Here is a 45,177-nt window from a genome sequence, read left to right on the forward strand (position 1 = left end):
GGGCGACGAGCCGGCATTCACGCAGCCGATCATGTACCGCACCATCCGCTCGCATCCGACGACGGTGGAGATCTATTCGAGGAAGCTCATCGAGGAAGGGCTCGTCACGAAGGACGACATCGACCAGATGAAGGCCGACTGGCGGGCAAAGCTCGAAGCCGAGTTCGAGGCCGGCCAATCCTACAAGCCCAACAAGGCCGACTGGCTGGACGGCGTCTGGTCGGGGCTGCGCAAGGCCGACAATGAGGACGAGCAGCGCCGCGGCAAAACGGCGGTGCCGGTCAAGACGCTGAAGGAGATCGGCAAGAAGCTGACCGAAGTGCCGGCGGATTTCGAAGTCCACCGCACCATCCGCCGCTTCCTCGACAACCGCAAGCAGATGATCGAGACGGGCGAGGGGATCGACTGGGCCATGGCGGAGGCGCTCGCCTTCGGCTCCATCCTGCTTGAGGGCAATCCCGTGCGTCTGTCCGGCCAGGATTCGGAGCGCGGCACCTTCTCGCAGCGCCATTCGGTGCTTTTCGACCAAGCAACCGAGAACCGCTACATCCCCCTCAACCATCTGGGGCCCCAGCAGGCCAACTACGAAGTCATCAACTCGATGCTGTCGGAAGAGGCCGTGCTCGGCTTCGAATACGGCTATTCACTCGCCGAGCCGCGGGCGCTGACTCTTTGGGAAGCCCAGTTCGGCGATTTCGCCAATGGCGCGCAGGTGGTGTTCGACCAGTTCATCTCCAGCGGCGAGCGCAAATGGCTGCGCATGTCGGGCCTCGTCTGCCTGCTGCCGCATGGCTATGAGGGCCAGGGGCCGGAGCATTCCTCAGCGCGCCTCGAGCGCTTCCTGCAGATGTGCGCCGAGGACAACATGCAGGTGGCGAACTGCACCACGCCGGCCAACTATTTCCATATCCTGCGCCGGCAGTTGAAGCGCGACTTCCGCAAGCCGCTTATCCTGATGACGCCGAAATCGCTCCTGCGCCACAAGCGGGCGGTCTCGACCTTGTCCGAGATGTCGGGCGAAAGCTCCTTCCACCGGCTCCTATGGGACGACGCCCAGTATCTGCCCAACGAGCCGATCAAGCTCGTCAAGGATTCGAAGATCCGCCGCGTCGTGATGTGCTCGGGCAAGGTCTATTACGACCTTTACGAGGAGCGCGAGAAGCGCGGCATCAACGACGTCTATCTCTTGCGCGTCGAGCAGCTCTATCCCTTCCCGGCGAAGGCGCTGATCACCGAGCTGTCACGCTTCCGCAATGCGGAAATGGTGTGGTGCCAGGAGGAGCCCAAGAACATGGGCGCCTGGTCCTTCATCGACCCGTATCTGGAGTGGGTGCTGCAGCATATCGAAGCCAAGAACAAGCGCGTGCGTTATGCGGGACGGCCGGCCTCGGCCTCGCCGGCCACCGGCCTCATGTCCAAGCATCTGGAGCAGCTTGCGCAGCTGCTCGAAGACGCCCTGGGCGGCCAGGCCTGATCGCAACGGATCCGACAGAACCAACGGAAGAGAACAATGGCTACCGAAATCCGCGTTCCCACACTGGGCGAATCCGTTACCGAGGCCACCATCGGCCGCTGGTTCAAGAAGGTCGGCGACCCGATCAGCGCCGACGAGCCGATCGTCGAGCTTGAAACCGACAAGGTGACGGTCGAAGTGCCCGCGCCGGCTTCCGGCACGCTGCAGGAAATTGCCGCCCAGGAAGGCGAGACGGTGGGCCTCAACGCGCTGCTCGGCTCGATCGGCGATGGCGCCGGTGCGGCCGCTCCTGCGAAGCCGGCAGGCGGTGAAAAGAAGGAGGCCGTGGCTCAGGCAGCGGGCAGTTCGGGCGGCTCCACCACCGCGGAGGCGATCGAGAAGACCGCGAATGTGGGCGGGGAGCCTCCCATCGAAGAGCGGAAGAGGCCGCCGGCCCCCTCGGCCGCCAAGCTCCTGGCTGAAAACAAGCTCTCCGTCGATGAGGTTGCTGGTTCCGGTAAGGACGCGCAGGTGCTGAAGGGCGACGTGCTGGCCGCCATCGAGCGCGGCAATCGTGCCGCGTCCAGCCAGCCAGCCGAGACGCCGAAGGTCGCCCGGGCGCCATCGGGGGCGGAAGATGAGGCGCGCGAGGAACGCGTGAAGATGACGCGTCTGCGCCAGACCATCGCCCGCCGGCTGAAGGACGCGCAGAACACGGCCGCCATGCTGACCACCTTCAACGAGGTGGACATGACGGCGGTGATGGACCTGCGCAAGAAGTACAAGGACCTGTTCGAGAAGAAGCACGATGTGAAGCTCGGCTTCATGGGCTTCTTCACCAAGGCGGTCTGCCATGCGCTGAAGGAGATCCCGACCGTCAATGCGGAGATCGACGGCACGGACATCATCTACAAGAACTACTGCCATATCGGCGTTGCCGTCGGCACGGATCGCGGCCTGGTCGTGCCCGTGGTGCGGGACGCGGACCGGATGACCATCGCTGAGGTCGAGAAGGAGATCGGCCGGCTGGGCATGGCCGCCCGCGACGGCAAGCTGTCGATGGCGGAGATGCAGGGCGGCACCTTCACCATCTCCAATGGCGGCGTTTATGGCTCGCTGATGTCGACGCCCATCCTCAACGCGCCGCAATCGGGCATCCTTGGCATGCACAAGATCCAGGAGCGACCGATGGTTGTCGGCGGGCAGATCGTCGTCCGGCCGATGATGTATCTGGCGCTCTCCTACGACCACAGGATCGTCGACGGCAAGGAAGCCGTGACGTTCCTTGTCCGTGTCAAGGAGGTGCTGGAGGATCCCGAGCGCCTGGTGCTCGATCTCTAGACTTCGCCCTTTTCCCCTTTAGAGCAAAGTGAGGGACTTCCATGTCCGACACCTATGACGTCGTCGTGATCGGAACCGGCCCCGGCGGTTATGTCTGCGCCATCAAGGCGGCCCAGCTCGGCCTCAAGACGGCAGTGGTGGAGAAGCGGCCGAACCATGGCGGGACCTGCGTCAATGTCGGCTGCATTCCGTCCAAGGCGCTGCTGCACGCGACCGAGATGTTCGCCGAGGCGGGCCACTCCTTCGCCGATCTTGGCATCGATGTCGGCCGGCCGACATTCGATCTGGCAAAGATGCTCGCCCACAAGGACCGCACGGTCGAGCAGAACGTCAAGGGCCTTGATTTCCTCTTCAAGAAGAACAAGATCGACGTCTTCCGCGGCACGGGCAGGATCGCCGGCGCGGGTAAGGTGGCCGTCACCGGCGACGACGGCAAGGAAGAGACGGTCGAGACGAAGAACATCGTCATCGCCACCGGCTCGGATGTGGCAGGCATCCCCGGCGTCAAAGTCGAGTTCGACGAGAAGGTGATTGTCTCGTCCACCGGCGCGCTGGACCTTGAGAAGGTGCCGGAGCGGCTGGTCGTCGTGGGCGGCGGCGTGATCGGGCTGGAGCTCGGCTCGGTCTGGTCGCGGCTGGGCGCGAAGGTGACGGTGATTGAATATCTCGACACGATACTCGGCGGCATGGACGGCGAGATCGCCAAGCAGTTCCAGCGCATGCTTTCGAAGCAGGGATTCGAGTTCAAGCTCGGAGCCAAGGTCACCGGTGTCTCGAAGGCCACAGCCGGCGCTACCGTCACCTTCGAGCCCGCCAAGGGCGGCGCGGCGGAGACGGTGGAGGCGGATGTCGTCCTGGTCGCCACCGGCCGAAAGCCCTACACGGAGGGCTTGGGTCTTAAGGAAGCGGGCGTGGAGGTGGACGAGCGTGGCCGCGTCAAGACCGACCATCACCTTCGCACGAATGTTCCGGGCATCTACGCGATTGGTGACGTCGTTGCCGGACCGATGCTCGCGCACAAGGCCGAGGATGAAGGCGTGGCGGTGGCGGAAATCATTGCCGGCCAGGCCGGTCACGTGAACTACGATGTGATCCCCGCAGTCGTCTATACCAGCCCGGAAGTCGCCTCGGTCGGCAAGACCGAGGAAGAGCTTAAGAAGGCCGGTATCGAATACAATGCCGGTAAATTCCCCTTCAGCGCCAATGGGCGTGCTCGTTCCATGCTGCACACCGACGGTTTCGTGAAGATCCTGGCCGACAAGAAGACGGACCGCGTCCTGGGCGTACACATCCTCGGCTTCGGCGCGGGAGAAATGATCCACGAGGCGGCGGTGCTGATGGAGTTCGGCGGCTCGTCAGAGGATCTGGCGCGCACCTGCCACGCCCATCCGACCATGTCGGAGGCGGTTCGGGAAGCCGCCCTCGCCACCTTCGCCAAGCCGATCCATAGCTGATAGAGGCGGCTGCGGCCGCACGTCTGCCCGCCGGTCGGCAGACGCAATCAGCTGGTGATCTGTTCCTTCTTGCGATGCTCGCAGCCGCCGGGTCCAGCATCGTCGGAAGGCGGGCTGCTCTGGCTCTGGCCGCTCTGGGCAAGGGCGATACCCGCGGGGACAGTGGCGGCGGCTAGGACGGAGGCGAGGCCGAGAGCGGCGATAAGAAGTGTTCTGCGCATGGTGACACTCCGCTGTTGCAGGCATCAAACTAGCGCGCCCCCCGCCCCGCGGCGAGAGTATTTTTTCGCCTGAAGAATGGCGGGCACATCGGCGCCGCCAGCCGGATCAGAAGTCGAAGATCTCGCCCAGGAGCGATTTCTTCTTGCGGCCGCGATACTGGTCCTCGTAGCGGCCCTGTCCGCGGTACTCGCGATCCTTGTCGTAGCCGCGGTCATAGCCGCTCGGCGGGGGTGGGGCTTCCGGAGCTGTTCGGTCGATGATCTTGTCCAGTTCGCCGCGGTCGAGCCAAACCCCACGGCACTTCGGGCAGTAGTCGATCTCCACCCCGCTGCGGTCGGCCATCACCAGGTCGGTGCGGCAGACGGGGCAAAGCAGTCCAACATGTTCGGCCATTTCTCATCCCTCTGGTGGTTTTCGCAGCCCGTATTTAGGAACCGGAGCTGGACGCTTCCACCCCGCAAGAGGGAAATCAGGGCGGCTACGCCCTGATCTCCTGTCTCTGGAAGGAGACATAGGCGGCGGTGAACAGCACCAGGAGCGCCGCGATCATGCAGGCAAGCTGCGGCCAGATCAGCATCAGGCTCTGCGACGCCGGCAAAGGTGCGCCGATCACCGCCTGGCTGAGCTGATTGGCGAAGACGAGGCCGAGCGACCGCGTCTCCGGATTGAGGATCGCCAGCGTCATCTCGCCGAATAGCGTGTTGGGCGAAATGCGCGCGATCGCCCGCTCCACCTCCACCCGGTCGACCGCCGTCATGGGATCGAACGGGTCGACCGGCGCGATCGCCCCTGCGATGAGCGGCGACAGCATCGGCCAGAAAATGGTGAAGAGCAGCCAGACTGTGAGCGTGGCCAGCGCCGACGTCGCCGGCGACCGGAAGATGGTGGAGAACACCATCGCCACCGCGAGCCACACGCCGGCATAGACGAAGGAGGCGAGCAGGAAGGCGAGCCCGCGCAGGATCTCCTCCGCGCTCGGCGGCAGGCCGACCAGCAGGATGCCGAGCCCGATCACCAGCAGCCAGAGCACGAGCAGGCAGATGGCGATGACGATGAGGCATCCCAGGAATTTGCCGGTCAGCAGAGCATCGCGATAGATCGGCTGCGACAGGATGCGCGACATCGTGCGGCGATTGTATTCGCCGTTGATCGCGTCGAAGCCGAGCGCGATCGCCACCAGCGGCAGAAGGAAGCCGAGAAAAGCGACGAAGGAGGGCAGCGGCTCCTGCGCCGTGGTGAAGAGGCGCAGGAAGAGGAACTGGTCCTCGCTCACCGTCGCCGTGATCTGCCCGATCGCGGCATAGACCGCGCCCACCGCGGTGAGCAGCACAAGGAGCATCACCAGGTGGATGCGCGCGCTCGTCATATGGTCGGCCGCCTCCTTCAAGGCGACCGTCGCAAGCCCGGTAAAGGGCGAACCTTCACGCTGCGGCATGGACCTTCTCCTCCTCGAAGAACCGGACATAGACTTCGTCCAGGGTCGTCTGGCGGATCGACATGGTGCGGAGCGAACCGCCGGCCGCGACCACGCGGCGGGCGATCTCAGGCCGCGCATCGGCATCTGCATCGACGCGCCACAGGCCCGACCGCTGTTCGACCACGCCCGTGACATGCGGCGCGCCGGCAAGCGCCGTCCGCAAATCGACACCGTCCGCCTCAACCTCGACCACATGGGTGCCGCCGAGGACGTCGCTCGTCAGATCCGCCACCTTGCCCATGAGGCCGATGCGGCCGCGGTTAAAGAGGGCCACGCGGCCGCAGATCTCCTGCACCATGGTGAGCAGGTGCGAGGAGAGCACGATGGTGATGCCCTCGCGCGAAAGCTCGCCGATGAGGTCCAGCAGCTCCTGCGTCGATTGCGGATCGAGGCCGGAAGTGGGCTCGTCGAGAATGGCGATCTCGGCGCGCTTGATCAGCACCTCGGCCAGGCCCAGGCGCTGGCGCATGCCGCGCGAGAAGGTGCCGACGCGGCGCTCCGCCGCATGGCTGAGCCGGACGCGCTCGAGCGCGTAGCCGATACGCGCCGAGGCCTCCGCGCCCGGCAGTCCCGACAGGCGCGCGGTGTAAAGAAGGTTCTCGCGCGCCGTCAGATTGTCGTAGAAGCCGATCTGATCCGGCAGGTAGCCCACCCGGCGCTTCACCTCGAGCGGGTTGCGCAGGGGGTCGAGGCCGAGCACGCGGACCGTGCCGGAGGTCGGCTCCGTCAGGCCGAGGAGGAGCAGGATCGTCGTCGTCTTGCCGGAGCCGTTCGGCCCCAGAAGCCCGAAGACCTCCCCCTTCTCGACCGTCAGGTCAAGCCCGTCCACGGCCGCGTGGCGGCCGTAACGCTTGACGAGGTTCCTCGTCTCTATGACCGTGTTCATCGCCTGCCATACCGTGTTACCGCAAAACCAAGGACCATGACTGCAGCGGCGATGACGCCAAGCCCGGTGACGCCCCAGATGGTCGATGTGCGCACGGTGACGCGGAAGCTTTCGTTATCGGAGGCGCCGTCGCCATTGGCGCGCACCGTGACCACATAGTCGCCGGCGATCGCCTGGTCCGAGGGCGTCATGTTGACCGCCACTTCGGCCGACTCCCCGGCGGGGATTTCGGCGATCTCCTCGGGATTGAACTCGACATTCCAGCCGGAGGGCGGGCTTGCGGAGAATTTCACCGCGCGGGCCGGCGCCGTGCCGCGGTTCTCCACGGTGAAGTTGAAGGTGCGCTGCTCGCCGGCGGTCGCATCGCCGGAAAGCCGACCGCCGGGACCGGCAAGGGCGAGTTCCGCCTGGCCGGTAATGTCGAGCACAAGCTGCGTTTCGGCCGCGGCATTGCCGCCCGCCGCCCGCACCATTACCGGATACTGGCCGGCCTGCGCATTCTCGGGCGCTTTCACCGTGACGGACAGGTTCTTCTTCTCGCCGGCGGCGAGCGGAATGCTTGTAAGCTCCTGGGAGCCGTAGCGCTCCTTGAAGGTCACCTGGAAGCCTGGCGCGGCCTCCGCGAGCAGGTTTACCACCGTGTCCTCCTGCCCGTCATTGGCGATCTCCACCTGATAGTCGAAGGTGGAGCGCACCGTGCCGCGCAGCGCCGGCAGCTCCGGCTTCAGCGTCAGCTCGGCCGGTTGTGTCTCGGCGAGAGTGAGCGCAATGGGCAGTTCCAGCGTCTGATTGCCCGACTTGCCGGTGATGGTGAACTGATAGGTGTCGCCAACGGCGCCCTCGGCAGGCGTGAGCTTCAGCGACAGATCGATCGTCTGGTCGGAAGCGGCGATCGCCGCGCCGACGCGTTTGCCATCGCCCTCGATCTCCCACTGCCAGCCCTCCGGCAGGCCGGAGATGGCGAATTCCACCCGCTGCGGCGGCAGCCCCTTGTTGGCGAGCGAAAGGCCGATATCCACTTCCTCGCCCGGCTGGGCGAAGAAGGCCGGATAGGGCGTCGTCAGCCACAGCCCCTGAAGCTCCTGCTCGACGGCAGCGCCGGGCGGCTGTGGCGCCGGGGCGGTCTGGGCAAGGGCCGAGGAGGTGCCCAGCAGCAAGCCGCCCACGACAAAGGTTGCACTCAAGGATTTGATGAGAGTTTTGCGCGCAAAAAAGGCGTGCGCAGGAATCATGTTTCCCTCCCTGCTTCGCGATCAATGCGGAGTTGACCCGGCCTGAAAGGCCGTGGATTCGATATAGGAAAACAGAAGAATTGCTGCAAGTATGGCAGGAGTGGGGCTAGTGATGTGCGGCCAGCGCCGGGGATGCGGCATGGCCGACTTGGTGGTAAGCTGGTAGCGCAAACGGAGGAAGATGGAGTGGCGCGGGAGTGCTGGAAGACGCCATCCGCAGTTCGGCAGGCCCGCCCGAACGGCGGCGGGGAGACATGAACGCACCATTCGGCAGCGGGCTCGCCGAGGCCGACCCCACCCGGCTTCTCGCCGCCCTAGACGTCACGCGCGAGGCCTTCACCTGGTATGATTGCGACGACCGCCTGATCCTCTGCAACAAGGCCACGCTGGACATGTATGCGGCGCTGGCCGACGTGATCCGCCCGGGCGTGTCCTTCCGCACGCTGCTCGAAACCGGGTTGGCGCGCGGGCTGTGGGCCCTTGACGGAGCAGACGGGTCCGAATGGTGTGACAGGCTGGTCGCCCAGCGGCATGAAAATGATGAGCTCGAGAGCATCTTTCCGCTGGCGGACGGCCGCTTCCTTCTGCATCGCGAAAAACGCACCGCCGATGGCAGCGTCGTCTGCCTCTGCTCCGACATAACGGCCATCAAGCGGCGCGAGATCGAACTCGCCGCCGCGCTGGAAAAATCCAGGCTTGCTCAGGCCGTGCTTGACCGCCTGCCCAACCCTGTTTTCGTCAAGGACGCCAATCTCGACTTCGTGCTGGTGAACAGGGCCTTCGCTTCCCTGTTCGGCACGGACCAGGATGCGATGATCGGCAAGAAGGGGGGCGACTATACGCCCGAGGGCGACACCCGGTTGTTCGAGGAGAGCGAGCGGCAGGTGCTCGAGACCGGCGAGGAATATCAGGTCGAGGAGGATTCGGAATTCGCCGGCATCGGCAACAGCCGCATCGTGCGGAAGAACCGGGTCGAAACTGACAGCGGCAAGAAATACGTCGCCTGCACCATCTTCGACATATCCGACCTGAAGCGCCGGGAAATGGACGCTGAAGAAGCGCGCCGCCGCCTTGCGGTCGTCCTGGAGACGCTGCCTGCCGGCGTCATCATCTATGACAAGGACGATCGCTTCGTGCTCGGCAACCGCCAGATCCACGAGGCCCTGCCTGCCCTTACGCCCGCCATGGAGCCCGGCAAGCCGATAAGCGAAGCGCTGCAGATGGCGCACGCGGCCGGCTATTTCCGCGACAGCGGGGATCCCGAGCTCGACCGGCTGTACGACGCCGATCCGGAAGCCTGGCTCGAGCGGTTTTCCAGGCGCTATCACGTGGCCCAGAGCGTCTATGAGCGCCGCAACCCGGATGGCCGCTGGTTCAAGGTTTTCGATACGCGCCGCGAGGACGGCACGTTTGTCGGCGTGCGGGTCGACATCACCGAGCTCAAGCAGCGCGAGCATGAACTCAAGGAGAGCATGCGCGAGAACGAGGTGTTCCGGAACCTTATCGACAATGTTCCGGTGGCGATCTACGCCAAGCGGCCCGACCTGAAGCTCATGTATGTGAACAAGGGCTGGAGCGACCTGGTCGGCATGCCCGCCGAAAAGGCAATCGGCAAAACCGATGCGGAGCTGTTCGGCGCCGAAGGCGACGCCTTCCTCCAGGGCGACCTTGCGGTGCTGCGCACGGGCGAGCGGCAGGTCATCGAGGAGACGCGCACCGCGCCCGGCGGCGAGCTGCGCCATCAGATCGCGCATAAGGACGCGCTCATCGCTTCCGACGGTTCGCTGTACCTCATCGGCTCCACCATGGATGTGACGGAGCTGAAGCGGCGCGAACAGGAGCTGCGCGTCGCCCAGGAAAAGGCGGTGCTGGCCGACCGTGCGAAGTCGGAATTCCTGGCCAATATGAGCCACGAGATCCGCACGCCCATGAACGGCATCTTAGGCATGGCGGAACTTCTGTCCAAGACCGAACTCGCGCCGAAGCAGAAGACCTTCGCCGACATTATCGTCAAGTCCGGCAATGCCCTGCTCACCATCATCAACGACATCCTCGATTTCTCCAAGATCGATGCCGGCCAGCTTGTCCTCGATCCGCAGCCCTTCAACCTGGCGGAAGCGGTGGAGGACGTCGCGACCCTCGTCTCCTCTCGCGCCAAGGAAAAGGACCTCGAACTGATCGTCCGCATCGATCCGGCGCTGCCGGCAATGCTCGTCGGCGATGTCGGCCGGATCCGGCAGATCGTGACGAATCTCGTCGGCAATGCGGTGAAATTCACCGATTCAGGCTATGTGCTCGTGGATATCTCCGGCGAGTCCCTCGGCGGCCAGACGCAGCTGCGCGTTCGCGTCACCGATACTGGAATCGGCATCCCCGAGGAGAAGCTCGCGCTCATCTTCGACAAGTTCAGTCAGGTGGATTCCTCCTCGACACGGCGGCACGAGGGCACCGGGCTCGGCCTTGCGATCACCTCGCGGCTGGTGGCTCTGATGGGCGGGGAGATCGGCGTGGAAAGCGAGGAGGGAACGGGATCCACCTTCTGGTCCACGCTGACCTTGCCAAATGCGGAAGCGGTCGCGCCGGCAAAGTCTCCGCCCTGCGATGTGACCGGCGCGCGCGTGCTCATCGTCGACGACAATGCCATCAACCGCTCGATCCTGACGGAGCAGATGGCCCATTGGGGGTTCGACGCCTGCGCGGCCGCGAACGGAAGGGAAGGATTCATGGTGCTGGAAGCCGCGGCGAAGCTCGGCGTCCGCGTCGATTGCGCCGTGATCGATTACCAGATGCCCGGCATGTCCGGCGTCGACCTCGTGCGTGCCATCCGCGCCGAAGCGGCGTTCGGCGACACCCCGGTCATCCTGCTGAGTTCCGTGGACCAGTCGCTCACCGCTGTGGGCTCGCACGATCTGGCGATCGACATGCAGCTCATAAAGCCCGCGCGCTCGGCAAGCCTGCTTGAAGCTCTGGTGCATACGATCCAGAGATCACGGGCGAGGCGCAGCGAAGCGGGTCCCCTCAGCTCCCCATACGCGCCGCCGGAAAGCGCCGCCAGGACGTCGCCGCCGCTCCCCCTCGTGGAACGCACGGCTTCGGCCTTGCCGGCACGCAAGCCTTTCTCCCAGCTGCATGTGCTCGTCGCCGAGGACAACGAGGTCAACCAGCTCGTCTTCAGTCAGATCCTCGGCGAGAGCGGGGTCCGCTTCACCATCGTGAAGAACGGCAGGGAAGCGGTGGAAGCCTATGAGAGCCTGGCGCCCGACCTCGTGCTCATGGACATTTCGATGCCGGAGATGAATGGGCTGGAGGCGACGTGCGCGATCCGGCGGATCGAGGAGCGCGGCGGACGGCGCGTGCCGATCATCGCGGTCACTGCCCATGCCCTCAAGGGGGATCGCGAGCGCTGTCTGGAAGCAGGCATGGACGACTACCTCGCCAAGCCGGTCAGTCCGCGGGCGCTGTTCGAAAAGATCGAGCGCTGGTCTGCCAGCGCCGTGGAGCAGGGGAAGGCGCGGGCCTGAGGGCTCTGACCTGGGGCGCTATGCGCGGCGGCGGGCTCAAGCTCCGAGAAGAACGCCGGTCGCTTTCGAGGCGTGGTGCCCGTCGGGAGGTATTACGCGGCCGTTTCGCATGCCGGCGTTCTTTACCGGCCCGACACGAAAGTGTCATCGAACTGTTACACAGGAAGTCTATGGGCTCTCTCGGCGCCACCAGAGAGACGGCGTCGGACAAATCCGGACAGGAGCAGGCAATGAAGAAATTCCTCCTTACGGCGTCGGCCGCAGCGCTCGTGACCGCGGCTTCCGCCGGCTACGCCGCCGCGCGCGATCAGATCCAGATCGTCGGCTCGTCGACCGTATTCCCCTTCACCACCGCCGTCGCCGAAAGGCTCGGCCAGACCGGCCAGTTCAAGACGCCGGTCGTCGAATCCACCGGCACCGGCGGCGGCATCAAGCTGTTCTGCTCCGGCGTCGGCGAGAACACGCCGGACTTCACCAACGCCTCGCGCGCCATCAAGGACAGCGAGCTTGAGACCTGCAAGGCCAATGGCGTGACTCCGGTCGAGATCAAGGTCGGCTTTGACGGCATCGTGCTGGCCAACTCCAAGGCGGGCGCGGCGGTCGACCTCACCAAGGAGGTCATTTTCAAGGCGCTCGCCAAGAATGTGGTCGTAGACGGCCAGACCGTTGCCAATCCCTACGTCAACTGGTCCGACATCGACGCCTCGCTGCCCAACACGAAGATAGAGGTGCTCGGACCGCCGCCCACCTCCGGTACCCGCGACGCTTTCGTCGAGCTCGTCATGCTCGAGGCCTGCCAGGAAGAGATCAAGACCGCCAATGAGGACGCCTGCAGCGAGATCCGCGAGGACGGCGCCTATGTGGAAGCCGGCGAGAACGACAATCTGATCGTCCAGAAGCTCGAAGCCAACCCGAACGCCTTCGGCATTTTCGGCTTCTCCTTCCTCGACCAGAATGCCGACAAGCTGCAAGGCCACAAGGTGGACGGCGTCGAGCCCACCTTCGAGAACATCGCCTCGGGTGAGTATGGCGTCTCCCGCTCGCTCTTCGTCTATGCGAAGAAGGAGCATGTGGGCGTCATCCCCGGCATGGAGGAGTTCATCGCCGAATACACCTCCGAGAACGCTTGGGGTCCCGACGGCTATCTGGCCGACAAGGGGCTGATCCCGCTGCCGGACGACGAGCGCGCCCAGCAGGCGGAAGATGCCAAGGCCCTTAAGGAAATGGGTTCCTAATATTCTTGCGGTCCGGCCCGGGTCCTTGTACCCGGGCCGGACCACTCGGCTGCCGGGCCGTCCGGCGCCGTCCCGTTCGCAAGCGTCATAGGGGCCTTCGGTACATGGTCGGCTATCTCCTCCTCGTTCTCGCCGGTCTCTTTGTCGCCGCATATTTCGTGGGCCGGATGCGCGCCGCCTCCGCCGTGAACGGCCAACTTGCGCGGCTCCATTCCCTCCCCAGCCAGCATGGCTTTTATCTCGCGCTGATGACCACGCTGCCGGCGCTGATCGCCGTCCTTCTGTGGGGCATTCTCACGCCCGGCATCGAATCCTCCATCATCCAGGATCGCTTCGCCGCCGAGCTTGCCGGTCAGGGCGTGCCACAGGTCGAGGCCTTCGTGCGCGATGCGCGGGCCATCGCTTTTGGCGGCCTCGTCGGCTTCACAGACGCGACCAAGGAGGCCGCCGCGGAGGTCTACCGCTCGATACACCGGATCAGCGTCTGGACCATCATCGGGGTGGTGGCCGTGCTTGCCGCCGCCGGCTTCCTCCGGGGCTATGGCCGGATCGCGCCGGACTTTCGCGCCCGCCAGGTGGTGGAGCGCGTCGTCCGTTCCTTGTTGGTCGTCTGCTCCGCCGCTGCGGTGCTCACCACGTTCGGCATCGTCTTCTCGCTGATCTTCGAATCGCTGCGCTTCTTCCAGCAGGTGCCGGTGCATAAGTTCCTGTTCGGCTTGCACTGGAGCCCGCAGAGCGCCTTCACCGGGGCGGGAGCGGAAGCCGGCGCCGTCAATCCCGACATCTTCGGCATGGTGCCGCTGTTTGCCGGGACGCTCCTCATCACGCTCATCGCCATGCTGGTGGCCGCGCCGCTCGGGCTCCTGTCGGCGATCTTTCTCTCCGATTATGCCTCGCCGAAGGTGCGCGCGATCGGCAAGCCGGTGCTGGAAATCCTCGCCGGCATCCCCACGGTCGTCTACGGCTTCTTCGCCGCGCTCACCGTCGCGCCTTTCTTCCGCGGCATTGGAGACAGCCTGGGCCTCGGCGTCGCCTCCGAATCGGCACTCGCCGCCGGCGTCGTCATGGGCATCATGATCATTCCATTCGTCTCCTCGCTTTCCGACGACGTCATCAACGCCGTTCCCCAGTCGCTGCGCGACGGCTCGGCGGGCCTCGGCGCCACCAAGTCGGAAACGATCCGCAGAGTGGTTCTGCCTGCCGCTCTGCCGGGCATCGTCTCGGCCATGCTGCTGGCCGTCAGCCGCGCCATCGGCGAGACCATGATCGTCGTGATGGCGGCCGGCCTTGCGGCGAACCTCACCGCCAATCCGCTCGAGGCGGTAACCACGGTGACGGTGCAGATCGTCACGCTGCTGGTCGGCGATCAGGAATTCGACAGCGCCAAGACGCTTGCCGCCTTCGCCCTCGGCCTGGTCCTCTTCTGCATCACGCTCAGCCTCAACATCATCGCCCTTCGCGTCGTCCAGAAATATCGTGAGCAATATGACTGACATCGCCAGCACCACCGGCACACCGGCGCCGTCGAGAAGCCTGCACACGAACGAAGCCGCCAAGGCTAGGCTTCGGGCCCGCTACGCCGCCGAGCGCCGCTTCAAATGGATGGGCGCAGGCGCGCTTGCCGTATCCGGCATCTTCCTGGTGCTGCTGCTTTCGACGATCGTGATGGAGGCCTTGCCCGCCTTGCGCGCGAACTACCTTGTCCTGCCGCTCGATCTCTCGCCGGCCAAGGTCGATCCCGCTGATCCTGCCGCCGCCAACTATGACGACATCGTGCAGGAGGCGCTGCTTGCGAAATTTCCGGGCGTGGAGAGCAGGCAGGACCGGCGCCTCGTGCGCGGACTCATCTCGACCGGCTCGGGCGTCTACCTGCGCCGGCAGGTCGAAAGCGGGGATGTGCCTCTAGGCGGCACCGTCGAACTCGGCGTGCCGCTCGACGATTTCGCCGACCTCTACATGAAGGGTCTGCTTGCCGACACCGGCTCCGTCGCGCCGCTCGAAGCATCCGTCACCCCCTCGGGTACGGAAGGCGACATCGAGCTTGCCTTCGACGACGACCGCCTCGTCCGGCTCGCCCGGGGGCATGGGGCCACGGAGGCGGAGGGAGGCGTGCTGCGCCTCACCGGCGGCGCCGACTCCTTCCTTATCGGCCTCAATGGCGGCACCGTGAAGCTCACGGAGATTGCTCCAGCGCCGAATGGCGGAGCGGCCGGTAGGGGTGTCGTGCTCCAGCCGCTGCAAAGCGCACAGACGGCGGCCGCGGACGCTGCCTCCCTGCGCATCATCGATACCCCGGAAGCGTCACGAAAGATCTCCGACCGGGAGATCGTCTGGCTCGACGCGCTGAAGCAGCAGGGCGCGATTGAGAGCCGGTTCAACACCATCTTCTTCTTCACCGGCGCCAGCCGCGAGCCCGAACTCGCCGGCATCTGGAGCGCCGTGGTGGGCTCCTTCCTCACCATGGTCGTGACGCTCGCCCTGTCCTTCCCGATCGGGGTGGCGGCGGCCATCTATCTGGAGGAATTCGCGCCCAAGAACCGCTGGACGAACCTGATCGAGGTCAACATCAACAACCTGGCCGCGGTGCCGTCGATCGTGTTCGGCCTGCTTGGCCTGGCCGTGTTCCTCAACTGGTTCGGCCTGCCGCGCTCGGCGCCGCTCGTCGGCGGAATGGTGCTGTCGCTCATGACGCTGCCCATCATCATCATCGCCTCGCGCGCGGCGCTGCGGGCGGTTCCGCCCTCGATCCGCGACGCAGCGCTCGGCGTCGGCGCCTCCAAGGTGCAGACCGTGTTCCACCACGTGCTGCCGCTTGCCATGCCCGGCATCATGACCGGTACGATCCTCGGCATGGCACATGCGCTGGGCGAGACCGCGCCTCTGCTGATGATCGGCATGGTGGCGTTCATCGTGGACATCCCGGGCGGCTTCACGGATCCGGCGACCATCCTGCCGGTGCAGATCTTCATGTGGGCGGATTTCCCCGAGCCGGGCTTCCAGCAGAAGACGTCGGCCGCGATCCTCATTCTGCTCGCATTCCTTATAATCATGAACGCCGCGGCAGTGATCTTGCGCAAGCGCTTCGAACGCCGTTGGTAAGGGGTACAAGGACCATGAACATGTTGACGCAGGCAGCCATGGAAGAAGCGATCAAATCGGACAACAAGGGGCCGACCGTGAAGATGTGCGGCAGGAAGGTCTCGGTCTTCTATGGCGAGAAGCAGGCCCTCTACGATGTCGATCTCGACATCCGCGAGCGCCAGGTGACGGCGCTCATCGGGCCGTCGGGCTGCGGAAAGTCGACCTTCCTGCGCTGCCTCAACCGCATGAACGACACGATCGACATCGCCCGCGTGACGGGCGAGATCACGCTCGACGGCGAGGACATCTACGATCCCAGGATCGATGTGGTGGAATTGCGCGCCCGGGTCGGCATGGTCTTCCAGAAGCCCAACCCGTTCCCGAAATCCATCTACGAGAACGTCGCCTACGGCCCGCGCATCCATGGGCTTGCCGCCTCGAAGGGCGAGCTCGACGCCGTCGTCGAAAAGAGCCTGCAGCGGGCCGGCCTGTGGAACGAGGTCAAGGACCGTTTGAACGAGCCCGGGACCGGCCTTTCCGGCGGACAGCAGCAGCGGCTGTGCATCGCCCGCGCCATCGCCGTTTCGCCCGAGGTGATCCTGATGGACGAGCCCTGCTCGGCACTCGACCCCATCGCCACCGCCAAGGTGGAGGAGCTGATCGACGAATTGCGCGAGAACTACACGATCGTCATCGTCACCCATTCCATGCAACAGGCGGCGCGCGTCTCCCAGCGCACCGCCATGTTCCACCTCGGCTATCTGGTCGAGGAAGGGCCGACGGAGAAGATGTTCACCAATCCGGAAGAAAAGCGCACCCAGGACTACATCACCGGCCGGTTCGGCTGATCCGGCGCGGGCTCTCATAAGGAACGGACCCATGGGCCAGCATACCGTCACGTCCTTCGACCAGGAGCTGGAGAATCTCGACCGGCTCATCCGCGACATGGGGGAGATCGCCTCGGAGATGACCCAGACGGCGACGCGGGCGCTGCTCTACTCAAACACGGCGCTGGCGCAGCGCGTCATCTCGGACGATGTCGTCATGGACGCCAAGCAGCGCGAGCTCGACGAGCGCGCCATCACGCTGATCGCCAAGCGCCAGCCGATGGCGCAGGACCTGCGCGCCGTGGTGGGCGCCATCCGTATGGCGGCGGACCTCGAGCGCATCGGCGACCTTGCCAAGAACATCGCCAAGCGGGTGGGCGCCGTCGGCGGCAACGCGCCGCGCGGCCTCACCCAGCCCATCGAGACCATGGCCAATATGGTGCTCGAGCAGGTCAGGCTGGTGGTGGACCGCTATGTGACGCGGCAGGACGAGGCCCTGACGAAGCTGCGCGACGAGGACGAGAAGATCGACATCCAGTATACCTCGGTGTTCCGCGAACTCCTCACCTATATGATGGAGGACCCGCGCAACATCACCGCCTGCACGCATCTCCTCTTCTGCGCCAAGAACCTGGAGCGGATCGGCGACCACGTGACCAATATCGCGGAAAACGCCTACTACGTCCTGACCGGCCTGCAGCTGCCCGTGCAGCGGCCGAAGCAGGACGAGATGACGGTCAGCAGCTAGCTGGAGGCCGTGGATGATCGCACCGAAAATCATGGTGGTCGAGGACGACGAGCCCCTATGCGTTCTCCTGCGCTACAATCTCGAAGCGGAAGGATACCAGGTCGAGGTGATCACGCGCGGCGACGAGGCGGAGGTAAGGCTGCAGGAGAACGTGCCTGACCTCCTCGTCCTCGACTGGATGGTGCCGGCCATTTCCGGCATCGAGCTGTGCCGCCGGCTGAGGATGCGGCCGGAAACGGAACGCCTGCCCATCATCATGCTGACGGCGCGCGGCGAGGAGAGCGACCGCGTGCGCGGCCTGTCGACGGGCGCGGATGATTACCTCGTGAAGCCCTTCTCGACGCCAGAATTTATCGCCCGCGTGCGGGCGCTGCTCCGGCGCGCCAAGCCCGAGGTCCTGTCTACGGTGCTGAAGGTGGGCGATATCGTCCTCGACCGCGAGTCGCACCGCGTCTACCGGCGCAAGAACGAGATCCGCCTCGGTCCCACCGAGTTCCGCCTGCTCGAATTCATGATGCAGCACCCCGGCCGCGTCTTCTCGCGCAGCCAGCTCCTCGACAATGTCTGGGGCGAGACGATCTATATCGACGAGCGCACCGTGGACGTCCATGTGGGCAGGCTGCGCAAGGCGGTGAACCAGGGCCGCATGCCCGACATCATCCGCACCATCCGCGGCGCGGGCTACGCCATACGGGAGAGCTGAGCGCCGGCGCCTTCGGGCATTTGGGGCTGCCCAGCCGCAAATGCCCGCTCCGTCAGCCGGAGTAGGCGCGCTCCAGCGCGGCGATGTCGAACTTCTTCATCTGCAGAAAGGCCTTGGTGACCCGCTGCGACTTCGCCTGGTCGGGATCATTCAGCATCTTCGGCAGCACAGTCGGAATGATCTGCCAGGAGACGCCGAACCGGTCCTTCAGCCAGCCGCAGGGGCCCTCCTCGCCGCCCTCCACGAGGCGGGACCAGTAATAGTCCACCTCTTCCTGCGTCTCGCAAGGCACCTGGAGCGAGATCGCCTCGTTGAACTTGAAATGGGGCCCGCCGTTCAACGCGGTGAAGGGCTGGCCGTTGAGTGTGAAAGCCACGGTCATGACCGCGCCCTCCGGCTTGCCGTGGATCTCTTGGCCCTCCTTGCCGTAGCGGCTGATCGCGCCAATCTCGGAATTCTTGAAGATCGACACGTAGAACCGCGCCGCCTCTTCGCCTTCGCTGTCGAACCACAAGCACGGGGTGATCGTTTCCATTGGGCTGCTCCTGCCTGTCTTGTCATGTCCGGAGGGCGGTTCCTACCTTGCGCCTCCAGTCAAAGGACGGAGGGGGACCCGCCCATCCGACAGCCCACAGGGCAAAAAACGCGCTGCGGTTCAGGCCACGTGCGCGCGCCGCTCGGCCCTGCCGTTCGCCGAGGTCGATAGGCCCGGCGCAAAAGTCTCGCGGTCAAGACTCGTCAGCGCCGTCATGGCCGCGCCGTGCAGGATGAGCGGCACTTCCTTCGGGAGTGTCTGGAAGGAGATCGCCTCTGCGTGCTGCCCACCGGCGGTTTCGGCGAGCGCCCGGCGGATCTCCGGCTCCAGGATGTCGAAGGCGGCCGCGCCCTGGCCGACAACGGCGACGGGGGCCGGGTCGATGAGCGCGAAGAGATTGCCCAGCCCATAGCCGAGCGCACGCCCGGCCTCGCGGAACGCCAGGCGCGCCGGCCCGTCTTCGCGGCGCGCCAGTTCGGCCAGCGCCTCCATCTCGGCGGCTTCGATATCGGCCACCGGCGGCTCCTCGGCGCTCTTGCCGAGCGCCTTCCGCCAGATGGCGTAGTTGCCGGCATAGGCTTCGATGCAGCCCCTCCGCCCGCAGCGGCAGAGCGCGCCGCCCGGCTCGTGCACCATATGGCCGAACTCCCCGGCCGAGGACCGGGTGCCGGTGAACATCTTTCCGTTGAGCACGAGCCCCATGCCGATGCCGTGTGAGAGAAGAACGGCAATGAAATTGTCCCCATAGCGGTCGGGGTTCAGCCAGCGCAGCGCCACCGCCATCATGTTGCAGTCGTTCTGCACGGTGACGGGCAGGCGGAAGGCCGCTTCCAGCGTCGGGCCGATCGGCAGGTTGCTGTGCGGCGTGATGGGCGACCAGAGGAGAAGGCGCTCGGCGGAATCGGCGATGCCCTGCATGGCGCAAGCAATGTGCATGACCCGGCCATGGCCACGCGCGATATCGGCGACGGCGGAGACCACCGCGTCGAGAAGCTCTTGCCGGCTCAGGGCGAGGGTCGTCAGCCGGTGCTTGCGCTGCTCGATGACCTCACCGCGATAGTCGACAAGAACGATGGAAAGGCAGTTGAAGGAGAGGTAGAGGCAGACGACCGCCGCCGCTTCGGGATTGAGCCCGATGGCCACCTGCGGCCGGCCGCGCTTGGCGGGCATGGGTTCCCCCTGGCCCGTTTCCCGCATCGTGCCTTCCTCGATCAGGTCGGCGGCGATGGCCGAAATGGTGGAATGGCTGAGCCCGGTCCGACGCACGATTTCGGTGCGAGAAGGCTGGCCGGCCTGCCGCACGGCCGCAATGACCAGGGCGCGATTGCGCTTGCGCATCTCGTCGTGGCGGATTCCCGCGGTCACTTCCCCTCCCTAGAACTCCCACCCCCTCCTATAGACCTATATTGACACTGACGGAAACCTGCGTCATTCTTTTTTTCGAAGCTCGAAAAAATGGGCTTTGCGGCACCGCCGGAGGCGGAAGGAGCTTCCGGAGAATGCCGGCAATGGTCCGGTGCGGCTCGGCCAGTCCGGCCGCTGCACGGGTCGAGGCAGAACCATCGTCGCGCCGTCCGGCGCCGGGAGGAAATCATGAAAAATACCGCAACCGCCATCCTGGCGGGCCTTACGCTTTCATTGTCGCTCTCCACCGCCGCCCTTGCCGAAGGCAAGGTCATCGGCGTCTCCTGGTCCAACTTCCAGGAAGAGCGTTGGAAGACCGACGAGGCGGCGATCAAGGCGCAGATCGAGGCCGACGGCAACACCTATATCTCGGCCGACGCCCAGTCTTCTGCCGCCAAGCAGCTCACCGATGTGGAATCGCTGATCGCCCAAGGCGCCAACGCGCTCATCATCCTGGCGCAGGACGCTTCCGCCATCGGACCGGCCGTAGAGAAGGCAGTGGCAGAAGGCATTCCCGTGGTCGGTTACGACCGCCTGATCGAGAACCCGGACGTCTTCTATCTGACCTTCGACAACAAGGAAGTCGGCCGCCTGCAGGCACGGGCCGTCCACGAGGCGCAGCCCGAGGGCAATTACGTCTTCATCAAGGGCAATGCGGCCGACCCGAATGCAGACTTCCTCTTCGAAGGGCAGATGGAGGTGCTGAAGGAGGCTATCGACTCCGGCAAGGTGAAGAATGTCGGCGAGGCCTACACGGACGGCTGGCTCCCCGCCAATGCGCAGCGCAACATGGAGCAGTTCCTGACCGCCAACAACAATGAGATCGATGCGGTCGTTGCGTCCAATGACGGCACGGCCGGCGGCGCCATCGCGGCGCTGGAGGCGCAGGGCCTTGCCGGCTCGGTGCCGGTATCGGGCCAGGACGGGGACCACGCAGCGCTGAACCGCATCGCACAGGGCACGCAGACCGTCTCGGTATGGAAGGACGCGCGCGAGCTCGGCAAGGCGGCCGCCGACATCGCCAACCAGCTCGCCGAAGGCACCGCCATGGATGCCGTCGAGGGGGCGACGAAATGGGCCGAAGGCCCCAACAAGGTGGAGATGAACTCGGTCTTCCTGAAGCCTGTGCCGATCACGAAGGACAATCTCAACGTGGTGATCGATGCCGGCTGGGTGACCAAGGACGTGGTCTGCCAGGGCGTGCAGCCGGGCAAGGTCGACGTCTGCGGCTGAGCCATCCTATAATGATAAAGGACGCCGCGGCCCGCGCGACCGCGGCGTTTTCGTAGCCGGGGGCCTGTCCAGTCCGGCACGGGGAGGAGTAAAGATGACCGACGTGACCTCCGGCGCCCAGCCGCAAGGGGCTTCCGCCGTGGAAGGCAGCCTCGCCGCCCGGTTCCTCAAGGCAACCGAGCTCGACACGCGCATGCTCGGCATGGTCGGAGCGCTCGCCGTCATCTGGATCGGCTTTCATCTCATCTCCGGCGGCCTCTTCCTCACGCCGCGCAACCTCTGGAACCTCTCCGTCCAGTCAGCCTCCGTCGCCGTCATGTCGACGGGGATGGTGCTCGTGATCGTCACGCGCAACATCGACCTGTCCGTGGGCTCGGTCCTGGGCTTCGTCGGCATGATGATGGGCGTGACGCAGACGGAGATCCTGCCGCAATTGCTGGGCTTCGGCCACCCGGCAACCTGGCTGCTGGCCCTGGTGGCGGGCCTTCTCCTTGGCGCCCTGATCGGCGCGCTGCATGGCTATATCATCGCCTATATGGCGGTGCCGTCCTTCATCGTCACCCTCGGCGGACTTCTCGTCTGGCGCGGCGCCGCCTGGTGGGTGACGAGCGGGCGGACCGTCGCCCCCATGGATGCGCGGTTCCGCCTGATGGGCGGCGGGCCGGACGGGGCGATCGGCTCGTTCTGGAGCTGGGTGGTGGGGCTCGCCGCCTGCGCCGCGCTCGTGGCACTCCTTGCCTATGGCCGCAAGCAGCGGCGCAAGTTCAAGTTTCCGCTGCGACCCCTCTGGGCCGAAGGGTTCCTGGCGGCACTCGGATGCGCCGTCATCCTCGGCGCCGTTGCGGTCGCCAATTCCTATCCCTGGCCGGCGGCCATCGTGCGGCGCTACGCGGAGGCAAACAACATCGCCGTCCCCGAAGGCGGGCTCTTCATCGCCCACGGCATCGCCATCCCTGTCCTGATCGCGGTGGGCGTGGGCATCGCAATGACCTTCCTCGCCAACCGCACGCGGTTCGGCCGCTATGTCTTTGCAATCGGCGGCAACCCGGAGGCGGCCGTCCTCGCCGGCATCAACACGCGCTGGGTCCTCTTGAAGATCTTCATGCTGATGGGCCTGCTGGCGGGCATCGCCGCGGCGATCTCGACGGCGCGTCTCAACGCGGCGACCAACGCCATGGGCACGCTCGATGAGCTCCTGGTGATCGCCGCCGCCGTCATCGGCGGCACCTCGCTCGGCGGCGGCGTGGGCACCATCGCCGGCGCGATGCTCGGCGCGGTGCTCATGCAGTCCCTTGCCAGCGGAATGATCCTGCTCGGCCTCGACACACCCCTGCAGAACATCGTTGTCGGGATCGTGCTGGTTATCGCGGTCTGGCTCGACACGCTCTACCGCCGGCGAGCCCGATAGGAGGACGTCATGGAAGGTAGAACACCGCTTGTCGAGATGCGGAACATCTCGATCGCCTTCGGCGGCATCCACGCCGTGGAGAATGTCTCGATCGACCTTTTCCCCGGCGAGGTGGTGGCGCTTGTCGGACACAACGGGGCCGGCAAGTCGACGCTGATCAAGATCCTCTCGGGCGCCTACAAGCGCGATTCCGGCGCCATCCTCGTCAATGGCGAGGAGGCGCAGATCAACAATCCACGCGACGCCAAGAAATACGGCATCGAGACGATCTACCAGACGCTGGCGCTGGCCGACAATGTGGACGCCGCGGCCAATCTTTTTCTCGGACGCGAGCTGCTCACTTCCTGGGGCACCCTCGACGATGTCGCGATGGAGGCGGAGGCGCGCAAGGTCATGGGTCGTCTCAATCCGCGCTTCCAGCGCTTCAAGGAGCCGGTGAGCAGCCTGTCCGGCGGGCAGCGTCAGTCCGTCGCCATCGCCCGGGCGATATATTTCAACGCACGCATTCTCATCATGGACGAGCCGACGGCGGCGCTCGGGCCGCAGGAATCGGCGCAGGTTGCGGACCTCGTGCGCCAGCTCAAGGCGGACGGCATCGGCATCTTCCTCATCAGCCATGACATCCACGACGTCTTCGATCTGGCCGACCGGGTGGTGGTGATGAAGAACGGGCAGGTCGTTGGCACGGCCCGCACGACGGAGGTCACCGAGGATGAAGTGCTCGGCATGATCATCCTCGGCAAATGCCCGCCCGGCGCGATGCCCGGGCCTGGAGCCCTTCAGGTGGCCGCTGCCTGACCGCCGCGCCGCCCTAGATACGGCCGGCGTGCTGCTCCGCAACGCCGCCATCCGGAACCGGCTCCACCGACGCGGCAAGGTCGCCCTCCGGTGTTATGCGCCAGACAAGCTCGGCATTCGTCTCCTCGAGTGAAGCGTCAACCGGGAGGCACGTGGCGAGCACCTGCGGGAAGCGGGCCGCGTGGCGGCGCATCTCCGGCTCGAGCTCGGCCTGGCACTCGCTCGCCTCCGCGTAGATTGGCGCGGGCGCAGGAAGCTCGATGCAGCGGTCCAGATGCTCGCTGCAGCCGACGATCAGTAGCAGGAAAGCTGCGGCATCCATGGCTGTTCTCCACTGCCATGGAAACGGCAAGATCAAAGGCGGGTTCCGGGGCCGAGACCCCGGCTGCCCTCACATGATATTGAACAGGAAGAGGACCGCGACCATCCCGGCAAGGATCAGCAGGGCGAGGCGGAAATAACCGAACGGGCCGTAATTGGGGCCCGGCGGCAGTGGATCGTGCTGATCCGTGTTCACCATCGCCACCCGGGCGGCATCCTCGATGTGATTCAACATGTTCATGGGCCCCACCTGCAAATCATCATGCCTCGAAGAATCTAAGGATCACTGAACCGGACGGCTAAAGATCGCACAAGCAGGGTCACCGCGCGCGGCGGAAGAAGCCGAACAGAAGGGACAGTACCAGAAGGGCCAGGAAGATATAGAAGAGGATCTGGGCCATACCGGCCGATGCGCCGGCAATGCCGCCAAATCCGAGGGCGCCAGCGATGATGGCGACCACCAGGAAAACAAGAGCCCAGTACAGCATCCGAGGTCTCCGATCGTTTGGGGGAGACGCCAATGTCTCCCATCTCGTGCCTGGGGCAACGCGAGGGCTTGCCTGTTGGTTCCGCAATGAAAAAGCCGCCCGGAGGCGGCTTTATCCTTGCATTCGCTGCGGGGCCGGTCAGGCGGCCGCCGCGCGTGCCTGGTGGTCGAAGAACAGAGCCTGGCTGATCAGCGCCTTCACCATGTCCGGGTTGAACGGCTTCGTGACCAGGAAGGCCGGCTCCGGCCGCTCGCCGGTCAAGAGACGCTCCGGGAACGCGGTGATGAAGATGACGGGCACGGGCGTCGTGCTCAGAATTTCGTTCACCGCATCGATGCCCGAGCTTCCGTCGGCAAGCTGGATGTCGGCCAGCACCATGCTCGGCCGGGTCTTCTCGAACAGCGCCGTCGCCTCCTGGTGCGTGCGGGCGGTGCCCACCACGCGGTGGCCGAGGCTCTCGACCAGCTCCTCGATATCCATGGCGATCAGCGGCTCGTCCTCGATGATCATGATGTCGGTGGCGACCTGCCGCGAGATTTCGTCGCTCGCTTCCCTCAGGAGCACGCTCAGCCGGTCCTCCGGGACGTCCATGATCTCCGCCGCCTCGGCGGTGTCGAAGCCTTCGACGGCAACGAGCAGGAAGGCCTGCCGCGGCTGCGGCGCGAGCGCGGAGAGGTTGGTAACCGCCCGCTGCTCCCAGGCCGAAGTCGGCCTCACCTCGGGAACGCGTATCTCGAAGGTGCCGAAAAGCTTGGTGAAGAGCTTGAACAGGGCGATGCGGTCGCTCGAAGCGTCGGGGAAGATGGACGTGTCGGCGATCAGGGCTTCCAGGGTTGCCGCCACCAGTGCATCGCCGCTGGTCTGGGAGCCGGAAACGGCCCGCGAGAACCGGCGCAGATACGGCAAGTGGGGGGCAATTCTCGCAGACAAGCTCATTCTTATGTGATCTCCCTCAGAGATGGAAACGGGATTAAGGATAGGATACCGCTCAACGTGGCCGGTCTGAAAAAGTTCCCGATCCATGCGGAACTTTTTTAGCATGGCGGCGTTATCCGACGAATTTGTGATCTGTGGGCGACGATTCGAATGACGAGAATGTACAAGGATGTGGGGCAGGGCACCGGTAATGAGAAGGGCATGACATATCAGAAGATGGAAAAAGGCCGGAACGGCGCGAAGCGTTCCGCTGCCGATCCGCTCGGCCCCAATTCCGAGATAGGTCGCAAGCTCAGGCAATATTACGACGAGTTGATTGCCGACGACATTCCGGACCGCTTCAGCCAACTGCTGAACCAGCTTCAGCAGAAGGAACAGCCTGGATCGGCGGCGAAAGAGGATTGACCATGTCTGCGTCACCGAGTTTTCGCGACGGTCTCCTGGCCGCGGTGCCGACGCTGCGCGCATTTGCGGTTTCGCTCGCAAAAAATTCCGACCGCGCCGACGATCTTGTCCAGGAAACACTGGTGAAGGCCTGGGACAAGCAGGACAGCTTCCAGCCCGGCACCAATCTGAAGGCGTGGCTCTTCACCATCCTGCGCAACGAGTTCTACTCCCAGATGCGCAAGCGCCGCAGGGAAGTCGAGGACAGCGACGGGGCGATCACCGCCAGGCTCTCCATCCACCCCAGCCAGGATGGCACGTCCGACCTCACGGACTTCCGCCGGGCGTTGCAGCTCCTGCCGGAAGACCAGCGCGAGGCCATCATCCTCATCGGCGCTTCCGGCTTCTCCTACGAGGAAGCGGCCGAGATTTGCGGCTGCGCCGTCGGCACCATCAAGAGCCGCGTCAGCCGCGCCCGCAGCCGCCTGCAGGAGATCCTGTCGATTTCGGGGGAGGGCGATTTCGGCCCCGATCCGATCGCCGCGCAGGTTACAAATTCAGCCGCCCTCGCCTGAGCGGGTAAGGGCGACCATCCTCGCCACTGCCTGGGGAAGCTCCAGGCCCGAATAGGGCTTGCCGATCACGGGCACGTCGGGAAATTCGGCGAACAACGGCTCCGTGCCCGGATATCCGGTCGCGAACACGAAGGGAACGCGGCGCTGCTTCAGGCGCCGCGCCAGCTCCAGCGTCCAGTCTCCCCCCACCTTGGCATCGAGAATCGCGGCATCGGCGCCCAGGAGCGCCGTCCGGACCTCCTCCCTCGTATCCAGCGCCTCGGATGTGAGATACGCGTCAGAGCTGATCGTCGCGACCGCTGCGGCCCCAAGATCGTAGCATAGCTGCTCGACATCCATGGCGATCAGCACTTCTTCTTCGACCAGCAGTATTTTCAGCCCCTCAAGCAACCTGTCCAACAGCGCGTCCTTCCAACCCCATGGCGAATCCCAATCCCACCGATCGGGATGGCTGTCATTTAAAAAAGACATGGCCTAGTGTGGGCGTGCACAGGCCAGAAAAACAAAAGCGCTGCAGGGGGTCGAGGTGGGGTCGAACATCGAGTGGCTGCCGACGCAGGTGCCCTGCGGGAGCTGCCCGCTGCGGGTGCGCCAGGAGTTCCGCGATTTCACCGAGGTGGAGCTTGAATTCATCAAGGGATCCAAGCGCGGCGAACTGCATGTGGCAAAGGGCGGCACCATTCTGGAGGAAGGTGCAGCCAACCAGCATCTCTATACGGTGCTTTCCGGATGGGGCTTCCGCTACAAGACGTTGAGCGACGGCCGGCGGCAGATCGTCAACTACGCCATGCCGGGCGATCTCGTCGGTCTGCAGGGCACGGTAATGGGCGAGATGCAGCATTCCGTCGAGGCGCTCTCGCCCATGGTGCTGTGCATCTTCGAGCGGGCCAAGCTCTTCATGTTGTTCGAGGGATTTCCGCAACTCTCCTTCGACGTGACCTGGATCGCTTCGCGCGAGGAGTGCATGCTCGATGAGAACCTGCTCGCGGTGGGCCGGCGCACCGCGGTGGAGAAGGTGGCCTATCTCATGGTTTTCCTGCTCAGCCGCTCCATCAAGACAGGGCTCCTGGGCAGGAGCGGCGTGGACATACCCATCACGCAGCAGCATGTGGCCGACACGCTCGGCCTTTCCGTCGTCCACACGAACCGGACGATCCGCAAGCTGGTCGAGCGGAAGCTGATCAGCTGGACCGACGGCGGCTGCCGCATCCTCGATGCCGAACGCCTCGCTCTGATTGCCAGATGGGAAGATCCGATACCGCGGCCCCGGCCATTCCTCTAGACCGGGTCAGGGAAGCCGCGAATACTGCCGCCGGCGTTCGTCGGAGAGGGCCCATTCGAAACCCGGGAGGATGTTGCGGGCGATGGCGAAAAGGACCAGCAGGGCTGGTATGGCCACGAAGCCGCCGATCGGCCCCCAGATCCACAGCCAGAAGGTGACGGCGAGGAAGACCAGGAACGGGTTGAGGGTCATGCGCCGGCCGATCACCATAGGTGTGACGAACTGCGCCTCGATGCCGTTGATGACGAGATAGAGCAGCATGGGCATCAAGCTGCCCCAGAATGTGTCAAAACTGGCAAGGCCGATGCCGAGCAGGACCACCGCCATAACCGCGGGGCCGATATAGACCACGAAGTTGAGAAGCCCCGCCAGGGCGCCCCAAAGCGGGGCCGAAGGAACCCCGGCCAGCCAGAGCGCCACGCCCACGGCGATGCCGAGTCCTATATTGATGATGGTGATCGCCAGGAGATAGTGCGAGACCAGTTCCTCCACGTCGCGGAAGATATGCGCGACGCGCCAGCGCAGGCGCCGTCCCGAGCAGAGCCGCAGCACCATCATCCGCGTGTCGTTGCGCGTGGCGATGAAGAAATAGAGGCTGGCGAAGAAGACGAGAACCTGCGCCAACAGAGCGGGTGCCAGCACCGCGACGCTCTCCACGGGAGAGCCCTCGTCCACGGACACGGTGACGTTCGCGTCGCCGCCCGTGGCCTCCCGGATCTGCTCGCGGATGCCTTTGATCGTGTCGAGCGGCTCGGACAGGCTCGACAGCTGGAATTGGAGTTCGTTCCAGATCTGCGGCACGCGTCCGGCCCACGAGGTCAGCGGAGCGGCTACCGCCGCAGAGAGGACGCCGACCAGCAGGATGAAGACCAGCACGGCCACTATCGCGGAGACCGCCGGCGCAATGCCCCGGTTTTCCAGCCGCTGCGCGAGTGGGGAGAGCATCAGGCCGACGACGATGGCGAGCGAGACGGGGGCGAGCAGGAACCGGCCGACATAAAGCGCGGCAAAGAAAGCTACGACGCCAAGGCTGATGACCGCGACCTGCGCGCCCCTGGTCAGGGCCGTGTCGTACCCTGATTTCGGCGGCAGGCTTTCAGCAGGAAGCCTTGTCCTCCTAGCCGCTTTGTTCATGGACAACTCCAGGAATCGGAACTGCCTCAACGGCAGGAGGGGAGGATGGTTCCGGAAGCTTGCAACCCCTGCCGGGAACCTAGCCGCCGCTTGCGCGTTCCGGCGTGGTATTTCAGCTATTAAGGAGTGGACCATGGCGACGACTGGCGCGCGCGGACCTAAGGACGAAGCCCAGGGTACCGGCAATGAGGGCACCTCGGCGGAAGGCCGCAATCTAGATTCGGACATTCAGCAGCTGAGGAGCGATATTGCCCGGCTGAGCGAGCATCTCATGCAGCTCGGCAACCGCTCCGTGTCGCAGGCCCGCAGGGCGGCCTTGGAGCAGGCCGACCAGTTGCGCGGCACCGCCGAGGAGTTCCAGGACGACGTTATCGAGGCGGTGCGCGAAAAGCCGATCACGGCGCTTGCGCTGGCCGCGGGGGCCGGCTTCCTCTTCGCCCTGATGATGCGCCGCTAGGTGCGGTGAAGGGATGTTCGCCAGACTCCTAGCGCTGCTCGCGACCGGCGAGGCGGCGGCCGTCAAGCGGCGCCTCAAGACGGCCGTCATGTTCTATGCGGCAGCGGGCCTCGTCGCGCTGCTGGCGCTCGTCTTCCTGCTGGTCGCGCTTTACCTGTGGGCGGCGGCCCACTGGGGTGCAACGGCCACGGCGCTCTGGTTCGGCGTCGGCTTGCTCATCGTCAGCGGCCTCATCTTCATCGCCTATCGGGTGACCGCCCGCGCTCGCCGGCGCGCCGCCATGGGCAAGCGGGCAGAGAGCATGATGGTGGGCGCCTCCGCCCTTGCCATGCTGCCGACCCTCGTCGGCAGGAGAGGGAGCTGGACCACGGCGCTTGTCCTGCTGGCCGGCCTCGCCGGCTACGCCGCTTATAACGAGTATATGCGGCGCATGGGGCAGCGCGACGACTAGGAGCCTGCGAAGAAAGGACACAGAGACGATGGAACAGAAAGTGCCACCGAAGAAGGCGCGCCAGGGGCGTGAAGGTCTGCCCGTGCTCCTGGTCCTGATCGGCGGCTTGGTGCTGGCCGGCCTCGTCTGGGCGGCCGCGGAGATCTATGGGTCGGCAATCGACGAGCAGCAGCCCGTCGAGACGCCGCAATCCAGCGACCAGGTTCCGGTCGACCAGGCCACGGACTAGTCCGCCCGCTTTCGCGGATGCCGGGGCTCTCGCGCCCCGGCATTTTTCATTCGGCGGGAACGAGCACCTGCAGCGACTTCGGCCACAGGCGGACATGGATGTCACGCTCCAGCGGGTAGAGTTCGCCGTCCATCGCGCTTCTGAAATGCCGCTCGGCCGAAAAGATTTTCAGCCGCACTTCCTTGGCCTGATAGATCTCCACCTGCTCGTTCCTGCGCCAGCGGCCGAGCGCCATGTTGAGGAAGAAGAAAAGGAGGTCGAGCCGGCTTTCCGCCCGCGTGATGTAGACGCCGAGAGTTCCTCCGTCCGGCCTGTCGGCATAGGGCAGGTGACCTTCGCCAAAAAGGTTGTTGGTGATGCCGATGCCGGAGGTGACCGTGACCAGCTCTTTTTCTCCGATGGTGATAGCAACCTTGAGGTTGTGAGGATTCCTGAGCGTGGAGATCGCAGCCCGCACTGACGCCAGCAGCTTGCCCAGCCGTCCGTGAAAGGGAATGCGCGAGCGCAGGCGTATGAGCTGCGGGTGCATGCCGATCGAAAACTGGTGCACGAAGGGCTTGTCGTTGACGCAGCCCATGTCGACGCGGCGCACGCGCCCGACGGCAAGCGCGGCGACTGCCGCCGGGGGGTCCAGCGGTATGTTGAGGCTGCGCGCGAAGAGGTTCATCGTTCCGGCGGGCAGAATGGCCAGCACCTTGCTGCTGCCGGCAAGCAGTTCGGCAGCCAGTGAGACCGTGCCGTCGCCGCCGCCGACCAGCACCACGTCGGCTTCCGGATGGCTGCAGGTCTCGCGCAGGGCTGCAACGATCCCGCTCCCGTCCACCACAAGCACCTCGACGCTGTGCCCTGCCGCGGTCAGCGCATCGCTTATTTGCGTCGACAGGGCGTCAAGATCCATGGTGCTGAGCGTGCCGCCGTCGCGGTTCAACACGGCACGAAATCGCATGTGTGAGGTCCTGGCGCGAGTGGAGTTCGTGGCAGCAAGAATGAGCGGCGGCCGTTTCCGTTCCCTCGCTCGGTAAAGCGCGCCGTTCGGGCCGCCTCCGCCGCCCGGCGCGCCGTGGTCCCGCAAGTTCGTGAAGACGCCGATACGCTTGCGCCGGAGCGACTTCGAATCCGCGCTCGCCCGGGCCCAAATCCATATGCGCGCGGCCCGAGGGACGGAACCGATCGGGCACCTCTGCGTTGTGAATTTGTGGTGGCCGCACACCCGATCCTCACTTGCAGGCTCGGTTCGGATGCGCGGCCATGTACAGATAACTGCACATGGAGAGCTTTAACATGATCCGCAATCTTTTGGCGACCACCGCGATTGCCACATTGCTCGCGAGTGGCGCATTTGCCCAAGATACAACTGCTCCTGCGACCACGGCTCCGGCCGCCGGCGCTCCGGCTGCCGGCACGGACGGCGCCGCCGGCGGCGCGGCGGGCGGCCAGACCGAGCAGATGACCATTCCTGCCGAAGGCCACCTCGCCTCGAACCTGATCGGCGAGGCTGTGTATAACGGGACCGGCGAGGATGCTGAGAATATCGGCGACGTGACCGATCTCGTGATCAACCCGGACGGTAGCGTCCAGGCGATCGTCGTCGGTGTGGGCGGCTTCCTCGGCATCGGCCAGAAGGAAGTCGCGCTTGAATATGATCTCGTCGAGTGGTCCGAGCAGCAGGATGGCGAGCGCTGGCTCGTCGTCGAGACCACCGAGGAGGCGCTGAGGGCGCAGGAAGAGTTCCAGCGGGACGCCTATGAGCCTCAGCCTGCCGATGCGCAGGTCTCCGAGACCCAGCCCGCCACGCAGGAGGACCTCGCCTCCGCTCCGACCCAGCAGGAAGGCGAAGGTGCCGAGGGCGACAATGGCGGCACCGCCGGCGGCGCGACCGCCACGGCTCCGGCCACCGATGACGCGAGCGGCGGCACCGCCGGCTCCGATACCGCCATGTCGGACAACAACCAGAACCAGGCTGGCGGCGCGTCCACCGACACGGCAGCCAACCAGACCGGCGGCACGGCCGCAGGCGGCGCTGCCGGAGCGGCCGCGGGTGCAGCAGCTGGCGCCGCGGCAGGCAACGCCACTGCGAACACCGACAACGCTGCGGAAAATCAACAGCAGACGGCGGCGCAGCAGAACCAGGCCGGCGATCAGCAGAACCAGGCCGGCGGCGAGCAGCAGGCTGCCCAGACCAACCAGACGGGTGGCGAAGCGGCGACCGATCAGACCCAGACCGGCGCGATCGACCGCAACTCGCTGCAGGAAGCCCCGCAGGACCAGATCACGGCCGAGAACCTCGTCGGCACCACCGTCTATGGCGCCAATGAGGAGAATATCGGCGAGATCAACGATGTGGTCCTCACGCAGGACGGCCAGGTGGACGCCATCATCGTCGATGTGGGCGGTTTCCTCGGCATGGGTGAGAAGCAGGTCGCGATCGGCATGGACAACCTTGCGTTCATGGCTGACGAGGACGGCGAGCTTTACCTCTTCACCGAGTTCTCGCAGGAGCAGCTCGAGGCCCAGCCCGAGTATGACGAGGCCAATTACGCCCAGAACCGCGATCAGATGCGCCTGCAGGCCCAGTAATAGCGTAGGCGTTGCAAGTGCATGCTGGAAAGGCCCCGCCTCGGCGGGGCCTTTTCTTTCCGGCCCATGCCGGTCTTTCCGGCCCATGCCGGGCTATCTGACGCGGACGGACACTGTCCTCAAAGAGGAGACAGTGCATTTCCGCGCCGATGCCTTCCCGCGCGCCGCGAGCAGCCCCACCTGTGCAGGGATAGAGCGGCGCTGTTGCCGTGCTCGCCCGAAAGGAGGCGACCAATGCTCAACGCGATCGAAGGCATCCACCACATCACCTCCATGGCGCGCGACGCCGCCAGGACCGACGCCTTCCACACCAAGGTACTCGGGCTGCGGCGGGTCAAGAAGACCGTCAATTTCGACGCGCCGGACGTCTACCACCTCTACTACGCCAACGGCAGCGGCCAGCCGGGAACGGTGATGACCTATTTCCCCTTCCCCAACATAATCCGCGGCGTGCGCGGGGCGGGCGAGGTCTCCACAACCGTCTTCTCGGTGCCGGAGGGAAGCCTCGGCTTCTGGGAGAGGCACCTTGCGGACAACGGCGTCACCGGCATCCGCCGGGCCGAGATCCTCGGCGAAAGCCGGCTCTATTTCGACGGCGTCGACGGCGACGGGTTCGCCCTTGCCGAGGCGTCCGGGGATGCGCGCGAACCGTGGACTGGCGCCGCCGTCCCGGCTGAGCATGCCATACGCGGCTTCCGTTCCGCGACGCTGCTGCTCAGGGACAGCGGCGGCGCGCGCGAACTGCTGGCGCTGATGGGCTTTCGGAAGACCGGCAGCGAGGGGAGGCGCCTGCGCCTTGAGCGCGCGGGCGGAAACGGCGCCGACATCGTGGAGATCGAGGCCGACTCGGCCGCGGCCCCGGCCAGGCAGGGTGCGGGCTCGGTGCACCACATCGCCTTTGCCGTGGCAGACGCGGCCGCGCAGCGCAGCGTGCGCGAGGCGCTTGTGCAGGAGGGGTTCCAGATCACGCCGGTGATCGACCGCGACTACTTCCTCTCCGTCTATTTCCGCGCGCCGGGCGGCGTCCTCTTCGAGATCGCCACCGACGAGCCGGGCTTTGCGCGGGACGAGGATCTGCAGCATCTGGGCGAGGCGCTGAAGCTGCCGCGCCAGCATGAGCATCTGCGGCCCTATCTGGAACGTCACCTGCCGGCGATCGGGAGCTGAGCGATGAGCACGGACGCCTATCCGCACTATTCAGCGCCGGCCGGTCCTGGCCGGCCGCTGCTCTTCCTCCTGCACGGTACCGGCGGGGATGAGCGCCAGCTCCTCTCCGTCGGGCACGAGGTCCTGCCCGGCGCCGGCATCGTGGCTCCCCGCGGCGATGTCAGCGAGCAGGGCGCGGCGCGCTTCTTCCGGCGCACGGGCGAAGGCGTCTACGACATGGACGACCTCGCCCGCGCGACGGCGAAGATGCAAGGCTTCATCCGCGCCCATGCGGCGGCGCAGAAGCCAAGCGCGGTTCTCGGACTTGGCTATTCCAACGGGGCGAACATCCTCGCTTCCGTCATCTTCGCCGATCCGTCCCTGCTCGATGCCGCGGTGCTGATGCACCCGCTGATACCGTTCGCGCCGCGCCTTTCTGGCCCGCCGCGGACGCGGCTTCTCATCACTGCGGGCCGGCGCGACCCGATCTGCCCCGCGACCATGACGAGCCGCCTCGCCGCCCAGCTTGAAGGAGCGGGTGCGCAGACGGAGATTGCTTGGCATGAAGGCGGTCACGAGCTTCGCCCGGGCGAGATCGAGGCCGCCAGGACATTTTTCGCCCGCTACGGCGGCACGGCCGATGAGGAGAGATCAATGACCGGACCGAACATCGAATTTCAGGACCTCGGCAACAAGGGCCGCTACGTCCACGCCGTCGACGGCGACGAGGCGGAGCTGACCTTCGTCAGGGTGGGTGAAAGCCAGATCATCATCGACCACACGGAGGTGCCGCAGCGCTTCCGCGGAAAGGGGGTCGGCGAAGCACTGGTGGCGCACGCCGTCGAGCAGGCGCGCAAGGACGGCGTGAAGATCCGGCCGCTCTGCCCCTTCGCCGCCGTCCAGTTCCGCCGCCATCCCGAATGGGCCGACGTCCTTGCCAGGTGAGGGGCGGCCCGCTGCCCGGCATGATTGTTTTCTCGGTTAAAACGCGATTGTGAAGCGCGCCCGCGCAAGTTTGCATCTCCTGCCTCGTCTTTGCCGCCTTTGATGCTATCTTAGCGTTCGGAGCGCCGCTTCGGGCGTCGCCGCACTCTGGAAGGATGATGGCCGAATCGCAAAGCATAGACGGCCTGAGGCCCGGGCCCTTCGCCCGGCTGCGGCGGACCCGTGCGGCCGTGCGCGCGGCGATCCTGGTCGAGCGCCTGTGGCCGCTCCTTCTGCCGCTCGTCGTCGTCGTCAGCCTGTTCCTGAGCTTCGCCTGGTTCGGCCTCTTCCGCATCCTGCCCGATTGGGGGCGGCTCGGCCTTCTGGCGCTGCTCGGGCTTGCCGCCCTTGCAAGTTTCTGGCCGCTTCGGCTCTTCCGCGCCCCGACGGCGGTCGAAGTCGACCGGCGCATCGAGCGGGCCAACCTTCTCGAGCACGCGCCGGTCTCTGTGCAGACCGACCGGCTGGCGGCGGGCGAGGGCGATCCCTTTGCCGCGGTGCTCTGGCGCGAGCACCAGAAGCGGATGGCCGAGCGCCTGTCGCGGCTTTCCGGCGATCTGCCGCAAACCTCCATTCCCGAACGCGACCCCTACGGGCTGCGCGCGCTGGCCGCGCTCCTCTTCGTCACCGCGCTCGCCTATTCGACTGGTCCCTATGGCGGCCGGATTACCGACGCGTTCCAGCCGCCTGCCTTCGCGCGCACCGTTTCCGCGCGCATCGATGCCTGGGTCACGCCGCCGCCCTATACGGGCCGCGCCCCCATTTTCCTCACCGCCGATGCCAATGCCGGGCAGCAGGCCTTCACCGTGCCCGAGAGGAGCACCGTCGCGGTGCGGGTCAGCGGCGGCTCGGGCGAGGAGACGCTGGCTTTCGTCGATGCCGCCGGCGCCGCGCAGCCGATTGCGCCGGAGGAAGGCGCGGCGCAGACCGGGGACCGCTCAGCCGTCGCGGCCGAAGGCGGCGCGGTGCGCTTTGCGCATGTCCTGACGGCGGACGGCGCGGTTGCCCTCCGCAGCGGCGAGAGCGAGCTGCAGAGCTGGCACTTCTCCGTCATTCCCGACCAGCCGCCGCAGATACGCTTTCTCGAAGACCCGAAGCGGGCGCTCAACGGCGCGCTCGAGCTTGCCTATGAGATCGAGGATGATTACGGCGCCGTGGCCGCGCAGTCGCGCTTCGAGCTCGCCGAGCCCGACCCTGGGGCGCGGCCGCTGTTCGAAGCGCCGGAAATGCCGCTCACCGTGCCGCGCGGCGACCGCAAGGACGCCAAGACCTCGCGCGATCTGACCGAGCACCCCTGGGCGGGGTCGGAGGTGAGGCTCACCCTGTCCGCTACCGACGCGGCGGAGCAGGAGGCGCAGAGCGAGGTCAAGACGTTCACGCTTCCGGGGCGCCCCTTCGCCAATCCGCTCGCCCGCGCGCTGATCGAGCAGCGCCGCGTTCTGGCGCTCGATGCCAATCAGCAGCGGCGCGTCCTGGCGCTGATGGATGCCGTGCTGCTCTGGCCGGAAGAGACCTTCGAGGTCAGCACCCATTTTCTCCTCATCTCCGCCGTTCGCTCGCGCCTTGCCATGGCTGAAAGCGATGACGCGCTGCGCCAGGTGGTGAACGATCTGTGGGAAGTCGCCCTCATCATCGAGGACGGCGCCCTGACCGATGCCGAGCGGCGCCTGCGCCAGGCCCAGGAAGCCCTGCGGCAGGCGCTTGAGAACGGCGCTACCGATGAGGAGATCGAGCGGCTGATGGACGAGCTGCGCACGGCGATGCAGGAATTTCTCCGCGAATTCGCCGAGCGCGCTATGCAAAACCAGCAATTCTCGCAGAATCCCAACTCTGAGATGCTGCGCCAGGACGACCTGGAACGCATGCTCGATCAGCTCGAGGACCTCGCCAGATCCGGCGCGCGGGAGGAGGCCCAGGAGCTCCTTTCCCAGCTCGAGAACATGATGAACAACCTGCAGATGGCGCAGCCCCAGCAGGGGCAGGGCGGCGAGCAGTCGGAGATGCGCCAGCAGATGGATCAGCTCGGCGAGATCATCCGCCGCCAGCAGGAGCTGATGAACGAGACCTTCCGCCTCGACCAGCAGCAGCGCGGGCAGCAGGGGCAACAGGGCCAGCAAGGCCAGCAGGGTCAACAAGGACAGCAGGGCCAGCGGGGCCAGGGACAGCAGGGCCAGGGACAGGGGCAGCAACCCGGTCAGGGCCAGGGCATGTCGCCCGGCGAACTGGCCGAGGCGCTGCGCAACCTGCAGGAGGGCCAGGGCGGCCTGCGCGAGCAGCTTGACGCACTGATGGAAGGGCTGCGCGGCCTCGGCATGGAGCCCGGCGAGGGCTTTGGCGAGGCCGGCGAGGCGATGGGCGAGGCGCAGGGCGCTCTCGGCGAAGGACAGGGCGAGCGAGCGGTCGGCGAGCAGGGGCGGGCGCTCGAAGCGCTCCGCCGTGGCGCCCAGGACATGATGAACCAGATGCAGCAGGCCATGCAGGGCGAGCAGGGTCAGGGCGAAGGTCAGGGAACGCGCCGGGGCAATTTCGGACGCGATCCGCTGGGCCGGCCGCGCGCCACGACCGGGCCCGACTTCGGCGACGATGTCACCGTCCCCGACGAGATCGACACCCAGCGCGCGCGGGAGATACTGGATGCCATCCGCCGCCGCCTCGGCAACGCGATGAGCCCCGAACTCGAGCGCGAATATCTGGAGCGCCTGCTCGACATGCGATGAGGCGCCGCCGGCGTCCCCCACCCCGGCCCCTTTTGGCAGGGCTATCACATATGGGGTTCGACCCCCACTCCGATCGGCTTTGCCGACCACCTCTCCCCCGCTCGACGGGGGAGAGGAAACGTCGGCCGCAAGGCTCGGCACCCTTCCTCTACCCCACGAGGTGGGGGAGAGGTGGCCCGCGAAGCGGGACGGAGTGGGGGATAACGCATACGCGATAGCCTGCCGTTGAGAGGTGCGGGTGGTAGCGATTTCGCCGATGAGGGTGTGGATAGAATTTCCCACCCTAAAAAAAGTTCTGCAGCAAAAACAAGGGACCACTCACTTTTTTCGCCCTCTCCGGCTGTTTTTTATCCACCCCTTTCCGGCCTCCCTTATCATCTGCCCATCGCTCTTGCGGGAACCGGATGCGCACCGGGTGTTCGGGAGAGCGGCGGCGACCTCCCCCTCCAGGGTCGGTACCTGGAGGCATGCTGAGGGCCCGCGACAGGCCGGCGGTGCCGGGGTGCTGGGTGACAGACGGCGCTTCGGAAAAACGGATGCTGGGTGAGAGCCGGCATCGCGGAAACCGCGGAGAAGCCGCTAGGGCTTTTCCTTCGGGGCGCGTGGGACGCGCCACATAAACTAACAGAGAGGCACGGATCACGCGCCCCGCTTCCCACCTTCCTCAATGGCCAGACGGCGAAAGCCGGGCGTGGCAGCGATGACGCGCGCCATGAGAAAGGCTCCGTGGACCTTTTTGGCACTCCGCTGCGTTGAGTGCTAATTTTTCTTCCCGCCCCTCTTGAACGGCGAATTTTCTTCGACCAAATTCTGCGCGCGCGGTGCCGTGACGGGCCGCGTGCCGCGCCGGAGGGAAGGCGCGGGAGGTGCTTCGCAATTTGTTTGTCCCAGGAGGAAAACATGAAGTTCCGTCCTTTGCATGACCGCCTGCTTGTCCGCCGCATCGAAGCGGAGGAGAGGACGGCGGGAGGGGTGATCATTCCCGATACCGCGAAGGAAAAGCCGCAGGAAGGCGAGGTGCTGGCCGTCGGCCCCGGCGCCCGCAACGAGAAGGGCGAGCTGGTGCCGCTCGAGGTGAAGGTCGGCGACCGCATCCTCTTTGGAAAATGGTCCGGCACGGAAATCCGCCTCGAGGGCGAAGACCTTCTCATCATGAAGGAAAGTGATGTGCTCGGCATCCTCGCGGCCGAGGCCGAGATCAAGAAGGCCGCCTGAGCGGGGTCTTCTATCAGTCAGATGCTGCCTATGAAGGAGTATTGAAATGGCTGCCAAAGACGTGAAATTCCATTCCGATGCGCGCGAGCGCATGCTGCGCGGCGTCGACATCCTCGCCAATGCCGTCAAGGTCACCCTCGGCCCCAAGGGCCGCAATGTCGTAATCGACAAGTCCTTCGGCGCGCCGCGCATCACCAAGGATGGCGTGACTGTCGCCAAGGAGATCGAGCTCGAAGACAAGTTCGAGAATATGGGCGCCCAGATGGTGCGCGAGGTTGCGTCCAAGACCAATGACGCGGCCGGCGACGGCACCACCACCGCGACCGTGCTCGCCCAGTCCATCGTCAAGGAGGGCGCCAAGGCTGTTGCCTCAGGCATGAACCCGATGGACCTGAAGCGCGGCATCGACAAGGCGGTCGAGGCCGTCGTCGAGGAGCTGAAGAAGAACGCCCGCAAGGTCACCAAGAACGACGAGATCGCCCAGGTCGGCACGATCTCGGCCAATGGCGACCAGGAGATCGGCCGCTTCCTCGCCCAGGCGATGGAAAAGGTGGGCAATGAGGGCGTGATCACGGTCGAGGAAGCCAAGACCGCCGAGACCGAGCTTGAGGTCGTGGAAGGCATGCAGTTCGACCGCGGCTATCTCTCGCCCTACTTCATCACCAATCAGGAGAAGATGCGCGTCGAGCTCGAAGAGCCCTACGTGCTCATCCACGAGAAGAAGCTTTCCAGCTTGCAGCCGCTGCTTCCCGTGCTTGAAGCCGTCGTGCAGTCCGGCCGTCCGCTCCTCATCATCGCCGAGGATGTCGAGGGCGAGGCGCTCGCCACGCTCGTGGTCAACAAGCTGCGCGGCGGCCTGAAGGTTGCCGCGGTCAAGGCGCCGGGCTTCGGCGACCGTCGCAAGGCCATGCTGCAGGATATCGCCATCCTGACCGGCGGCACGGCCATCTCCGAGGATCTCGGCATCAAGCTCGAGAATGTCACGCTCGAGATGCTCGGCCGCGCCAAGAAGGTGGTGATCGACAAGGAGAACACCACCGTCGTCGACGGCGCCGGCTCGAAGGACGAGATCCAGGGCCGCGTCAATCAGATCAAGGCGCAGATCGAGGAGACCACCTCTGACTACGACCGCGAGAAGCTGCAGGAGCGGCTGGCCAAGCTCGCCGGTGGCGTCGCGGTGATCCGCGTCGGTGGCGCGACCGAGGTCGAGGTGAAGGAGCGCAAGGACCGCGTCGACGACGCGATGCATGCGACCCGCGCAGCGGTCGAGGAAGGTCTCCTGCCCGGCGGCGGTGTCGCGCTCCTGCGCGCCTCCAAGGCCCTCGAGAATGTCTCGGTCGAGAACGAGGACCAGAAGGTCGGCGTCAATATCGTGCGCCGCGCCATCGAGGCCCCGATCCGGCAGATCGCCGAAAATGCGGGCGCCGAGGGCTCGATCATCGTCGGCAAGCTGCGTGAGAAGGACGAGTTCGGCTATGGCTGGAACGCGCAGACCGGCGAATATGGCGACCTCTTCCAGATGGGCGTCATCGACCCGGTGAAGGTCGTGCGGACCGCCCTGCAGGATGCGGCTTCCGTGGCCGGCCTCCTCATCACCACCGAGGCGATGGTCGCCGACCGGCCGAAGAAGGAGACCGCTCCGGCCATGCCCGCCGGTGGCGGCATGGACTTCTAAGCGGGTCGATCCATACGGAAATTCAGGCGCGGCCGGTTCCCGGCCGCGCTTTTTTGCTCGGTGGCTGGGTTTTACGCCGCCAGCGCCTTGCCCACCCGGTCGCGGATCTCCGCCAGCGTGAAGGGCTTGTGCACCACGCCCAGAACCGTGCCGTCCAGTTCGGCGGCGCGCTCGCGCTGGTCGGCGAAACCGGTCATCAGCAGAAGCCGCAGGCCCGGAAAGGTCTTCGAGGCCGTCCTCGCCATCTCGATGCCGTCCATGGCCGGCATGCGGATGTCCGACAGGACGAGGTCGAAGGCCCCAGCCGCCTGGCGGATCTTGTCGAGCGCGTCCGCTCCGTCCTCCGCCATCTCGACGGAATGGCCGGCATCGGCAAGCGCACGAGCGGTAAAGGTGCGGACCGAAAGGTCGTCGTCAACGATCAGAAGTCTAGCCATGGGCCGATTGTGGCCGGCAATCGTTACGGTTCGCTGAACGGATGCGGCCTCGCCGGCTTCAGGCGTCGCCCTTCACCACGCCGACGAAGGGCAGCTCGCGGAAGGCATGTGCCACGTCCATGCCGTAGCCCACCACGAAGTAGTCCGGGCATTCGAAGCCGACGAAATCCGCCTCCAGGCTCGCCTGCCGGCGCGAGCGCTTGTCGAGAAGCACGGCGATGGAAACCGACTTGGCGCCGCGCGAAAGCATCAGGTCGCGCGTGAACTTCAGCGTCTTGCCCGATTCCAGGATATCGTCGATGAGCAGGATGTCGCGTCCGCGCACGTCATTGTCGATGTCGCGCAACACCTTGACCTCGCCGCTCGTGGTGCCGGCGCCGTAGCTGGAAATCATGATGAACTCGACCTCCGGCGAAATCCCCGCATCATGCATGGCGCGGATGAGGTCGGCGGCGAAGATGAACGAGCCCTTCAGCACCGAAATCACGAGCAGGTCGTTGTAGTCGCGTGCGGCGACTTCCTTGGCCAGTTCCAGGTTCCGCCGCGCGATGGCGGAGGCGGAGAACAGGACTTCGATTTCCTTGCCGCGGACGACGGGCATTGCTCGGCCTCCCTGAACGCTGCCGTGACGGATTCCGCTCCATCCTTAGGTGCGGCGAGCCGGGCGGAGAAGGCGAACCGTTCAACGCAGCGGCGCGCCGGAGCCTTTGTCCCCAGAAAACATGCAGCGCATGGTCATGCTACCAGATTGCGCTGAGCGCGTGGCCTCCGGAGATCCAGAAGGCTGAAGACGTCAGAAGAATGGCCACCACCCAGAATGCCGCGGAGCCGGTGACGAAACGCCGCTCCCCGGCGCCATCTCGGCGCAGCACGGCAAGTCCCGGGCAAAGCGTGGCCGGCGCGGCCTCCTGATGCGCGTCCGTGGCCGCCCCGCGCCCGGCGAGAATCTCGTATTCGGCATCCACTATGTCGCCGGTTTGGTCCCCGCGCGGCGAACCTGTCTCGGCGGCGCCTGCGTGGCCCGGCATTATTTCGCCCGAGACGGGATATAGAGCGCTTTTTCCCATGCCGGGCAGGAGCCGTGTTTCCCAATGTCGTCCCACTTTAGGATGCGGATGGTTAATGCTTCGCAATTTCCCGGTTTCGGGCGACATTTTAATCAGGCATTAACCATACCGGCCGGAGGGTGGACCCTCGACGACGGGCCCGCCCGCCCCACAAGCGCAGGTCGTTTCAGGTGATACGGTTCGAGAATGTCGGTCTCAGATACGGAATGGGCCCGGAGGTGCTCCGGGACGTCTCGTTCCACCTGCCGGAGCGCTCGTTCCAGTTCCTGAGCGGCCCCTCGGGCACGGGCAAGACGACCCTCCTGCGCCTGCTCTTCCTGTCCCTCAAACCGACGCGCGGGCTCATCACGATCTTCGGCAAGGACCGCTCGCGCATCACGGCCGAGGAACTGCCGCATATCCGCCGGCGCATCGGCGTCGTCTTCCAGGATTTCCGCCTGCTCGACCATCTCACTACCTATGAGAATGTGGCGCTGCCCCTGCGCGTGCGCGGTCGCGAGGAGGCAAGCTACCGCAGCGACGTGACCGAACTGCTCAAATGGGTTGGGCTCGGCGACCGGATGCATGTGCTGCCGCCGGTGCTCTCGGGCGGCGAAAAGCAGCGTGCGGCGATCGCCCGCGCGCTGATCGAGCAGCCGCAGATCCTGCTTGCCGACGAACCCACCGGCAATGTCGACCCCCAGCTTGCCAGACGTCTCCTGCGCCTCCTCATCGAGCTCAACAGACTGGGCACCGCGGTTGTGATCGCCACCCACGACGTCGGGCTCATGGAGCAGGTGGATGCGCGGCGGATGATCCTTTCAGCCGGAAGGCTCGAGATCTATGACTAGCGCCGAGATCAGTGACCAGACGGCCGGGCCGGCGGAGGAGGCCGGCGCTGGCGCCAGGCCGCAAGCGGGCGCGCGCAAGGCGCGCCGGCAGACCCCCATCGTGCCGCCGGACAATGTGGCCGGGCGAGCCATGGTGCTTGTCATCGCGATCATGACCTTCCTCTCCTGCCTGACGCTCGGCGCGGTCACGCTGGTGCGGGACACGGCCGCCGCGTGGCAGACCCAGATCGCGCGCGAGGCGACGATACAGATCAAGCCGGCCGAGGGCCTCGACATCGAGGCGGCGCTGGCCGATGCGCAACGTATCGCCGCTAGTTATGCCGGCGTGCAGAACGCCACGATCGTCGACCGGGAGGCGACGGCGCGGCTGCTGGAGCCATGGCTGGGACCGGGGCTTGACATCGACGAATTGCCCGTGCCGCGCCTCGTCATCGTCACCATAGACCCGGAGCAAAGGCCCGACTTCGCGGCCATGCGCGCCGAGCTTGCCGAGGCCGTCCCGAGCGCCATCGTCGACGACCACCGCACCTGGGTCGACCGGCTGGTGGCGATGGCGCGGACCACCGTGACCATCGGCGTGGGCGTGCTCGCCCTCATGCTCTCGGCCACCGCGCTGACGGTCATCTTCGCCACGCGGGGGGCGATGGCCGGCAACGGCCATGTCATCGAAGTGCTTCATTTCGTCGGCGCGGAGGCGCATTTCATCGCACGCGAATTCCGCCGCCACTTCCTCCTTGCCGGAACGCGGGGCGCGGCCGCGGGAGGCGCAGCCGCGATGATCGTCTTCGTCCTCTTCTCCTGGTGGTCCTCGCGCAACGTGGCCACCCCCGAGGGTGACCAGGCCGCCGCGCTCTTCGGCAATTTCTCGATCGGCATGTCCGGCTATCTCGGCGTGGCGCTGGTGGTGCTGGTTATCGCTGCACTTACCGCCGCCACATCGCACATCACCGTCATCACCTATCTGAGGCGCATGGAAACATGAGCCGGCAATCCTCACGCGCGGCAACGCCTCGTAACCTTTTGTGCTCTCCCAGACATTTCAATGCCTATTCATCGCCGCAATCGAGGGTTAACCTCGCCACGATGACTGGAGTTGCGATTTCAGGACTAGGCGCTGCTACTCGCCGCACCAGCTCAGGCTGGCGAGCCAGCCGGCTTTGTTTCGCGGCAGCCTTCCTCGCCTGCGCCGCCTTCCTTGGCGGATTCGTCTTGTTCGCCGACCATGTGGCGCATCTGGAAACCCCGGCCGAGCTGCCCGAGGCGGACGGCATCGTTGTCCTTACAGGCGGCCAGTCGCGCCTTGATGCCGGTCTCGACCTGCTCAAGGCGGGCAAGGGCAAGCGCCTGCTCATCAGTGGAGTCAATCCCGTGGCGCGGGCCGACGATCTGCGGATCGCGACGGGCGGGGACCGCACATTGTTCAACTGCTGCGTCGACATCGACCGGGTGGCGCTCAACACGATCGGCAATGCGAAGGAAAGCGCCAAGTGGGCGAGCGCCAACACCTATGGCAGCATTATCGTCGTGACCAACAACTATCATATGCCGCGCAGCCTGCTCGAGATGCGGCGCATTCTGCCCATGGCGGACCTCCAGGCCTATCCGGTGGTCAACACACCGCTCCATGACGGTGCGTGGATGAGCAAGCCCGATGCGCTGCGGGTGCTGTTCACCGAGTACACCAAATATGTGGCCGCGCTCGCCCGCGGCCTTCTGCCGGCGGCCGACCCCGAGCCGCAGCTGGCTGATTTCAACGCCGCCCCCCACGTGTAGGGGCAGCGGAATCCCTTCCGCCCTTTGACAAGCCGCCTGCTTGCGGTAACGAACGGTCATCGCGCTTGCTGCGCAAAGTCCGGGACCGCGCATGCTTTTCCTTCGCTCGCTCGCCTTCAACTTCGCCTTCTACGCCAATCTCATCATCCAGATGATCTTCTGGACCCCCATTTATTTCCTGCTGCCGCGCAGGAAGGCATGGTTCGTGCCGAAGTTCTGGGCCGCCTCTTGCCTCTGGCTGCATCGCGCACTGGCGCGCGCGCGCGCCGAAATCACGGGGCTTGAGAACCTGCCCGAGGGGTCGTGCATCATCGCTCCCAAGCATCAGTCCTTCTGGGACACGATCGCCTTCCTGCCCTGGATCCCCGATGCGCTCTACATCCTCAAGCGCGAACTCATGTGGATCCCACTCTTCGGCTGGTATGTGGCCAAGATGCGCATGATCCCCATCGACCGCGGCAGCCGCTCCCGCGCGCTGAAGCAGGCGGTGAGGATCGGCCGCGAGCGGATGAAGGAAGGGCGGCAGCTGATCATCTATCCGGAAGGCACGCGCCGACCGGTGGGAGCGGAGCCCGCCTACAAATACGGCATCGTCGAGCTCTATGCACAGCTGCAGGTGCCGGTGGTCCCGGTGGCGCATGTGGCGGGGCTGTACTGGCCGCGGCGCAGGTTCATGCGCTATCCCGGAGTGATCCGCGCCCGGTTCCTGCCGCCCATCGAGCCCGGCCTTCCGCGCGAGGTGTTTCTGGAGCGGCTTATCCGTGAAACGGAAGCTGCCTGCGACGAGCTGCTTCTGGAGGCTGCGAACGGGCCCAACCCGCCGCCTCTGCCGCCGACGGCCATTGCAAGGATAGACCAGCTGAGACAAGGCGTCGGGCGGCCGGAAAGCCTCGACGGAAAGCTCGCGGGCGGGGAAAAGCAGCCCCTATAGGCTGCCGGCG

General features: G+C 65.6%; 46 protein-coding genes and 1 pseudogene (1 of these 47 cut by a window edge). 30 read left to right on the forward strand and 17 right to left on the reverse strand.

The window, feature by feature from the left end:
* The 3 genes in view from RIN79_RS12970 to lpdA are tightly spaced (at most 41 nt apart) and all read left to right on the forward strand, a layout consistent with a single transcriptional unit that may run on beyond the window.
* Positions 1-1,474: the 3' portion of a 2-oxoglutarate dehydrogenase E1 component gene (locus tag RIN79_RS12970; protein WP_309085085.1), read on the forward strand. The gene continues 1,520 nt to the left of window position 1, outside the view; the window shows 1,474 of its 2,994 coding nt (coding positions 1,521-2,994); the start codon falls outside the window, past its left edge; its stop codon occupies positions 1,472-1,474.
* A gap of 36 nt (positions 1,475-1,510) precedes the next feature.
* Positions 1,511-2,794, forward strand: a complete 1,284-nt coding sequence (gene odhB, locus RIN79_RS12975; RefSeq protein ID WP_309085086.1) for a 2-oxoglutarate dehydrogenase complex dihydrolipoyllysine-residue succinyltransferase — start codon at positions 1,511-1,513, stop codon at positions 2,792-2,794.
* A 41-nt stretch (positions 2,795-2,835) separates the two neighbouring features.
* Positions 2,836-4,248, forward strand: coding sequence for a dihydrolipoyl dehydrogenase (gene lpdA / locus RIN79_RS12980; RefSeq protein ID WP_309085087.1), 1,413 nt, complete (start codon positions 2,836-2,838; stop codon positions 4,246-4,248).
* 47 nt (positions 4,249-4,295) lie between these two features.
* Here the strand turns inward: lpdA and RIN79_RS12985 are convergent, their stop codons facing one another.
* From RIN79_RS12985 to RIN79_RS13005, 5 genes are all read right to left on the reverse strand, one after another.
* Entirely contained in the window at positions 4,296-4,469 is a 174-nt protein-coding gene (locus RIN79_RS12985) for a hypothetical protein (protein WP_309085088.1), read from the reverse strand.
* A gap of 106 nt (positions 4,470-4,575) precedes the next feature.
* On the reverse strand, positions 4,576-4,863 hold the full coding sequence (locus tag RIN79_RS12990) for a zf-TFIIB domain-containing protein (protein ID WP_309085089.1): 288 nt from the start codon (positions 4,861-4,863) through the stop codon (positions 4,576-4,578).
* An 85-nt stretch (positions 4,864-4,948) separates the two neighbouring features.
* The gene (locus RIN79_RS12995) at positions 4,949-5,905 is read right to left on the reverse strand and encodes an ABC transporter permease (protein WP_309085090.1); all 957 of its coding nucleotides are present in this window, start codon (positions 5,903-5,905) and stop codon (positions 4,949-4,951) included.
* Positions 5,892-6,833, reverse strand: coding sequence for an ABC transporter ATP-binding protein (locus tag RIN79_RS13000; RefSeq protein ID WP_309085091.1), 942 nt, complete (start codon positions 6,831-6,833; stop codon positions 5,892-5,894). Before RIN79_RS13000 ends, RIN79_RS12995 begins: the two co-directional genes overlap by 14 nt.
* The gene (locus RIN79_RS13005) at positions 6,830-8,065 is read right to left on the reverse strand and encodes an NEW3 domain-containing protein (RefSeq protein WP_309085092.1); all 1,236 of its coding nucleotides are present in this window, start codon (positions 8,063-8,065) and stop codon (positions 6,830-6,832) included. The genes RIN79_RS13000 and RIN79_RS13005 overlap by 4 nt, the downstream gene beginning before the upstream one ends.
* Before the next feature lie 254 nt (positions 8,066-8,319).
* On the opposite strand from RIN79_RS13005, the gene RIN79_RS13010 reads away from it, so the two are divergent.
* The 7 genes from RIN79_RS13010 (at position 8,320) to phoB (ending at position 18,180) form a co-directional block, all read left to right on the forward strand.
* Complete coding sequence (locus RIN79_RS13010; protein ID WP_309085093.1) at positions 8,320-11,586, forward strand: response regulator; 3,267 nt, start codon at positions 8,320-8,322, stop codon at positions 11,584-11,586.
* 230 nt (positions 11,587-11,816) lie between these two features.
* Complete coding sequence (locus RIN79_RS13015; RefSeq protein WP_309085094.1) at positions 11,817-12,821, forward strand: PstS family phosphate ABC transporter substrate-binding protein; 1,005 nt, start codon at positions 11,817-11,819, stop codon at positions 12,819-12,821.
* A gap of 104 nt (positions 12,822-12,925) precedes the next feature.
* Entirely contained in the window at positions 12,926-14,314 is a 1,389-nt protein-coding gene (pstC, locus tag RIN79_RS13020; RefSeq protein WP_309085095.1) for a phosphate ABC transporter permease subunit PstC, read from the forward strand.
* Positions 14,307-15,920 carry a phosphate ABC transporter permease PstA gene (gene pstA, locus RIN79_RS13025; protein WP_309085127.1) on the forward strand — a complete coding sequence of 538 codons (1,614 nt, stop codon included), beginning with the start codon at positions 14,307-14,309 and terminating at the stop codon, positions 15,918-15,920. The genes pstC and pstA overlap by 8 nt, the downstream gene beginning before the upstream one ends.
* 20 nt (positions 15,921-15,940) lie before the next feature.
* Positions 15,941-16,750, forward strand: coding sequence for a phosphate ABC transporter ATP-binding protein PstB (gene pstB, locus RIN79_RS13030; protein ID WP_375165931.1), 810 nt, complete (start codon positions 15,941-15,943; stop codon positions 16,748-16,750).
* A 31-nt stretch (positions 16,751-16,781) separates the two neighbouring features.
* Complete coding sequence (gene phoU, locus RIN79_RS13035; protein WP_309085097.1) at positions 16,782-17,477, forward strand: phosphate signaling complex protein PhoU; 696 nt, start codon at positions 16,782-16,784, stop codon at positions 17,475-17,477.
* A 13-nt stretch (positions 17,478-17,490) separates the two neighbouring features.
* Entirely contained in the window at positions 17,491-18,180 is a 690-nt protein-coding gene (gene phoB / locus RIN79_RS13040) for a phosphate regulon transcriptional regulator PhoB (protein ID WP_375165929.1), read from the forward strand.
* Between the two features lie 52 nt (positions 18,181-18,232).
* Here the strand turns inward: phoB and RIN79_RS13045 are convergent, their stop codons facing one another.
* Together RIN79_RS13045 and RIN79_RS13050 are read right to left on the reverse strand one after the other, a co-directional pair.
* Positions 18,233-18,715 (reverse strand): VOC family protein, encoded by a 483-nt coding sequence (locus RIN79_RS13045; protein ID WP_309085098.1) that lies wholly within the window; start codon positions 18,713-18,715, stop codon positions 18,233-18,235.
* Positions 18,716-18,835: 120 nt separating this feature from the next.
* On the reverse strand, positions 18,836-20,080 hold the full coding sequence (locus tag RIN79_RS13050; protein ID WP_309085099.1) for an ROK family transcriptional regulator: 1,245 nt from the start codon (positions 20,078-20,080) through the stop codon (positions 18,836-18,838).
* Positions 20,081-20,308: 228 nt separating this feature from the next.
* On the opposite strand from RIN79_RS13050, the gene xylF reads away from it, so the two are divergent.
* The 3 genes from xylF (at position 20,309) to RIN79_RS13065 (ending at position 23,558) form a co-directional block, all read left to right on the forward strand.
* The gene (xylF, locus tag RIN79_RS13055) at positions 20,309-21,352 is read left to right on the forward strand and encodes a D-xylose ABC transporter substrate-binding protein (RefSeq protein ID WP_309085100.1); all 1,044 of its coding nucleotides are present in this window, start codon (positions 20,309-20,311) and stop codon (positions 21,350-21,352) included.
* Between the two features lie 94 nt (positions 21,353-21,446).
* The gene (locus RIN79_RS13060) at positions 21,447-22,760 is read left to right on the forward strand and encodes a sugar ABC transporter permease (protein ID WP_309085101.1); all 1,314 of its coding nucleotides are present in this window, start codon (positions 21,447-21,449) and stop codon (positions 22,758-22,760) included.
* Positions 22,761-22,769: 9 nt separating this feature from the next.
* Complete coding sequence (locus tag RIN79_RS13065; RefSeq protein ID WP_309085102.1) at positions 22,770-23,558, forward strand: ATP-binding cassette domain-containing protein; 789 nt, start codon at positions 22,770-22,772, stop codon at positions 23,556-23,558.
* 13 nt (positions 23,559-23,571) lie between these two features.
* Here RIN79_RS13065 and RIN79_RS13070 read toward each other — a convergent pair whose 3' ends face one another.
* The 4 genes from RIN79_RS13070 to RIN79_RS13085 all read right to left on the reverse strand — a co-directional run bounded on the left by RIN79_RS13070 (position 23,572) and on the right by RIN79_RS13085 (position 25,303).
* A complete protein-coding gene (locus RIN79_RS13070; protein ID WP_309085103.1) occupies positions 23,572-23,880 on the reverse strand; it encodes a hypothetical protein in 309 nt (102 codons plus the stop codon).
* A 69-nt stretch (positions 23,881-23,949) separates the two neighbouring features.
* Positions 23,950-24,120 (reverse strand): hypothetical protein, encoded by a 171-nt coding sequence (locus RIN79_RS13075; protein ID WP_309085104.1) that lies wholly within the window; start codon positions 24,118-24,120, stop codon positions 23,950-23,952.
* A 79-nt stretch (positions 24,121-24,199) separates the two neighbouring features.
* Positions 24,200-24,367, reverse strand: a complete 168-nt coding sequence (locus tag RIN79_RS13080; RefSeq protein ID WP_309085105.1) for a DUF1328 domain-containing protein — start codon at positions 24,365-24,367, stop codon at positions 24,200-24,202.
* 138 nt (positions 24,368-24,505) lie between these two features.
* Positions 24,506-25,303 (reverse strand): response regulator, encoded by a 798-nt coding sequence (locus RIN79_RS13085; protein ID WP_309085106.1) that lies wholly within the window; start codon positions 25,301-25,303, stop codon positions 24,506-24,508.
* A 201-nt stretch (positions 25,304-25,504) separates the two neighbouring features.
* On the opposite strand from RIN79_RS13085, the gene RIN79_RS13090 reads away from it, so the two are divergent.
* Both RIN79_RS13090 and RIN79_RS13095 read left to right on the forward strand, forming a co-directional pair.
* Positions 25,505-25,708, forward strand: coding sequence for a NepR family anti-sigma factor (locus RIN79_RS13090; RefSeq protein WP_309085129.1), 204 nt, complete (start codon positions 25,505-25,507; stop codon positions 25,706-25,708).
* A gap of 2 nt (positions 25,709-25,710) precedes the next feature.
* Positions 25,711-26,262, forward strand: a complete 552-nt coding sequence (locus tag RIN79_RS13095) for a sigma-70 family RNA polymerase sigma factor (RefSeq protein WP_309085107.1) — start codon at positions 25,711-25,713, stop codon at positions 26,260-26,262.
* Here the strand turns inward: RIN79_RS13095 and RIN79_RS13100 are convergent.
* Positions 26,245-26,661 carry a response regulator gene (locus RIN79_RS13100; protein WP_309085108.1) on the reverse strand — a complete coding sequence of 139 codons (417 nt, stop codon included), beginning with the start codon at positions 26,659-26,661 and terminating at the stop codon, positions 26,245-26,247. The genes RIN79_RS13095 and RIN79_RS13100 overlap by 18 nt on opposite strands.
* A gap of 127 nt (positions 26,662-26,788) precedes the next feature.
* On the opposite strand from RIN79_RS13100, the gene RIN79_RS13105 reads away from it, so the two are divergent.
* On the forward strand, positions 26,789-27,544 hold the full coding sequence (locus tag RIN79_RS13105; protein ID WP_309085109.1) for a Crp/Fnr family transcriptional regulator: 756 nt from the start codon (positions 26,789-26,791) through the stop codon (positions 27,542-27,544).
* 6 nt (positions 27,545-27,550) lie between these two features.
* On the opposite strand, the gene RIN79_RS13110 is transcribed toward RIN79_RS13105, so the two are convergent.
* Entirely contained in the window at positions 27,551-28,678 is a 1,128-nt protein-coding gene (locus RIN79_RS13110; RefSeq protein ID WP_309085110.1) for an AI-2E family transporter, read from the reverse strand.
* A 133-nt stretch (positions 28,679-28,811) separates the two neighbouring features.
* Between RIN79_RS13110 and RIN79_RS13115 the strand changes: the two genes are divergently transcribed.
* Genes RIN79_RS13115 through RIN79_RS13125 form a run of 3 tightly spaced genes read left to right on the forward strand, consistent with a single transcriptional unit; the run spans position 28,812 to position 29,815 of the window.
* On the forward strand, positions 28,812-29,135 hold the full coding sequence (locus tag RIN79_RS13115; protein WP_309085111.1) for a hypothetical protein: 324 nt from the start codon (positions 28,812-28,814) through the stop codon (positions 29,133-29,135).
* A 13-nt stretch (positions 29,136-29,148) separates the two neighbouring features.
* A complete protein-coding gene (locus RIN79_RS13120) occupies positions 29,149-29,586 on the forward strand; it encodes a hypothetical protein (protein ID WP_309085112.1) in 438 nt (145 codons plus the stop codon).
* A 28-nt stretch (positions 29,587-29,614) separates the two neighbouring features.
* Positions 29,615-29,815 carry a hypothetical protein gene (locus RIN79_RS13125; protein WP_309085113.1) on the forward strand — a complete coding sequence of 67 codons (201 nt, stop codon included), beginning with the start codon at positions 29,615-29,617 and terminating at the stop codon, positions 29,813-29,815.
* A 46-nt stretch (positions 29,816-29,861) separates the two neighbouring features.
* Here the strand turns inward: RIN79_RS13125 and RIN79_RS13130 are convergent, their stop codons facing one another.
* On the reverse strand, positions 29,862-30,761 hold the full coding sequence (locus RIN79_RS13130) for a diacylglycerol kinase family lipid kinase (RefSeq protein ID WP_309085114.1): 900 nt from the start codon (positions 30,759-30,761) through the stop codon (positions 29,862-29,864).
* 335 nt (positions 30,762-31,096) lie between these two features.
* On the opposite strand from RIN79_RS13130, the gene RIN79_RS13135 reads away from it, so the two are divergent.
* The 7 genes and pseudogenes from RIN79_RS13135 to groL all read left to right on the forward strand — a co-directional run bounded on the left by RIN79_RS13135 (position 31,097) and on the right by groL (position 40,129).
* A complete protein-coding gene (locus RIN79_RS13135; RefSeq protein ID WP_309085115.1) occupies positions 31,097-32,392 on the forward strand; it encodes a PRC-barrel domain-containing protein in 1,296 nt (431 codons plus the stop codon).
* Between the two features lie 234 nt (positions 32,393-32,626).
* Complete coding sequence (locus tag RIN79_RS13140) at positions 32,627-33,559, forward strand: VOC family protein (RefSeq protein ID WP_309085116.1); 933 nt, start codon at positions 32,627-32,629, stop codon at positions 33,557-33,559.
* Between the two features lie 3 nt (positions 33,560-33,562).
* Positions 33,563-34,159 (forward strand): annotated as a pseudogene (locus tag RIN79_RS13145) (alpha/beta hydrolase); the annotation flags it as partial.
* Between the two features lie 33 nt (positions 34,160-34,192).
* Entirely contained in the window at positions 34,193-34,483 is a 291-nt protein-coding gene (locus RIN79_RS13150; RefSeq protein ID WP_309085130.1) for a GNAT family N-acetyltransferase, read from the forward strand.
* A 158-nt stretch (positions 34,484-34,641) separates the two neighbouring features.
* Complete coding sequence (locus RIN79_RS13155) at positions 34,642-37,239, forward strand: TIGR02302 family protein (protein ID WP_309085117.1); 2,598 nt, start codon at positions 34,642-34,644, stop codon at positions 37,237-37,239.
* Positions 37,240-38,139: 900 nt separating this feature from the next.
* Entirely contained in the window at positions 38,140-38,454 is a 315-nt protein-coding gene (locus tag RIN79_RS13160) for a co-chaperone GroES (RefSeq protein ID WP_309085118.1), read from the forward strand.
* A gap of 46 nt (positions 38,455-38,500) precedes the next feature.
* Positions 38,501-40,129, forward strand: coding sequence for a chaperonin GroEL (gene groL, locus RIN79_RS13165; protein ID WP_309085119.1), 1,629 nt, complete (start codon positions 38,501-38,503; stop codon positions 40,127-40,129).
* A 71-nt stretch (positions 40,130-40,200) separates the two neighbouring features.
* Here the strand turns inward: groL and RIN79_RS13170 are convergent, their stop codons facing one another.
* From RIN79_RS13170 to RIN79_RS13180, 3 genes are all read right to left on the reverse strand, one after another.
* The gene (locus tag RIN79_RS13170; RefSeq protein WP_309085120.1) at positions 40,201-40,566 is read right to left on the reverse strand and encodes a response regulator; all 366 of its coding nucleotides are present in this window, start codon (positions 40,564-40,566) and stop codon (positions 40,201-40,203) included.
* 58 nt (positions 40,567-40,624) lie between these two features.
* The gene (hpt, locus tag RIN79_RS13175) at positions 40,625-41,167 is read right to left on the reverse strand and encodes a hypoxanthine phosphoribosyltransferase (RefSeq protein ID WP_309085121.1); all 543 of its coding nucleotides are present in this window, start codon (positions 41,165-41,167) and stop codon (positions 40,625-40,627) included.
* 139 nt (positions 41,168-41,306) lie between these two features.
* Positions 41,307-41,594, reverse strand: a complete 288-nt coding sequence (locus RIN79_RS13180) for a hypothetical protein (RefSeq protein ID WP_309085122.1) — start codon at positions 41,592-41,594, stop codon at positions 41,307-41,309.
* Positions 41,595-41,803: 209 nt separating this feature from the next.
* On the opposite strand from RIN79_RS13180, the gene ftsE reads away from it, so the two are divergent.
* From ftsE to RIN79_RS13200, 4 genes are all read left to right on the forward strand, one after another.
* A complete protein-coding gene (gene ftsE / locus RIN79_RS13185) occupies positions 41,804-42,463 on the forward strand; it encodes a cell division ATP-binding protein FtsE (protein ID WP_309085123.1) in 660 nt (219 codons plus the stop codon).
* The gene (locus RIN79_RS13190; RefSeq protein WP_309085124.1) at positions 42,456-43,445 is read left to right on the forward strand and encodes an ABC transporter permease; all 990 of its coding nucleotides are present in this window, start codon (positions 42,456-42,458) and stop codon (positions 43,443-43,445) included. The genes ftsE and RIN79_RS13190 overlap by 8 nt, the downstream gene beginning before the upstream one ends.
* Before the next feature lie 101 nt (positions 43,446-43,546).
* Entirely contained in the window at positions 43,547-44,236 is a 690-nt protein-coding gene (locus RIN79_RS13195; RefSeq protein ID WP_375165930.1) for a YdcF family protein, read from the forward strand.
* 91 nt (positions 44,237-44,327) lie between these two features.
* Positions 44,328-45,167 (forward strand): 1-acyl-sn-glycerol-3-phosphate acyltransferase, encoded by an 840-nt coding sequence (locus tag RIN79_RS13200; RefSeq protein ID WP_309085125.1) that lies wholly within the window; start codon positions 44,328-44,330, stop codon positions 45,165-45,167.
* Positions 45,168-45,177: the final 10 nt, after the last annotated feature.

The organism is Chelativorans sp., assembly GCF_031180965.1.
GTDB lineage: Bacteria > Pseudomonadota > Alphaproteobacteria > Rhizobiales > Rhizobiaceae > Chelativorans.

What these genes read in the sequence shown, in the direction of transcription:
- odhB (WP_309085086.1), top strand. Translation starts at nt 1,511, where the DNA reads ATGGCTACCGAAATCCGCGTTCCCACACTGGGCGAATCCGTTACCGAG.
- lpdA (WP_309085087.1), top strand. Translation starts at nt 2,836, where the DNA reads ATGTCCGACACCTATGACGTCGTCGTGATCGGAACCGGCCCCGGCGGT.
- RIN79_RS12985 (WP_309085088.1), bottom strand. Translation starts at nt 4,469, where the DNA reads ATGCGCAGAACACTTCTTATCGCCGCTCTCGGCCTCGCCTCCGTCCTA.
- RIN79_RS12990 (WP_309085089.1), bottom strand. Translation starts at nt 4,863, where the DNA reads ATGGCCGAACATGTTGGACTGCTTTGCCCCGTCTGCCGCACCGACCTG.
- RIN79_RS12995 (WP_309085090.1), bottom strand. Translation starts at nt 5,905, where the DNA reads ATGCCGCAGCGTGAAGGTTCGCCCTTTACCGGGCTTGCGACGGTCGCC.
- RIN79_RS13000 (WP_309085091.1), bottom strand. Translation starts at nt 6,833, where the DNA reads ATGAACACGGTCATAGAGACGAGGAACCTCGTCAAGCGTTACGGCCGC.
- RIN79_RS13005 (WP_309085092.1), bottom strand. Translation starts at nt 8,065, where the DNA reads ATGATTCCTGCGCACGCCTTTTTTGCGCGCAAAACTCTCATCAAATCC.
- RIN79_RS13010 (WP_309085093.1), top strand. Translation starts at nt 8,320, where the DNA reads ATGAACGCACCATTCGGCAGCGGGCTCGCCGAGGCCGACCCCACCCGG.
- RIN79_RS13015 (WP_309085094.1), top strand. Translation starts at nt 11,817, where the DNA reads ATGAAGAAATTCCTCCTTACGGCGTCGGCCGCAGCGCTCGTGACCGCG.
- pstC (WP_309085095.1), top strand. Translation starts at nt 12,926, where the DNA reads ATGGTCGGCTATCTCCTCCTCGTTCTCGCCGGTCTCTTTGTCGCCGCA.
- pstA (WP_309085127.1), top strand. Translation starts at nt 14,307, where the DNA reads ATGACTGACATCGCCAGCACCACCGGCACACCGGCGCCGTCGAGAAGC.
- pstB (WP_375165931.1), top strand. Translation starts at nt 15,941, where the DNA reads ATGTTGACGCAGGCAGCCATGGAAGAAGCGATCAAATCGGACAACAAG.
- phoU (WP_309085097.1), top strand. Translation starts at nt 16,782, where the DNA reads ATGGGCCAGCATACCGTCACGTCCTTCGACCAGGAGCTGGAGAATCTC.
- phoB (WP_375165929.1), top strand. Translation starts at nt 17,491, where the DNA reads ATGATCGCACCGAAAATCATGGTGGTCGAGGACGACGAGCCCCTATGC.
- RIN79_RS13045 (WP_309085098.1), bottom strand. Translation starts at nt 18,715, where the DNA reads ATGGAAACGATCACCCCGTGCTTGTGGTTCGACAGCGAAGGCGAAGAG.
- xylF (WP_309085100.1), top strand. Translation starts at nt 20,309, where the DNA reads ATGAAAAATACCGCAACCGCCATCCTGGCGGGCCTTACGCTTTCATTG.
- RIN79_RS13060 (WP_309085101.1), top strand. Translation starts at nt 21,447, where the DNA reads ATGACCGACGTGACCTCCGGCGCCCAGCCGCAAGGGGCTTCCGCCGTG.
- RIN79_RS13065 (WP_309085102.1), top strand. Translation starts at nt 22,770, where the DNA reads ATGGAAGGTAGAACACCGCTTGTCGAGATGCGGAACATCTCGATCGCC.
- RIN79_RS13070 (WP_309085103.1), bottom strand. Translation starts at nt 23,880, where the DNA reads ATGGATGCCGCAGCTTTCCTGCTACTGATCGTCGGCTGCAGCGAGCAT.
- RIN79_RS13075 (WP_309085104.1), bottom strand. Translation starts at nt 24,120, where the DNA reads ATGAACATGTTGAATCACATCGAGGATGCCGCCCGGGTGGCGATGGTG.
- RIN79_RS13080 (WP_309085105.1), bottom strand. Translation starts at nt 24,367, where the DNA reads ATGCTGTACTGGGCTCTTGTTTTCCTGGTGGTCGCCATCATCGCTGGC.
- RIN79_RS13085 (WP_309085106.1), bottom strand. Translation starts at nt 25,303, where the DNA reads ATGAGCTTGTCTGCGAGAATTGCCCCCCACTTGCCGTATCTGCGCCGG.
- RIN79_RS13090 (WP_309085129.1), top strand. Translation starts at nt 25,505, where the DNA reads ATGACATATCAGAAGATGGAAAAAGGCCGGAACGGCGCGAAGCGTTCC.
- RIN79_RS13095 (WP_309085107.1), top strand. Translation starts at nt 25,711, where the DNA reads ATGTCTGCGTCACCGAGTTTTCGCGACGGTCTCCTGGCCGCGGTGCCG.
- RIN79_RS13110 (WP_309085110.1), bottom strand. Translation starts at nt 28,678, where the DNA reads ATGAACAAAGCGGCTAGGAGGACAAGGCTTCCTGCTGAAAGCCTGCCG.
- RIN79_RS13115 (WP_309085111.1), top strand. Translation starts at nt 28,812, where the DNA reads ATGGCGACGACTGGCGCGCGCGGACCTAAGGACGAAGCCCAGGGTACC.
- RIN79_RS13120 (WP_309085112.1), top strand. Translation starts at nt 29,149, where the DNA reads ATGTTCGCCAGACTCCTAGCGCTGCTCGCGACCGGCGAGGCGGCGGCC.
- RIN79_RS13125 (WP_309085113.1), top strand. Translation starts at nt 29,615, where the DNA reads ATGGAACAGAAAGTGCCACCGAAGAAGGCGCGCCAGGGGCGTGAAGGT.
- RIN79_RS13130 (WP_309085114.1), bottom strand. Translation starts at nt 30,761, where the DNA reads ATGCGATTTCGTGCCGTGTTGAACCGCGACGGCGGCACGCTCAGCACC.
- RIN79_RS13135 (WP_309085115.1), top strand. Translation starts at nt 31,097, where the DNA reads ATGATCCGCAATCTTTTGGCGACCACCGCGATTGCCACATTGCTCGCG.
- RIN79_RS13140 (WP_309085116.1), top strand. Translation starts at nt 32,627, where the DNA reads ATGCTCAACGCGATCGAAGGCATCCACCACATCACCTCCATGGCGCGC.
- RIN79_RS13150 (WP_309085130.1), top strand. Translation starts at nt 34,193, where the DNA reads ATGACCGGACCGAACATCGAATTTCAGGACCTCGGCAACAAGGGCCGC.
- RIN79_RS13155 (WP_309085117.1), top strand. Translation starts at nt 34,642, where the DNA reads ATGGCCGAATCGCAAAGCATAGACGGCCTGAGGCCCGGGCCCTTCGCC.
- RIN79_RS13160 (WP_309085118.1), top strand. Translation starts at nt 38,140, where the DNA reads ATGAAGTTCCGTCCTTTGCATGACCGCCTGCTTGTCCGCCGCATCGAA.
- groL (WP_309085119.1), top strand. Translation starts at nt 38,501, where the DNA reads ATGGCTGCCAAAGACGTGAAATTCCATTCCGATGCGCGCGAGCGCATG.
- RIN79_RS13170 (WP_309085120.1), bottom strand. Translation starts at nt 40,566, where the DNA reads ATGGCTAGACTTCTGATCGTTGACGACGACCTTTCGGTCCGCACCTTT.
- hpt (WP_309085121.1), bottom strand. Translation starts at nt 41,167, where the DNA reads ATGCCCGTCGTCCGCGGCAAGGAAATCGAAGTCCTGTTCTCCGCCTCC.
- RIN79_RS13180 (WP_309085122.1), bottom strand. Translation starts at nt 41,594, where the DNA reads ATGCCGGGCCACGCAGGCGCCGCCGAGACAGGTTCGCCGCGCGGGGAC.
- RIN79_RS13190 (WP_309085124.1), top strand. Translation starts at nt 42,456, where the DNA reads ATGACTAGCGCCGAGATCAGTGACCAGACGGCCGGGCCGGCGGAGGAG.
- RIN79_RS13195 (WP_375165930.1), top strand. Translation starts at nt 43,547, where the DNA reads ATGACTGGAGTTGCGATTTCAGGACTAGGCGCTGCTACTCGCCGCACC.
- RIN79_RS13200 (WP_309085125.1), top strand. Translation starts at nt 44,328, where the DNA reads ATGCTTTTCCTTCGCTCGCTCGCCTTCAACTTCGCCTTCTACGCCAAT.